The organism is Fundicoccus sp. Sow4_D5 (assembly GCF_052116365.1).
Classification (GTDB): domain Bacteria; phylum Bacillota; class Bacilli; order Lactobacillales; family Aerococcaceae; genus Fundicoccus.
Window position 1 is genome coordinate 115,343 of record NZ_JBQKLF010000001.1, and the last position, 57,671, is coordinate 173,013.

Annotated in this window: 55 protein-coding genes (2 of these 55 running past the window's edge); 48 read left to right on the top strand and 7 right to left on the bottom strand. The window is 37.2% G+C overall.

Annotated features, from left to right (window positions below; translation table 11 throughout):
- Both ACTQ45_RS00480 and ACTQ45_RS00485 read left to right on the top strand, forming a co-directional pair.
- Positions 1–217: the 3' portion of an ArsR/SmtB family transcription factor gene (locus ACTQ45_RS00480; RefSeq protein ID WP_441763010.1), read on the top strand. Its footprint begins 110 nt before the window's first position; 217 of the gene's 327 nt are visible here — the last part of the coding sequence; its start codon lies beyond the left edge, outside the window; it ends in the stop codon at positions 215–217.
- A complete protein-coding gene (locus ACTQ45_RS00485; RefSeq protein WP_441762637.1) occupies positions 217–630 on the top strand; it encodes an SRPBCC family protein in 414 nt (137 codons plus the stop codon). Before ACTQ45_RS00480 ends, ACTQ45_RS00485 begins: the two co-directional genes overlap by 1 nt.
- Positions 631–796: 166 nt before the next feature.
- On the opposite strand, the gene ACTQ45_RS00490 is transcribed toward ACTQ45_RS00485, so the two are convergent.
- Entirely contained in the window at positions 797–1,675 is an 879-nt protein-coding gene (locus ACTQ45_RS00490; protein WP_441762638.1) for a MurR/RpiR family transcriptional regulator, read from the bottom strand.
- A gap of 142 nt (positions 1,676–1,817) precedes the next feature.
- Between ACTQ45_RS00490 and gnd the strand changes: the two genes are divergently transcribed.
- From gnd to ACTQ45_RS00550, 12 genes are all read left to right on the top strand, one after another.
- On the top strand, positions 1,818–2,720 hold the full coding sequence (gnd, locus tag ACTQ45_RS00495; RefSeq protein WP_441762639.1) for a phosphogluconate dehydrogenase (NAD(+)-dependent, decarboxylating): 903 nt from the start codon (positions 1,818–1,820) through the stop codon (positions 2,718–2,720).
- Positions 2,721–2,724: 4 nt separating this feature from the next.
- Positions 2,725–3,729: a D-isomer specific 2-hydroxyacid dehydrogenase family protein gene (locus ACTQ45_RS00500; RefSeq protein WP_441762640.1), complete on the top strand. Its 1,005-nt coding sequence runs from the start codon at positions 2,725–2,727 to the stop codon at positions 3,727–3,729.
- Between the two features lie 12 nt (positions 3,730–3,741).
- Positions 3,742–4,854, top strand: coding sequence for an iron-containing alcohol dehydrogenase family protein (locus ACTQ45_RS00505; RefSeq protein WP_441762641.1), 1,113 nt, complete (start codon positions 3,742–3,744; stop codon positions 4,852–4,854).
- Positions 4,855–5,676, top strand: coding sequence for a PTS mannose/fructose/sorbose/N-acetylgalactosamine transporter subunit IIC (locus ACTQ45_RS00510; RefSeq protein ID WP_441750032.1), 822 nt, complete (start codon positions 4,855–4,857; stop codon positions 5,674–5,676). It abuts the gene before it with no gap.
- Positions 5,677–5,704: 28 nt separating this feature from the next.
- Positions 5,705–6,562, top strand: coding sequence for a PTS system mannose/fructose/sorbose family transporter subunit IID (locus tag ACTQ45_RS00515; RefSeq protein ID WP_441750033.1), 858 nt, complete (start codon positions 5,705–5,707; stop codon positions 6,560–6,562).
- Between the two features lie 32 nt (positions 6,563–6,594).
- Positions 6,595–7,101, top strand: coding sequence for a PTS system mannose/fructose/N-acetylgalactosamine-transporter subunit IIB (locus ACTQ45_RS00520; protein WP_441750034.1), 507 nt, complete (start codon positions 6,595–6,597; stop codon positions 7,099–7,101).
- A gap of 20 nt (positions 7,102–7,121) precedes the next feature.
- Entirely contained in the window at positions 7,122–7,967 is an 846-nt protein-coding gene (locus ACTQ45_RS00525; protein WP_441762642.1) for a hypothetical protein, read from the top strand.
- Positions 7,964–8,419, top strand: coding sequence for a PTS sugar transporter subunit IIA (locus ACTQ45_RS00530; RefSeq protein ID WP_441762643.1), 456 nt, complete (start codon positions 7,964–7,966; stop codon positions 8,417–8,419). The genes ACTQ45_RS00525 and ACTQ45_RS00530 overlap by 4 nt, the downstream gene beginning before the upstream one ends.
- Positions 8,420–8,802: 383 nt before the next feature.
- Positions 8,803–10,959 carry an alpha-galactosidase gene (locus ACTQ45_RS00535; RefSeq protein ID WP_441762644.1) on the top strand — a complete coding sequence of 719 codons (2,157 nt, stop codon included), beginning with the start codon at positions 8,803–8,805 and terminating at the stop codon, positions 10,957–10,959.
- A gap of 25 nt (positions 10,960–10,984) precedes the next feature.
- Positions 10,985–12,508 (top strand): UDP-glucose--hexose-1-phosphate uridylyltransferase, encoded by a 1,524-nt coding sequence (gene galT / locus ACTQ45_RS00540; RefSeq protein WP_441762645.1) that lies wholly within the window; start codon positions 10,985–10,987, stop codon positions 12,506–12,508.
- Between the two features lie 5 nt (positions 12,509–12,513).
- On the top strand, positions 12,514–13,092 hold the full coding sequence (locus tag ACTQ45_RS00545; RefSeq protein WP_153862231.1) for a sugar O-acetyltransferase: 579 nt from the start codon (positions 12,514–12,516) through the stop codon (positions 13,090–13,092).
- A gap of 58 nt (positions 13,093–13,150) precedes the next feature.
- On the top strand, positions 13,151–16,159 hold the full coding sequence (locus tag ACTQ45_RS00550; RefSeq protein WP_441762646.1) for a glycoside hydrolase family 2 TIM barrel-domain containing protein: 3,009 nt from the start codon (positions 13,151–13,153) through the stop codon (positions 16,157–16,159).
- A 72-nt stretch (positions 16,160–16,231) separates the two neighbouring features.
- Here ACTQ45_RS00550 and ACTQ45_RS00555 read toward each other — a convergent pair whose 3' ends face one another.
- Positions 16,232–17,071: an AraC family transcriptional regulator gene (locus ACTQ45_RS00555; protein ID WP_441762647.1), complete on the bottom strand. Its 840-nt coding sequence runs from the start codon at positions 17,069–17,071 to the stop codon at positions 16,232–16,234.
- Positions 17,072–17,191: 120 nt separating this feature from the next.
- Between ACTQ45_RS00555 and ACTQ45_RS00560 the strand changes: the two genes are divergently transcribed.
- From ACTQ45_RS00560 to ACTQ45_RS00585, 6 genes are all read left to right on the top strand, one after another.
- A complete protein-coding gene (locus ACTQ45_RS00560; RefSeq protein WP_441750040.1) occupies positions 17,192–18,460 on the top strand; it encodes an ABC transporter substrate-binding protein in 1,269 nt (422 codons plus the stop codon).
- A gap of 117 nt (positions 18,461–18,577) precedes the next feature.
- Complete coding sequence (locus ACTQ45_RS00565) at positions 18,578–19,450, top strand: carbohydrate ABC transporter permease (RefSeq protein ID WP_441763011.1); 873 nt, start codon at positions 18,578–18,580, stop codon at positions 19,448–19,450.
- On the top strand, positions 19,443–20,270 hold the full coding sequence (locus ACTQ45_RS00570; RefSeq protein WP_441762648.1) for a carbohydrate ABC transporter permease: 828 nt from the start codon (positions 19,443–19,445) through the stop codon (positions 20,268–20,270). The genes ACTQ45_RS00565 and ACTQ45_RS00570 overlap by 8 nt, the downstream gene beginning before the upstream one ends.
- Positions 20,271–20,469: 199 nt before the next feature.
- The gene (locus ACTQ45_RS00575; RefSeq protein ID WP_441762649.1) at positions 20,470–20,643 is read left to right on the top strand and encodes a hypothetical protein; all 174 of its coding nucleotides are present in this window, start codon (positions 20,470–20,472) and stop codon (positions 20,641–20,643) included.
- A gap of 563 nt (positions 20,644–21,206) precedes the next feature.
- A complete protein-coding gene (locus ACTQ45_RS00580) occupies positions 21,207–21,500 on the top strand; it encodes an alpha-L-fucosidase (RefSeq protein WP_441762650.1) in 294 nt (97 codons plus the stop codon).
- Between the two features lie 692 nt (positions 21,501–22,192).
- Entirely contained in the window at positions 22,193–22,315 is a 123-nt protein-coding gene (locus ACTQ45_RS00585) for a hypothetical protein (RefSeq protein ID WP_441750751.1), read from the top strand.
- 308 nt (positions 22,316–22,623) lie between these two features.
- On the opposite strand, the gene ACTQ45_RS00590 is transcribed toward ACTQ45_RS00585, so the two are convergent.
- Positions 22,624–23,667, bottom strand: coding sequence for an aldose epimerase family protein (locus tag ACTQ45_RS00590; protein ID WP_441762651.1), 1,044 nt, complete (start codon positions 23,665–23,667; stop codon positions 22,624–22,626).
- Between the two features lie 140 nt (positions 23,668–23,807).
- Between ACTQ45_RS00590 and ACTQ45_RS00595 the strand changes: the two genes are divergently transcribed.
- Entirely contained in the window at positions 23,808–24,983 is a 1,176-nt protein-coding gene (locus ACTQ45_RS00595; protein WP_441762652.1) for a galactokinase, read from the top strand.
- A 74-nt stretch (positions 24,984–25,057) separates the two neighbouring features.
- Here the strand turns inward: ACTQ45_RS00595 and ACTQ45_RS00600 are convergent, their stop codons facing one another.
- Complete coding sequence (locus ACTQ45_RS00600) at positions 25,058–25,501, bottom strand: MaoC family dehydratase (RefSeq protein WP_441762653.1); 444 nt, start codon at positions 25,499–25,501, stop codon at positions 25,058–25,060.
- Positions 25,502–25,641: 140 nt separating this feature from the next.
- Here ACTQ45_RS00600 and ACTQ45_RS00605 point away from each other — a divergent pair, with 140 nt between their 5' ends.
- The 16 genes from ACTQ45_RS00605 (at position 25,642) to ACTQ45_RS00680 (ending at position 40,381) form a co-directional block, all read left to right on the top strand.
- Entirely contained in the window at positions 25,642–26,193 is a 552-nt protein-coding gene (locus ACTQ45_RS00605; RefSeq protein ID WP_441750045.1) for a GNAT family N-acetyltransferase, read from the top strand.
- A complete protein-coding gene (locus ACTQ45_RS00610; RefSeq protein ID WP_441762654.1) occupies positions 26,190–26,972 on the top strand; it encodes an MBL fold metallo-hydrolase in 783 nt (260 codons plus the stop codon). The genes ACTQ45_RS00605 and ACTQ45_RS00610 overlap by 4 nt, the downstream gene beginning before the upstream one ends.
- Positions 26,973–27,011: 39 nt before the next feature.
- On the top strand, positions 27,012–27,977 hold the full coding sequence (locus tag ACTQ45_RS00615; RefSeq protein ID WP_441762655.1) for an ATP-dependent 6-phosphofructokinase: 966 nt from the start codon (positions 27,012–27,014) through the stop codon (positions 27,975–27,977).
- Between the two features lie 24 nt (positions 27,978–28,001).
- Positions 28,002–28,463 carry a YaiI/YqxD family protein gene (locus tag ACTQ45_RS00620; RefSeq protein WP_441762656.1) on the top strand — a complete coding sequence of 154 codons (462 nt, stop codon included), beginning with the start codon at positions 28,002–28,004 and terminating at the stop codon, positions 28,461–28,463.
- A gap of 41 nt (positions 28,464–28,504) precedes the next feature.
- A complete protein-coding gene (locus ACTQ45_RS00625; RefSeq protein WP_441763012.1) occupies positions 28,505–29,452 on the top strand; it encodes a LacI family DNA-binding transcriptional regulator in 948 nt (315 codons plus the stop codon).
- Between the two features lie 329 nt (positions 29,453–29,781).
- On the top strand, positions 29,782–31,023 hold the full coding sequence (locus ACTQ45_RS00630; RefSeq protein ID WP_441750049.1) for an extracellular solute-binding protein: 1,242 nt from the start codon (positions 29,782–29,784) through the stop codon (positions 31,021–31,023).
- A gap of 134 nt (positions 31,024–31,157) precedes the next feature.
- Positions 31,158–32,462, top strand: a complete 1,305-nt coding sequence (locus tag ACTQ45_RS00635) for an ABC transporter permease subunit (protein ID WP_441762657.1) — start codon at positions 31,158–31,160, stop codon at positions 32,460–32,462.
- Position 32,463: 1 nt separating this feature from the next.
- Positions 32,464–33,315, top strand: a complete 852-nt coding sequence (locus tag ACTQ45_RS00640; RefSeq protein ID WP_441762658.1) for a sugar ABC transporter permease — start codon at positions 32,464–32,466, stop codon at positions 33,313–33,315.
- A gap of 107 nt (positions 33,316–33,422) precedes the next feature.
- Positions 33,423–34,268 carry a DUF1189 family protein gene (locus ACTQ45_RS00645; protein ID WP_441762659.1) on the top strand — a complete coding sequence of 282 codons (846 nt, stop codon included), beginning with the start codon at positions 33,423–33,425 and terminating at the stop codon, positions 34,266–34,268.
- Positions 34,269–34,435: 167 nt separating this feature from the next.
- Entirely contained in the window at positions 34,436–35,251 is an 816-nt protein-coding gene (locus tag ACTQ45_RS00650; protein ID WP_441750053.1) for a metallophosphoesterase, read from the top strand.
- Between the two features lie 210 nt (positions 35,252–35,461).
- Positions 35,462–36,961 carry a UDP-glucose--hexose-1-phosphate uridylyltransferase gene (gene galT / locus ACTQ45_RS00655; protein WP_441762660.1) on the top strand — a complete coding sequence of 500 codons (1,500 nt, stop codon included), beginning with the start codon at positions 35,462–35,464 and terminating at the stop codon, positions 36,959–36,961.
- A 315-nt stretch (positions 36,962–37,276) separates the two neighbouring features.
- Positions 37,277–37,483, top strand: coding sequence for an ROK family protein (locus ACTQ45_RS00660; RefSeq protein WP_441763013.1), 207 nt, complete (start codon positions 37,277–37,279; stop codon positions 37,481–37,483).
- Entirely contained in the window at positions 37,432–37,839 is a 408-nt protein-coding gene (locus ACTQ45_RS00665) for an ROK family protein (RefSeq protein WP_441762661.1), read from the top strand. Before ACTQ45_RS00660 ends, ACTQ45_RS00665 begins: the two co-directional genes overlap by 52 nt.
- Before the next feature lie 330 nt (positions 37,840–38,169).
- Positions 38,170–38,889 (top strand): HAD family hydrolase, encoded by a 720-nt coding sequence (locus ACTQ45_RS00670; protein ID WP_441750056.1) that lies wholly within the window; start codon positions 38,170–38,172, stop codon positions 38,887–38,889.
- A 41-nt stretch (positions 38,890–38,930) separates the two neighbouring features.
- On the top strand, positions 38,931–39,905 hold the full coding sequence (locus ACTQ45_RS00675; protein ID WP_441750057.1) for a sugar-binding transcriptional regulator: 975 nt from the start codon (positions 38,931–38,933) through the stop codon (positions 39,903–39,905).
- Between the two features lie 11 nt (positions 39,906–39,916).
- A complete protein-coding gene (locus ACTQ45_RS00680; RefSeq protein ID WP_441750058.1) occupies positions 39,917–40,381 on the top strand; it encodes an S-ribosylhomocysteine lyase in 465 nt (154 codons plus the stop codon).
- 68 nt (positions 40,382–40,449) lie between these two features.
- Here ACTQ45_RS00680 and ACTQ45_RS00685 read toward each other — a convergent pair whose 3' ends face one another.
- Together ACTQ45_RS00685 and malQ are read right to left on the bottom strand one after the other, a co-directional pair.
- Positions 40,450–42,723 (bottom strand): glycogen/starch/alpha-glucan phosphorylase, encoded by a 2,274-nt coding sequence (locus ACTQ45_RS00685; protein WP_441762662.1) that lies wholly within the window; start codon positions 42,721–42,723, stop codon positions 40,450–40,452.
- A 116-nt stretch (positions 42,724–42,839) separates the two neighbouring features.
- A complete protein-coding gene (malQ, locus tag ACTQ45_RS00690) occupies positions 42,840–44,402 on the bottom strand; it encodes a 4-alpha-glucanotransferase (RefSeq protein WP_441750060.1) in 1,563 nt (520 codons plus the stop codon).
- 235 nt (positions 44,403–44,637) lie between these two features.
- On the opposite strand from malQ, the gene ACTQ45_RS00695 reads away from it, so the two are divergent.
- Entirely contained in the window at positions 44,638–45,636 is a 999-nt protein-coding gene (locus ACTQ45_RS00695) for a LacI family DNA-binding transcriptional regulator (RefSeq protein WP_441750061.1), read from the top strand.
- Positions 45,637–45,700: 64 nt separating this feature from the next.
- Here the strand turns inward: ACTQ45_RS00695 and ACTQ45_RS00700 are convergent, their stop codons facing one another.
- On the bottom strand, positions 45,701–46,531 hold the full coding sequence (locus tag ACTQ45_RS00700) for a DUF368 domain-containing protein (RefSeq protein WP_441750062.1): 831 nt from the start codon (positions 46,529–46,531) through the stop codon (positions 45,701–45,703).
- Between the two features lie 264 nt (positions 46,532–46,795).
- Between ACTQ45_RS00700 and ACTQ45_RS00705 the strand changes: the two genes are divergently transcribed.
- From ACTQ45_RS00705 to ACTQ45_RS00750, 10 genes are all read left to right on the top strand, one after another.
- A complete protein-coding gene (locus ACTQ45_RS00705; protein WP_441750063.1) occupies positions 46,796–47,674 on the top strand; it encodes a hypothetical protein in 879 nt (292 codons plus the stop codon).
- 108 nt (positions 47,675–47,782) lie between these two features.
- The gene (locus ACTQ45_RS00710; protein ID WP_441762663.1) at positions 47,783–49,243 is read left to right on the top strand and encodes a hypothetical protein; all 1,461 of its coding nucleotides are present in this window, start codon (positions 47,783–47,785) and stop codon (positions 49,241–49,243) included.
- Positions 49,244–49,374: 131 nt separating this feature from the next.
- Complete coding sequence (locus ACTQ45_RS00715; RefSeq protein ID WP_441750066.1) at positions 49,375–49,656, top strand: glutaredoxin; 282 nt, start codon at positions 49,375–49,377, stop codon at positions 49,654–49,656.
- Between the two features lie 30 nt (positions 49,657–49,686).
- Positions 49,687–50,094 (top strand): cytidine deaminase, encoded by a 408-nt coding sequence (gene cdd, locus ACTQ45_RS00720; protein ID WP_441750067.1) that lies wholly within the window; start codon positions 49,687–49,689, stop codon positions 50,092–50,094.
- Positions 50,095–50,179: 85 nt separating this feature from the next.
- Positions 50,180–50,560, top strand: a complete 381-nt coding sequence (gloA, locus tag ACTQ45_RS00725) for a lactoylglutathione lyase (protein ID WP_441750068.1) — start codon at positions 50,180–50,182, stop codon at positions 50,558–50,560.
- A 659-nt stretch (positions 50,561–51,219) separates the two neighbouring features.
- On the top strand, positions 51,220–53,127 hold the full coding sequence (gene glgB, locus ACTQ45_RS00730) for a 1,4-alpha-glucan branching protein GlgB (protein ID WP_441762664.1): 1,908 nt from the start codon (positions 51,220–51,222) through the stop codon (positions 53,125–53,127).
- Between the two features lie 80 nt (positions 53,128–53,207).
- The gene (locus ACTQ45_RS00735) at positions 53,208–54,359 is read left to right on the top strand and encodes a glucose-1-phosphate adenylyltransferase (protein ID WP_441750071.1); all 1,152 of its coding nucleotides are present in this window, start codon (positions 53,208–53,210) and stop codon (positions 54,357–54,359) included.
- Positions 54,343–55,506 carry a glucose-1-phosphate adenylyltransferase subunit GlgD gene (gene glgD / locus ACTQ45_RS00740; RefSeq protein ID WP_441762665.1) on the top strand — a complete coding sequence of 388 codons (1,164 nt, stop codon included), beginning with the start codon at positions 54,343–54,345 and terminating at the stop codon, positions 55,504–55,506. The genes ACTQ45_RS00735 and glgD overlap by 17 nt, the downstream gene beginning before the upstream one ends.
- Complete coding sequence (gene glgA / locus ACTQ45_RS00745) at positions 55,503–56,939, top strand: glycogen synthase GlgA (RefSeq protein ID WP_441762666.1); 1,437 nt, start codon at positions 55,503–55,505, stop codon at positions 56,937–56,939. Before glgD ends, glgA begins: the two co-directional genes overlap by 4 nt.
- A 218-nt stretch (positions 56,940–57,157) precedes the next feature.
- A protein-coding gene (locus ACTQ45_RS00750) for a transglycosylase domain-containing protein (RefSeq protein WP_441750075.1) crosses the window boundary here: on the top strand, positions 57,158–57,671 show its 5' portion. The gene runs 1,622 nt beyond the window's last position; the window shows 514 of its 2,136 coding nt (coding positions 1–514); the start codon lies at positions 57,158–57,160; its stop codon lies off the right edge, out of view.

Sequence of the window (57,671 nt, forward strand, 5' to 3'; positions counted from 1 at the left end):
TTTTGATATTAGTCGGACAGCAGTCTCAAAACACTTAGCAATTCTTAAGGCGGCTGAATTAGTTGATAGTCGAAAAGTAGGTAGAGAAACTCGCTATCGTTTAAATGCGATGCCGTTAAGAGAAGTTAAGCAGTGGTTAGGTCTGTACGAAGATTTATGGACTGAACGATTAACCACTTTAGCAGATGTATTGAAAAAGAAAGAGGAGGAAAAATGATGTCTGATGTAGTTTTAGATTTTTCGTATGATCATTCAATAGAAGAGGTATGGGCAGCTTTGACAACCCCCGCTATTTTAGAAAAATGGATTATGCCTAATAATTTTAAAGCAGAAGTTGGTTATGCATTTGAATTTAAAGGTGAGGCCAATGAGTATTGGGATGGAATTATTAGAGGAGAAGTTTTAGAGGTCGTAGAACCGAATAAATTGTCATATAAATGGAATAGTGCGGGAGAAACAACAACCATTACATGGACACTCACGACTGAATCTAAAGAAAAAACGGCCTTGCATTTTGAGATGGATGGCTTCAGTGATGAATTAAAACAGTATCCTGGTGCAATCCAAGGTGCAGTGTCAAGTTGGTCAGCCTTTGCACACACATTGAGAAAAGTTCTAGCAAAAGTTTAAATTTAGAATTTCCAAGCAATAAAAGCCATTATATCCCGGATATAATGGCTTTTATTTGGATTAGTCACTAGTTATATAGTAGTGTTTGATATGACGAGTATTGTTAAGTTATTTATAGAAATATAGTAATTTCAGACCTCTTTTATTAAATGGGCAATTTGCCAACTTAAGGTAAGTCATCGCGATAACGTGTAACTGACAGAGCATGTCTGATGTCCAGTAGTGCCTTACGGTTTTGTTTCTCATCATCGTACATAATTGCTGTATAGATGATATCGATAATCGTTAAGTAAACGAGTCTTGAAGTCAAGGTTTCAGATCTAAAGGCTGATTCCTTCGATAAGACGACAAAGGCAGCAGAAGAGAGTTTGACTAGATCAGAACTCGGGTCACCAGTTAAGACAATAATTTTAACGCCATTTTCTAGAAGAATTCTTCCAACTTCAATTGTTTCTTTAGTATTGCCTGAATGCGAGAACAAGATAGCACAATCATCAGGTCCTAATTTCGTCGCGTAGGTTAACTGAATATGATAGTCTTGGGCATATTGACAATGGAATTTAGTCCTTAGGAATTTATGGTAACTATCATAAGCTACTATAGAAGAGGCGCCTTGCCCAAAGAAATTAATCGTTTCAGATGAGTTAATTAGTTCAATGGCGGATTCTAATAATTCTTCATCAAGAGTTGCAATTAAATTTTCAAGTAATTCGATATTTGTATTCACAAGTTTTTGAGCGATCACAAAAGGTGAATCGGATTCACTAATATCTGAGAAGACAATCATTTCATTGCTTCTTTCCTCGAATGTTCTAAAATTTGAAGCGACAGAAATCTTAAAGTTTTGAAAACCTGAGAATCCTATCTTTTTAACAAACTTGAAAATTGTAGCTTCTGACAGCCCAGTTTCTTCTGATAAATTAGCCAAAGTTTTATTTACCACTTCGTTACCTAGATCAATCATATGCTTGGCAATGATTGATTCTGTTTTATTGAGTGATTTTTTGTATGGGTGAATCAATGTTTCTAAATAATTATAAGTCATAATATCCCTCCTTTATATTTAAATGATATTTTACAGATGTTCTACATCTCTATAATAAAAAATAAAATTTACTTTTGCAACCCTTTACAAATAAAAAATATTTGTTACAATGAAATAGAAATAAAAAAAGGAGGTCGTGTAATTGAAAATTGGAGTGGTAGGACTTGGTAAGATGGGTCTGAACATCGCATTAAACTTACTTGATCATAAAGAAGACGTCATGGGCTATGATGTATTTGAAGGAGCGCGTCAGGCAGCAAGTGAGCAACATGTTCCAGTCGCACAGTCACTAGAGGAATTATTAAATAATTTGGATGAACAAAAGGTAGTATTACTAAGTGTTCCTTCAGGTGATATCACGAATGACTTGGTGGCAACTTTAGTTGAGTCATTAACTGAAGGTGACATTATCATCGATGCCGGAAACTCAAACTATAAACATAGTTTAAGCAATTACAACTTGGCAAAAGCCAAAGGCATTGGCTTCTTAGATTGCGGTACATCTGGAGGTATGGAAGGTGCTCGTGAAGGGGCATGTTTAATGATTGGTGGAGATGAAGAGGTTTTCAAGCAAGTTGAGTTTATTTTTGATAATCTAGCAATTGAAAACGGTTATTTGTATACTGGAAAAGCAGGCAGTGGTCATTATCTAAAAATGATTCACAATGGTATCGAATACGGTATGATGCAAGCAATGGGTGAGGGCTTTGATATCTTACATGCTAGTCAATATGACTTCGATTTTGAACAGGTAGCTAGAGTTTGGAATAATGGGTCAGTCATTCGTTCTTGGTTGATGGAATTAGTTGAAAAGAGCTTCGCTGAAGATCCTCAATTAGATGATATCAGAGGTGTCGTAGACGCAAGTGGAGAAGGAAAATGGACAGTACTCGAAGCATTAGAGTTAAATATCCCAGCTCCAGTCATTACTGAATCACTCTATGCAAGAAGTGCATCGAAGATTGATGATAGCTTCTCTGCAAAAGTTGTTGCAACAATGAGAAACCAATTTGGCGGGCATGCTGTAGTTGGAAAGGAAGACTAAGATTATGACTAACGAAAATAAAATTGCAATCGTCAATTCTAGTAGTTTTGGGAAAATATTCCCAGATCATTTAGAAAGATTAAACAAACTTGGAGAAGTTAAAAGCTTTTCAGTAGACAGTGAAATCGACGGTAAGACTTTGGCAGAAACGTTACAAGGTTATAATATTATTATTTCAAGTGTCACACCATTCTTTACTCAAGAATTCTTTGACCATAAAGATGAGTTAAAATTAATTTCTCGTCATGGGATTGGCTACAATAATATTGATTTAGAAGCAGCTAAGGCACATAATACAGTCGTTTCGATTGTTGCGCCATTAGTTGAAAGAGATGCTGTAGCTGAGAATAATGTCACTAACTTATTGAGCGTAATGCGCCAAACGGCACCTGCTGCTCGTCGAGTACTTGACGATAAGTGGGAAGAAAGAGCGCAATTTGTGGGTCACGGCTTGAGTGGTAAGACGGTAGGCGTTATCGGTGTTGGTAACATTGGAAGTCGTGTCGTTGAGATTTTACGTTATGGTTTCCGTTGCGAGGTTCTTGCTTATGATCCATATAAAACAGCTTTGGAAATTGAACAATTTGGTGCTAGAAAAGTTGATGAACTTGATGAAGTGTTAGTTAATTCAGATGTCATTGCTTTATGTGCCAGTTTAAATGAAGGTAACTACCATATGTTATCTGAAGAAGAATTTTCTAAGATGAAGGATAATGTTTACTTATCTAATACCGCACGTGGAGCATTAATTAAAGAAGAAGCTTTAATTGCAGCGCTTGAAAACGGTAAAGTGGCTGGCTTTGCAACAGATGTGCTTGAAGAAGAGCCTGGTCGTGCGAACCATCCGTATTTAGCTTTTGAGAATGTTTTAATGACCCCGCATACATCAGCATATACGATGGAATGTTTAGAGGGAATGGGAGATAAATGCGTGTCCGACTGTGAAGCTATTGTCTTAGGGAAATTACCACATACAGTTGTTCAAGCAGTGAGTCACTACGTCAATTAAGGAGATGTTTTGATGATAGAAGCAATAAACGTCAAGGTAGGGCCTCAGTTTTATCGATATAGTGAAGGCGCGCTTGATTTAATTCCTGAGTTATTGAATGAATTTCAAGCACAGCGTGTCATGGTAGTTCATGGAACTATATCCTGGCAGAAAGCACAAGCCTATTTACCTTCATTACTCAATCATGAAGCTGTTGTTCACTATGAGCAATATAATGGCGAATGTAGTTATAATGAAGGAAATAGAATTGCCACATTGGTAGCAGAAAAAGATATTGATTTTGTTATCGGTGTTGGTGGTGGGAAATTAGCAGATTTAGTATTATATGCAGCGCATTTAGCAAACGTACAATTTGGAGTGATTCCAACGCTAGCAAGTAATTGTGCAGCTTGGACGCCATTATCTGTGATGTATAAGGATAATGGTATGGCCGAAGGCAAATCTGAACATGTTAAACGACAAGCCGCATTTTTACTAATGGAACCAAGGCTTTTAATCGATGCTCCCATTGAATATTTCATTGCGGGTGTCGCTGATACTATGGCTAAGTGGTATGAATCAGATATGATTCTAGAGCAAGAAGAGTTTAGCAAAGAATCATTTCCAATGATGGCTCGACATGCTGCTAGAATGTGTAAGGAAGTTATTCTAGAAGAGTCGACCAAAGCTATCGAGGATATGAAAAATGGTCAAGTGACACCAGAATTTATTCATGTGTCTGAGATCATTGTCGCTGTTGCTGGTTTGGTTGGTGGTTTAGGGGACAAATTCGCACGTAACACAGCAGCTCATGCACTTCATGATGCAATCTCAGCGTACTTACCTGAAGTACACAAGTTTTTACATGGAGAGAAAGTTGCTTATGGTATTTTTTATCAGTTGGCACTAGAAGGAAAATGGTCAGTCATTGATGATTTGATTCCTTTTTACCAACAATTAAATTTACCTATGTCACTCACACAGATGGGGGTCTACCCAATGTCAGAAGCTACGCTTTCAGATATCATTGGGCTAGTCCATAGCAAACAAAAGGTTCATTTACTTCCAATGGAAATAAATGAGGACATTTTGACAAAAGCACTGATTGATTTAGAAAGTTATTTAGATAATAAGGAGGTAATTTAATTGGCTACATTAACAGTATTACAAAGTTTAATCATCGCCCTTTGGGTAGCAGCCGTAATGTCGCGTTCATTTTTAGGGGGAGCAACTCTTACTTTACGTTTTTCACCCTTGATGACAGGTTTAGTTGTCGGAATCGTGATGGGTGACGTCGCACAAGCAATGATCGTTACAGCATCGATTCAACTGATTTATATGGGGGTATTCTCACCAGGTGGGACAATGCCTTCAGAACCATCGATTGCTGCAGCGATTGCAGTATCCGTTGCTCTATTAGGTAACTTAGCTCCTGAAGCAGCAATTGCAGTTGCCGTACCAGTTGGTTTATTGGGATCATATTTATACCAATTCCGTTTCTTCTTAAACACATTTATCGGTAAACGGACAGATACTGCTGTTGAAAACTTAGATCACGCTGGAATTACACGTTCAGTTATCTGGTACCCAACATTAGCTTCATTCCTATTATTCGTCCCATTAGTATTCGTAGCATTATACTGGGGAGCTCCAGTGATTGCTGACGTCATTGCAACACTTGAAGGTACTGTTGTCATTCATATTCTAGAAGTAGTTGGTGGCGGTTTAGCTGCAATTGGTATTGCAACAACTATTTACGTAATTGGACGTAAAGAATACTTGATTTTCTTCTTATTAGCTTATTTCTTGAGTGTTATCTTTGCAAGCTTAGGCGTAACAATGGTTACTTATGCTATCTTAGGAACACTTATTGCTGCAATGTTTGTACTTGCAACATCTCACTCAAACAATACTTCTGCTGCAACAACCGGAAGTGTTGATTATGATGATGACGATGATGACTTCTAATTAGACGAAACGAAAGGAGATATATAAAATGACAGAAAATAATTTAGATCCAAAATTAGCTCCGGAAGAGATTACAGTTAAAGACGTTTCAAGTGCTTATTTAAGATGGCACTTTGCAAACGAGATTCCTCACTCTTTTGAACGTTACTTGGCACCATCATTATTATGGGCCTTAATGCCAATCTTACGTAAATTGTACAAAGACGATGATCGTCTACGTGCAGCTTATGAAAGACAATTATTATTCTTCAACACTCAATTAACATGGGGTGGAGGGGTTATTACAGGTTTAATGTCTTCAATGGAACAAGAACGTGCTCGTCAAGAGTATAATGATGAAGAAATTACCATGTCTGATGACCTAATGTATAACACTAAAGCTGGTTTAATGGGGGCTTTAGCTGGTATTGGTGACTCAATTGACTCAGGTACAGTACAGTACATCTTTATTGCGATTGCAGTGCCTTGGGCACAACAAGGTAACCCAATGGGTGCTTTATTCCCATTCATCGGTTTCGCATTGTATCAAGTATTAATTGGTTTATTCTTTGCACGTCAAGGTTTCACTATGGGACGTAACGCAACTGGTTTAATGCAAAGTTCAGGCGTTAAAAACATCATCGAATTATTATCCATTCTTGGTATGTTCATGATGGGTGTACTTGCTGGAAACTATGTAAAAGTTTCTTCAAGTTTAGCATTTGATATTTCAGGTCGACCATTCGTATTACAAGACACATTAGATACTATAATGCCAGGACTTTTACCATTAGCGGTTGTACTAGGGGTATATTACTATTACACTAAGAAAGGGCTTAAAGTTACTCGTGCTTTAGTTGGTTTAACAGTGATTTTAGCTGTTCTAGCTGGAGTAGGTATCTTATAATAGTAATTTTCTAATAAGAAAGGTGAGTTAAAATGGGAGTAGTAAACTTAGCACGTGTTGATGAGAGGTTAATTCATGGACAAGTAATGATGACATTATCGAAACGTAATGGAGTCGATTCAATTTTCGTGGTAGATGATGTAGTAGCAAAAGATAAATTTATGAAAGATCTATACAAGAGTGCAGGAAGTCGAACTGGACAAAAAACAATCGTAATGACACTAGATAAATGTAAATACTATTGGGATGAGTTTGAATTCAAAGATTATAGCGCAATCGTGATTGCTAAAACAGTCAATCATTTTTATGAACTAGTTAAACATGGTGTACCAATTAAAGAATTAAACATTGGTGGAATTGCTCAGAAAGATCAAGAGAAAGATGTCTTAGTAACTAAATCTGTTTACTTAAATAAAGAAGACGCACTTAAATTGAAAGAAATGAACGAGCAATACGGCGTGGAGAATATTTACTTCCAAGCAACACCCTCTGCTCCAAGTACTAGTCTTAAAGACGTATTAGCTAAATTTGGCTTATAATTAAAGTGAGGAATGATAGAATGGATCAACAACAATTAATAAAAGATTGGTACATTCGGTATCATTCAATCTTTAAAAGCCGTTATACACTTGCGCAGAAAAATAAATTTTTGCAAAGTTTAGAAGCTGATATTAAACAATTTCGTGACGATATTAAACTTGATCACTTTAAGTTCTATGAAAAGAATGCCGCTGAATACCGTAATCTTTATGTCGGTAATATTAAAAATGCGAAAGTTATTTTCAGTACTTATTATGATACACCTAGTAAACATATTGAAGCGTATGAGTTTTTCAATATTGAAGAGCGTAAACGTAAAAAAACCAAATTAATTTTATTGTCATCTGTTCTTTATCTCTTAATAGGGCTTGCGATAACGTGGTTTATCGCAATGCCTATATTTCAGAATTTTGAAACATTTACATGGCAATTTATTTCGATGGTGATTGGTATGATTGTATACTTTTTCTTTTTCGGACAACTTGCACAAGGCTGGCCAAATCGTCAAAATTTAGTTCAAAATACCTCTTCAATATTAGTATTATTATTAGCCATTAGTAAGTTAAGAAAAAACAAACGAGTAGCTTATGCTTTTCTAGACGCTGGTAGCTTGAATGAAGGTGGACTCGATCGCTTGAGAGAAGAAACTTCAGCTAAAATTTATCATCTTGATAGTATTGGCTCTAAACAAGAGCTACATTTATTATCGAGTGATAACAATCTGTCTCACTTAATTAGTGCTCAGAAGGTAGATAATAGCTATCAACTGTCTTTAGAAGACTTACGGTCGCTTCAATTGAACGAAACCAATATGAATCAAGTATTAGCTATTATCGAAAAAGTATCCAAGGAGGTCTCAAAATGATTGGGATTATTATTGCAACACACGGTAAAATGAGTGACGGCATCAAAGATGCAGCTGAATTAATTATGGGTGGAACAGATTCGATTGAAACATTAAATCTTTTTCATGGAGACGATGTTTCAGAATTAGGCAACCAATTGACTGAAGCAATCAATAAAGTCGATGAAGGCAATGGTACAATTATTTTTGCTGACTTATTTGGAGCAAGTCCATATAATCAATCAATGATTGCAATTAACGGTTTACCAGAAGATAAGAAAGATAAAGTTTATGTAATCACAGGTGTTAACTTACCGATGATTTTAGTGGCATTAACTCAGAATATGGTTGGATCGAGCATCGAAGATGCCGTTGCTGCTATTCTAGAAGAAGCTTCAAACAGTATGGTTGTTTGGCCAACAAACGACGATTCAGATGAAGGCGATACCGATGATGACGAGGATGATTTCTAATTATCCAACGCTTCACGAACATATAAAAATGAAGCTAGCTATACAAAAGATGAGTCTTTTGTGTGACTAGCTTTTTTTGTATTTAATCATCATCTCTTGATATAAACGTTATGATGACTCTAAACATGAGGATTGTCACAAGCTGCCGTCTTTTCATCAAATAACCTTCTGGCCTTCTGTCACTCTGTTTTTATGAACGTTTTACGTCAAAACTTTAATTCCTTATTCTTTTCGATGGGGGGTTAATCGTCTTATTTGAAGCGAAGCATGGAGATTTAATATCGTATGTCAAAATGTTGCATAAAATCTTCAGAAGTGTTCACATAAATCCATTTAGAAACAAAGTTGAATGCGTTATCATTATATTGAAAGGGGACGATCAGATGAAGATTATTAAAGAAGGATCATTATTTTATTTACATTCAAAAAATATGACTATGATTATTGAAGAACACTCTGGGTATTTGTTCATGAAATATATTGGAGGCCAAGTGAAGCAGTACCATCAATCGAATGCGGTGATATTGAAGGACCATGCCTTTTCGGGTAATCCCTATCCAGAATGCAGAGAATTTTCCTTAGATACACAAAGAATGCTAATCGGTCAACATGGCTTAGGGGATTTCCGTCAACCGTCTATACGGATTCAACATGGCAATAATGATGTCACGGATTTTAGGTATGTTTCCTATGAGATTAATGCAGGAGTGCTTGCTTCAGAAGGATTACCGTCACCTTATTCGCAAGCTGAAGACGCGACCACTTTATCGATTACCTTGGCAGACACGGTCGCTGAGTTAGAATTAATCATACATTTTACTGTTTATAATACAAGTGATGCCATTACAACTTTTTCAGAAGTGAGAAACGTCGGCAAAGAACGAGCCGTCATTCATCAATTACAAAGTGTGATGTTAGATCTACCTAAGGATGATTACGATTTAATCACTTTCCAAGGAGCTTATGCCCGTGAAAAAACCGTCAGACGTCATACATTGAATCAAGGCATTTTTAGGGTTTCTTCTAATCGTGGAGCATCCGGTCATGCTCAAACACCGGCTGCCATTTTAGCTCACCCTACAACGACTGATGATTATGGTGAAGCTTTAGCGATTCAATTAATTTATAGTGGAAACTTTGAATTAATTTGCCAGCAAAGTCAATTAAATGATGTGCGTTTAAGTTTAGGCATTAATCATGAAAACTTCAGTTGGACGCTTGAAGCTGGCCAACAGTTTAATAGTCCTGTGGCCTTAATCAATTATTCAAGCAAGGGACTCAATGACTTAAGCCAGACAAGTCATGAGTTTATCACTCAGCACATCATACCAGAACAATTTGCTACGACAGCGCGTCCAATACTAGTAAATAATTGGGAAGCGACTTACTTTGATTTCAACCGTGATAAATTATTGGACATTGCCGAGCGTGCGAGTGAGTTAGGCATAGAACTATTTGTTTTAGATGATGGCTGGTTTGGTCAGCGAAAGGATGATAATTCATCTCTAGGTGATTGGCAAGTCAATGAGGAGAAAATCCAAGGAACTTTAGCAGAATTAATTGCTCAAGTTAAAGGCAAAGGACTACAATTTGGCCTGTGGTTTGAACCAGAAATGATTTCTGAAGATAGTGACTTGTACCGTACGCATCCCGAATGGGCGATTCAATTACCTGAGCGTCCTCACACGTATTCACGTAATCAACTAGTCTTGAATTTTGCGAACCCAGAAGTGGTTAACTATATGAAGAAATTGCTAGATGATTTACTCTCTCGCCACGAGATTGATTACGTCAAATGGGATATGAACCGCAATATAACTAATATTGGGAATGGTCAAGATTACGCTGGCAGCATGATGCAAACTCACCAATACATGTTAGGCCTATATTCCTTAGTGGAGTATCTGACAACGAAGCATGACCACATTCTATTTGAAAGTTGTTCAGGTGGTGGTGGCCGTAATGATTTAGGAATGATGCGTTACTTCCCACAAGTTTGGTCGAGTGACAATACAGATGCAATAAGTCGACTGCAAATTCAACACGGTAGTAGTTACTTACATCCAGTTATTTCGATGGGGGCTCACGTTTCAGCAGTTCCTAACCATCAAATGAATCGAATCACTGATTTAAAAACACGTGCGGATGTGGCGATGATGGGGAATTTAGGTTACGAGCTCGATTTAAACTTATTAACTGACGAAGAAAAGCAAGCAGTAAAAGAACAAGTCACTCGTTACAAAATACTGCGACCAATCGTTCAATTTGGTCAACAGTATCGCCTGATGCATACGGCGAATGAAACAGCCGTTCAATTTACATATGAACAACGAGTGCTCTTAACCTATGTCAAAGTCTTATCAACCTATGAAGACATGGAAACAACAGTCAAATTAAAAGGCCTTGAAGAAGACAGTTTATATTGTTTAGAAGAAACAGATCAACTGTATTCAGGCGCAGAATTAATGTATGCTGGCTTAACGATGGATACGCCGCGTGGCGACTTCCAAAGTCTGCAACTGTTGTTGACTAAAGTATAGTCCAAATGAAATGAAGTGAACAACTATGACAAGTATTTCTAAATTAATCAAACAATTTACACAACAAGCAATTGAGCTGAATTTAATTAGTGAGGTCGACCGTTACTATATCCAAAACCGTTTGTTAGCTCTTGTGAAAGTAGATGAACTAACCAGTGAATCATTGTCAGATGGTAATTTACCAGAGTTATTAAACAGCCTAGATGCCATCAGACACTATGCTCAAACACAAGGTTTACTAAGCACAATGAGCCATGAAGTCGAACAATTTGAAGCGGAAATCATGGATTTAGTGACACCGACTCCTTCAGTTTTAAACCAAACGTTCTGGTCGCTATATAAAGAAAATCCAGAACAGGCCACGGACTATTTTTATCAATTATCTCAAGCGAATGATTATATTAAAACGCGTCAAATCGCTAAAAACATTGCGTTTAAAAGCCCTAGTGACTATGGCGATTTAGATATTACCATCAATTTATCTAAGCCAGAAAAAGACCCTAAAGACATTGCTTTAGCTAAAAGTGCACCGGCATCTGCTTATCCGGCTTGTCTATTATGCATGCAAAACGAGGGCTATCAGGGAAGAAGCAATCACCCAGCCAGAGCAAATCACCGCTTAGTGCGACTGGTACTAAGTGGAGAAAACTATGGGATGCAATATTCACCTTATGTGTATTATAACGAACATAGTATTTTTCTAAGTGAAAGCCATCGTCCGATGGCAATTGACCGTGCTTGTTTTGAACATTTATTAGATGTCGTCAGTGTTTTGCCACATTATTTTGCTGGCTCGAATGCTGACTTACCAATTGTAGGTGGTTCAATCCTGGCGCATGATCATTATCAAGGGGGCGCCTATGAATTTGCAATGGATCGAGCCACGGTTCTTGAAAGTTTTTCGCTTGCATCCTATGAGGCTGTGTCAATCGAACTGCTGAAATGGCCAATGAGTGTCTTGAGAATACGCAGTTTAAACCGTCAGAATTTAGCAGATTTAGCTGAAAGAATTCACGAAATCTGGATGATTTATAGTGATCCAGCCGTAGACATTCATTCACATACAAATGGCGAAAGACATAATACGATTACGCCGATTGCCAGAAGACGAGGCGAACATTATGAAATGGATTTAGTCTTACGTAATAATCGAACTTCCTCGGAGTATCCAGAGGGGATTTTCCATCCTCATCGAGACGTACAACACATTAAAAAGGAAAACATTGGTTTAATCGAAGTGATGGGCTTGGCGATCTTACCGCCACGTTTGCTGAGTGAACTAGATGGAATCAAACGATACTTATTAAATGAAACAACGTTAGATGCTGTAGCCCAACCCCATCAAACATGGGCGCAAGACTTGAGACAAGCACATCCATCATTTGATCGCCATACGATTGACCGTTTCATTGAGTGTGAAGTTGGTGCGAAATTCAGCCGGATTTTAGAAGATGCGGGGGTCTATAAGCAAACAGACACAGGCTTAACTGCCTTTAAAAAATTTATCAACTATCTGATCGATACGACTGATAAAGAAAGGGGATACTAAACACAATGGAAATTTTTAATAAAATGAAATCGGGTGAAATATATAACTCGGCTGATGATGAGTTACTAACGATTCAAGCAAGAGCTAATCAAATGGTCTTTGATTATAATCACACACCGCTTTATGAAAAAGAGAAACGTCAAAGCCTAATCAAAGAAATTTTTGCTTCAGTAGGTGAGAATGTGACGATTGAAACACCTTTCAATGCTAACTGGGGACTAAACACAAGTTTAGGAAAGAATTTTTATTCAAACTTCAATATGACTTTAGTAGATGACGCAGACATTACGATTGGAGATTACGTTAAGTTCGGGCCTAACTGTGTGTTAACAACGGCGAGTCATCCAATAGAACCTAGCTTACGTAGACAAGCATATCAATTCAACCGTCCAATCGTAATCGCAGATAATGTCTGGCTAGGGTCAAATGTGGTTGTTTTTGGTGGCGTGAGTATTGGTGAGAATAGTGTCATTGGCGCAGGAAGTATTGTAACAAAAGATGTACCAGCGAATGTGGTTGCTTATGGTAACCCATGTAAAGTCATTCGGACAGTAAATGATGACGAGTTTTATGATGAAGTGTAAGAAAACGGATGAAATAACAATATGGCAAAAGAGCCGATTTAATATGAGGAGATGACTTATGATAATTCCAAACTATTTCGAAGATTTGAACAGATTGAGTGTTAACACAATGCCACGCCGTAACTATTATGTACCTTACTCAACAGCTGAAGCTGCAAAGACGTCCTTAAATCGACGCGAATCAGACTTATATGTTGATTTAAACGGGACGTGGGATTTCCACTATTTTGATAATGTTCGCTTGATCGATCAAGAATATTGGTTAGCGTCAAATACAAGTAAATTAGACTATGATTCGATTCCAGTACCAAGTTGCTGGCAATTACATGGCTATGGTCAGATTCAATACACGAACACTGAGTACCCAATTCCTTATGACCCGCCTTTTGTACCTTATGACAACCCCGCAGGCTTATACAAGCGTACACTAGACATTCAAACGCTAGAAGCAGGTGAATCTGTTCATTTGAACTTTGAAGGGGTAGACTCAGCCTTTTATGTTTGGGTCAATGACCGCTTTATCGGTTACTCGCAAATATCCCATGCTAATCAAGAGTTTGATATTACCGAAGCACTACACACAGGCAGCAACCAACTATCAGTATTAGTGGTTCAATGGAGCGATGGAACATATTATGAAGACCAAGACAAGTTCCGTTATAGTGGAATTTTTAGAGATGTCTTTTTATTAAAACGACAAGCAAAGCGCATTAATCACTTTAAAGTAACACCAGACGTGACGGAGGATTTACAGACCGCAACTGTGTCTCTCGATATTCTAGATGCGCTTGGAACTGAACAAGTAACAGTCAGTTTATTCACACCAAGTGGTGAATTACTTGAAGAAAGAAGCATTAACATTTCTGAGCAAGCAAACTTTAAAATAGCTCAGCCAGACTTATGGGACGCAGAGCATCCTAATTTATACTTACTAGTATTAAACGTTGCTGGTGAATACTACCGTCAAGAAGTTGGACTAAGGCGCGTTGAAATTAAGGATAAACAATTATTTGTTAACCATCAATCGATTAAATTAGTGGGTGTTAACCATCATGATACACATCCAAATACGGGAGCGAGCGTGACGGTTGAAAATCAAATTCATGATTTAGAACAAATGAAACTGTATAATTTTAACTCCGTTCGTACCGCCCACTATCCTAAGACTGCAGAATTCTATGAATTAACCGATAGAATGGGCTTTTATGTCATGAGTGAAGCAGATGTGGAAACACACGGCGTGGTTGATCTATACGGAGTGGGTGGAAACGACAACTATAACTTAATGGCGGATGATCCAGAATTTTCTAAGGCTTTTGTTGATCGGATGGATGCAAGTATTGTGCCATTTATCAACTATTCTTCGATTATTATGTGGTCAGCCGGTAACGAATCAGGTTATGGTATTGGGATTGAAGATGCCTTACGTCATGCTAGAGAACTCGATCCAATTCGTCCATTACACTATGAAGCTTATTGGTACCGTGACCGCTCAATAGACTTCAATGACGAGTTTATTGATATGTATAGTCGTATGTATCCGTCAGTGACTGAAATCGAAGAGTTATACTTCAATGATGGCATCGACCGTCCATTCATTCTCTGTGAGTATATCCATGCGATGGGGAACGGTCCAGGTGATATTAAAGAATACTATGATTATATGATGACAAAACCAGAATTTATCGGGGCTTTTGTTTGGGAATGGGCAGACCATTCGGTTAACTTAACAAGAGGAACAGATGAAGAGCCGGTTTACCGTTATGGTGGCGACCATGGTGAGTATCCACATGCGGGTAACTTCTGTATGGATGGCTTAGTTTATCCAGACCGTACGCCACATACAGCCGTTCTAGAACACCGTCAAATTTTTAGAAGGATTCTATTAACCGAAGCAGACAAGACGAATTTAAGCTTCACCTTTAAGAACTTATATGACTTTAGTTACTCAAGTGAAAAAGTGTCTTTTGCGGTTGAATATTATGATGTGAAAGGCAAGTTGCTTGAAACGAAATTAATAACGGATTTCGACATTGCACCACAAGCTGAAGCGACCCTAGCATTAGACGTACCAGCAACTATTAAAGAAGCGCTAGGAAGCGTACGCTTTGTGACGTCGATTGCCAATGACCCAGACTATGACGGCCATGAGTTGGGCTTTGATCAAGTCATTCTAAAAGAATATGAGTCAGATTTAATCCCAGTTCCTTCTGTTAAAGCGATCCAAGTAACGGAAACTCTAGCGGACTTTGTAGTGACAATAGGTTTAGATGTTGTAAAATTCAGTAAACGTAATGGCGCAATTAGCCAAATAACCCGTAATGAACGAGACCTGTTGGTTAGCCCAGGAGAATGGACGATTTGGAGAGCACCAATTGATAACGACCGTAATATTAAGAAAGAATGGTATGCAGCCAACTACGACCGTGCTCAAACAAGAGTTCATGAATTTGATTACGTCGAAAACGCTGAAGCGCACATCTTTACTTTCCGCGGTGTAATCAACTCAGTTGCCCGTCAAGAGATTATTAACTTTGAAATCAAGTGGTTTGTGAATCAAAACGGCTCGATTTATCTAGATATGGATGCTGAAAAGAATCCATTAATGCCATTCTTACCACGGTTTGCTTTACGCTTACCAATGATTTCGCAAATGGACAAGGTATCTTATTACGGTAACGGGCCATACGAAAGCTACCAAGATAAACACTATGCGAGCTATTTGGGGACATTTGAAGGCAGAGTATCTGATTTCTACGAACCGTATGTGACCCCACAAGAAAACGGCAGTCACAATTTCGTCAAAGACTTAATGTTGTCAAGTGAGAAGGAGCGTTTAGGCTTTACAAGTGAAATACCATTCTCATTCAACGTGTCAAACTACTCAACTAAACAGTTAACGGACGTTATGCACCGTGACTTATTAGAGATAGAAGATGTAACATATTTACATCTAGATGTTAAACAAAGTGGCTTAGGAAGTAATGCATGTGGACCAGTCTTACATGAAGCTTTCCAATTTAATGATCCACAGTTCACATTTGGCTTAAGTATTTTCTTACTATAAAACGATAAAAGTCTTCCAGCCCTAACTCTATGAGAAAGGGCGGAAGACTTTTTTATTTCGATATAAAATTATTCAACTGTCATGTGAATCTTCGGCCATCTTGCGGTACATACTCGGACTCATACCAAATTCTTTTTTAAAATTCTTTGAAAAGAGCAATTGATTATCATAACCTATTTCATAAGCCACTTCGTTAACGGTTTTATTGGTTGTGTGTAGCAATTTTTTGGCTGTTTTTAACCTTTTTTCCTGTAAGAATTCTTGAGGGGACATCTCATACTTATGTTTAAATAAGCGGTAAAGGTAACTACGACTAATGCCGATATAATTGGCAACGTCCGTAATTGTCATGCGTTTACTATAATTTGATTGAATATAATCAAAAGCTACTTCCTCATAACTACGCTGTGGCAATTCTAAAGAATACTCTTTATCTCGAAACTCATTCGATAAAGTCCATAATAATTCATAGACTTTAAATTTATACCAAACCGTATTATTTGTTGAATCTTGATTATTTTTGGTGAACAAGCAAATCTCTTTCAAGACCTTCGCAGCTTGGCTGTCTGAAGTAAAGCGAATGATTGATTCATTTTTTAAGGTCGTTAATTTTAAGTAACTTTTTAAATGACGACCATTGATACCTACCCAATAATATTTCCAAGGATGTTCTTTATCTCCATAGTAGGTTACTTTTGTTCCTCGTCTGACGATAAAACCGTCACCAGCAGATAATTCATAAGATTGTTGATTAACCTCGTAAATACCACTGCCAGACTCAATGTAATGGATGACAAAGTTTTGATAACTATTGTAAGCATAAGCTTGATTCGGGAAGAATTGTTGAATCCCACATTCGTCGATACTGATATCATGATCATTTTTTTCAAAGTACTTCCAAAGTTCTTTCATAAGGTTCCTCATTTCTAATGAAACATTTTGATATAGACTGTCCTCATTATAACATATAAGTAAGCGGTTTTAAGGACTATAATTATAATTAATAAAACGCTTACAGAAAGGAATGTTAAAATGAAAAAGGTCGTTAAATTTTTCGCACTGTTTGCTTTACTTTTAAATGTTGGAGGTTTCACAGCATCTAAGGTACAAGCTCAAGAAGAGGTTACTGTATGGGCTTGGGATCCTGCCTTTAATATTCGCGCGTTAGAAGTTGCTAGAGACATTTACTTAGAGGAGAATCCTGATTTCAATTTATCAATCGTAGAAAGTGCACAAGATGATATTGTTTCACGATTAAATACATCACTAAGCTCTGGGGTTACTACTGGATTACCAAATATCGTTTTAATTGAAGACTATCGTGCACAAAGTTTCTTACAATCATATCCAGATGCCTTCTTCCCAATGACAGATTACTTCAATGTTGATGATTTTGCAGAATATAAAGTTACAGCCACATCACTAGATGGTGTAAGCTACGGGATACCTTTTGATACTGGTGTAACTGGATTATACGTTCGTGTCGATTTATTAGAAGAAGCTGGCTATACATTAGAAGATGTAACTGATATTACTTGGACACAGTTACAAGAAGTGGGTCAAGCGATTTATGAGACAACAGGTGTTAAATTATTATCAATGGACTTAAATGACTTAGGTCTTTTACGTGCAATGATAAACGCAAGTGGTGCTTGGTATACTGAAGATGACGGCTTAACACCAAACATTACAAACAATGACGCTTTAAAAGAAGCATTTGTGACCTTCAAGTCAATGTATGATGCAGATTTAGTAAACGTTCATAATGACTGGGCGCAAATGTTACAAGCTTTTAACTCAGGTATTGTAGCGACAGTTCCACAAGGTAACTGGATTACACCATCAATCGTAGCAGCTGAAGATCAAGCAGGACAATGGGCAGTTGTGCCATGGCCTAAACAAGACATCGAAGGTTCAGTGAACGCTTCTAACTTGGGTGGATCATCATTCTACGTATTAAATATTGAAGGTGCAGAAGAAGCAGCAGCCTTTATTGGAGCAACAGTAGGTGGAAATGAAACATTCTATCGTACTATCATGAATGAAATTGGCGCATTAGGCACTTACTTACCATTATTAGAATCAGATGCTTACGAAACTGAAGTAGAATTCTTTGGTGGTCAACATATCTATGCAGACTTTGCTGAATGGTCAGGAGAAATCCCTTCAACTAACTATGGTTCACATACTTACGCAATTGAAGATATCATGAAAAATGCGTTACAACAATACTTATCTGGCGGAGACATCGATGAAGTGTTCGAAGCAGCCCAACAACAAGCTGAAAATCAACTACAATAATTTATCAGTTTAGTTAGAAGTTTACATTGATTGTAACCAAATATTTCTGGACGGGACTATTCTACAGTGATATTTGGTTACTTTCTTTATTTAAAAAAGGGGGCATTTACAATGCACATGACTAACACGAGAAGAAACAAAGTGATGGGCTTACTATTTATTTCTATTCCCACTCTGTTAATTATATTATTCTATTTCTATCCAATGGTTCGTTCATTCTTGCTTTCAATGCAAAGTGGGATGGGGGTCAATTTAAACTGGGTGGGAATTGCCAATTATCGTCGTCTACTGGCAGATCCAGTATTTAAGCAAGCTTTTAGTAACACGCTAATTTTCTTGATTTTTCAAGTACCAATCATGGTGATACTTGCAATGTTCTTTGCAGTACTACTAAATCAGAAAACCATAAAATTACGAGGCTTATTTAGAACAATAGTTTACTTGCCTTCAGTTACCTCATTGGTTGCCTATTCACTAGTGTTTAAATATCTGTTTTCTAATACTGGAATCATCAATCAGTTCTTATTGTCTTTATCGATTATTGATGCACCAATTATGTGGTTGTCAGACCCAGTTTTAGCAAAAGTAGTTATTATCATTGCGATTACTTGGCGCTGGACAGGTTATAATATGATTTTCTTTTTATCAGCTCTTCAGAATATAGATCCTGGTATCTATGAAGCAGCCGATATTGACGGGGCAAATAAAGTGGAACAATTCTTTAAAATTACGGCACCATTATTGAAGCCGGTGATTTTATTTACTACTGTTACTTCAACGATAGGTACACTACAACTCTTTGATGAGACGATGAACATAACACAGGGTGGACCAGGAAATGCCACCTTAACAGTGTCACAGTATATCTATGATTTAAGTTTCAAATATACACCAGACTTCGGTTATGCATCCGCAGTGTCCTTTGTCATTGCAGTTGTCATTATTGTTCTTTCAGCGCTTCAAATGAAAGTGGGGAATCGAAATGACTAAAAAATCCAATAAAGTATTAACGTATCTATTCTTAATTATGATGTCGATCATCTTTGCTTTTCCATTCTACTTTTTAATTGTAAGTGCGACTAACACAAGTGTCGATGTGACTAGTGGGCGCATGATGCCAGGATCAGCCATTTTAGATAACTGGAAAGCATTGGCAGAGCGTACTGATTTGTTAAATGCCTTTAAAAATTCAACAATTATTGCCTTTGGACAAACGACTCTCGCATTATTAATCGGTTCTATGGCAGGTTATGGTTTTGAAATTTATCGTACGAAAACCACAGACTTTATATTCAATTTCTTGTTAACATCCATGATGATTCCATTTGCAGCGATTATTATACCTTTATTCCAATTATTTGGTGTATTCAGTAGTGTCACTCCTTCTATTGGGATAAACTCATATGTCTCAGCATTTCTCCCGTACATTTCTACTGCCTTTCTAATATTCTTTTTCCGCCAAAACACCAAAATGTTTTCGCGTGAGTTATTGGAGGCCGGTAGAATTGATGGCTTAAGCGAATTTGGCTTATTCCTTCGAATTTATATGCCAACAATGAAAAACTCTTTTGCTGCCGCAGCTATTATTACCTTTATGAACAGTTGGAATAATTACTTGTGGCCATTGGTTACATTGCTGTCTCCGGATAAGCAAACGGTCCCATTGTTGCTGTCGAATTTAGGTTCAAGTTATGCACCAGATTACGGTATGATGATGTTAGCCATCTTAATTTCAATGGTTCCGACACTAGTTATTTTCTTCTTGCTACAGAAATACTTCGTAGCAGGTATGCTAGGTTCGGTTAAATAGTTACTAACTATAGCTTATTTGATGTTTAGATTGTTAAACATCAAATAGCTTTTTTCAATATATAAAATCATTCAATGTCAACAATCGTCTAGGCCTGTCTTACGCTGAGGCAGTTGCAGTTGATTGAGAAAGTAAGATCGAAGAAGGAATACAAGTTAAAAGTGGGATTCCTTTTGACAGACAGTAGAGGTGGGTGTTAATGACTATCCATATAGCAGCGAATGTAAAACCAAGAAGTCATCAGCTTAAGTGGCAGGGCTTAGAATTTTATCGCTTCATTCATTTCGGTATTAATACTATGACAAACAGTGAATGGGGAAAGGGACATGAGGATTTAAGCGGCTTTAATCCGGAGAGTTTAGATACTAAGTAGTGGATAAACCCATTGAAATCAGCAGGGATGAAAGGCGCAATTTTAACGTGTAAGCATCATGATGACTGTTGCTTATGACCTAGTAAATACACAGAGCATTCAATTGCAGCCACACCGTGGAAAAATGGGCAAGGTGATATTGTAAAAGAATTTTACGGCGCATGTAAAGATTAGGATATGAAATTTGGTTTGATTTATCAACTTGGGATGTGACAGAAGGAACGTATGGTTTTGGAAAGAATATGATGATTTCTTCGTTGCCCAACTAGAAGAATTATTAACTCAATACAAAGAGCTGTTTGAAGTGTGATTTGATGGCGCAAATGGAGAAGGGCCAAATGGTAAACATCAATATTATGATTGAGAACGTTATTATGCAACGATTCGTCATTTTCAATCAGAGACTGTGATTGCGATTTGTGGTTCTGATGTTAGATGGATTGAAAAATGAAGGAGGACACACCAGAGACAATGAATAGAATGTTGTCCCTGATGAACTGAAAGAAGCCGATAAAGCGGCTGAAATCTCTCAACAAACAGTAGATAATCCTTTCCTTAAAGAATTGAAATCAACGAATCAGGATTTAGGCAGGCGAGACTCGCTTTGTGCATATCAAGGAAATCTGATATGGTATCCAGCAGAAGTTGATGTTTCTATTCGTCCAGGTTGCTTCCTTCATCCTGAAGAGGAACATGCAGTCAAAACGGCCGATGAACTTTATAACTTATACAAGAAAACAGTAGGGGGAAATGCTACTTTACTATTAAATATACCACCTAATCGTGATGGCTTAATTGATCCGATTGACGTGGCAACATTAAAAGAACTGGAGGCTAAACTGAAGAAAATTGGATGATGTCAATCTGTTAGACGGAGCTGGAATGGCTGATTCTTCAATAAAAACAAACGGTCGATATAAATTCACTGATGGATTCTTCGTTAGATTCGGTCTACTGGAGTCCAGAAGAAACTGATGTTCAATCTTGGCTTGAAATTACATTTGAACAGGAAAAATGCTCAATACGATTATACTTGGCGAAGCCATTCAACAAGGACAACATCTTGAAATGATAGAAATCAATGGGCTAATTCATGGTGACTGGAAAATAAATAACAAAAGTTGGTTCAAACGGTTATAAAAAGATTATCGCGATCGGAAATAGGACCTTAACTGAAATTAAATTCAAGTTTAGTCAGTTTAGAAAGCAAGTCACTGTTAATCATATAAAATTACTGAATATTGATAATTAACAGTGTAATCAAGCACGAAGAGACTACATGAAGCAAATCATTTGTTCGGTCGATTTTGTTAGTTATGTACTACTAAACTTTGAAGATTGCAAAGACATAACAACTCTGACGGAATAGATGAAGATTTATTTTGGGTCATTCTTCTGACTGAATATTTACAACATTATCTATTTGTTTTGCAGGAGTAGAGGATGTAGCAGACCATCATGTCATTTGAGTGACCACCGGGCAGATTGTACTCAACTTGATTAGAATCATAAGAAAAACCAGAAAGTATTAAAGGGCGTTGGTCATTAAATCAACGGATTAACGGCGAAAGATGCATTAGTTATTCAAACCATTTCTCAAAACGTTACATTTGAAGCCAAGCAAGGCTATCGTGTGTCCTTTACGTATGAAGCGAGTTTGGATGATACCTAGCCTTCTTTAATTAGAGAGGGGGCTTATGATGCGCACTGTGACTGAAAGTATGTCACTCTTAAAAAGACTTGGAAGAATAACGAAATGGCAATGCTAGTTTCCTTTGATGTGACTGGATCGACACCGGGTCAAAGGTGGATAAGAATTTATTCGGACAGACGAACTAAAATTCTTTGCTTATAACGGTAGATAATTCGCCACAAACCGATAATTAATAAAGGAAAAAAGAAGCCTGTCTATGCCGTGGCATGTACATGCTTCCTTTGTTATTTCAGTTAAAAATGTAACTAGTAGGTCTAACATCGTGATTAAAATGACAAATGATAGCAAGTTGTGCTTTCAAAGGTATCCCCTTTTTCTAAAAGAACTGACCCAAATTGTGGACGATTAATCGCATCCGGAGCTGCTTGAGTTTCAACCGTAAGGCCCGCATAAGGCTCCAAGTCATGCCCCCAAATAGATGTAGGTACTGGCACAGCGCTATGCGTGTAAATCACAACAACCGGTCGATCAGTTGTCACAATGATTGAACGCTCATTATCTGGATGAAGAATTCTTAGAGCATAAAGAGAGTTGCTATCCAATACAAAGGGATGGTCAAAGCCATCAACTATTTTGAATTGTGGATGCTCACTAGTAAATAAATCCCCAAATACGGTGGGGGTTCTCAAATCGAAAGGTGTATTTTCAACACTTTCAATCTCACCCGTTGGAATGGCATCTTCTTTGATAGGTAAAAATTTCGATGCTTTAACTTCCAGAATATGATTTTTAATGGACGCATGCTCGCTACCATTTAGGTTGAAGTAGACATGGTTCGTTGGATTAAAAATTGTCATGTCATCACTCTTTGCAAAGTAGTTAATCGTCCAGTTATTATCGTTATCAAATGTATGAGTCACAAGGTTATGAATCGTTGCAGGGAAGCCACTGGTTCCGTCTTGTTCAGTGTATTTAAATATAACACTGACTTGATTATCGCCCTCGACCACGTCATAAGCCCATTTTTGAATGTCATATCCATCTTGACCACCATGTAAATGATGATCATTATTATTAATATTTAACTCATGGACTTTGTCTTTTAAACGGAATGTACCGTTTTTTATCCGACCAGCAATCCTACCGATTGTAGCGCCATAATAGTAGGTGCGAGCAACAAGTGCATGTTCGGCATTATCGTAACCTAAGATAATGTCATCTAATTGACCAGTATCAGTTGGTACTTGCCAACGATTTATGCGTGCGCCTAAATCCGAAAAACTAACAATAACTCCGTGTTTATTCTCAATAAATATTTCATCAAATGCTTGGTCATTTAATTGACCAAAAGGCTTAATATATACTTTCATAAAATGCTCCTTTTTCATTAAATTTCAATGCTAGAACCTTTTATCGGTTGCTAACAAGACAAGAATATTATACCATATTATGGTAAGGCTTTCATGAATAAGGATTATAAAAAATGTAACAGCAGAGGAGAAATGTACGAATGAATTCAATTGTTGCAATGCTAACAGACAAATATAAAGAAATTTTTTCAACAGATAAAGAGCTAAGAGCATTTTTTTCACCAGGTCGTGTGAATTTAATTGGTGAACATACCGATTATAATGGTGGGCATGTGTTCCCAAGTTCCATTACTCAAGGTACTTATGGGATTGCTAAAAAACGTGAAGATCGTGAGATTCACTGTTATTCAATGAACTTTGAAGAAGGTGGCGTGATTGTTTTTAACTTAGACGACTTGTCATTTGTTGAGTCAGACAGTTGGGCAAATTTTGTAAAAGGCATGTTGAAGTATTTAATTGAGGCAGGCCATTCGATTGATTCAGGCTTTAACGTATTGATTTACGGCAATATTCCGAATGGGGCGGGCTTATCCTCCTCAGCTTCATTGGAGTTATTAATCGGTGTCATCGCAGAAAATTTATTTAATCTAACTCTGGACCGATTAGATTTAATCAAAATAGGACAGAAAACTGAAAATCAGTTTATGGGTGTGAATTCAGGTATCATGGATCAGTTTGCGATTGGTATGGGGAGTAAAGATATGGCGATTTTCTTAAATACCAATACATTGGATTACGAATTAGTACCTGCTGAATTCGGTGATAATGTCATTTTGATTATGAATACGAATAAGCGAAGAGAATTAGCGGATTCTAAATATAATCAAAGACGCAGTGAGTGTGAAGAGGCACTTAGACGCTTGCAGACAGAATTAGCAATCAATAGTCTAGGTGAAATGACTGAAGAGAGCTTTGAGGTTAATCGTTCTTTAATTAATGATGAGGTATTAGAACGCCGGGCTAAGCATGCTGTTTACGAAAATGTCCGAACCTTATTGGCCAAAGACGTGCTAACTAAAGGCAAGCTCAAAGAGTTTGGTGAATTGCTGAATCAATCACATATTAGCTTACGAGATGATTACGAAGTTACTGGGCTTGAACTAGATACATTGGTGGAAGCTGCGTGGCAACAAGCAGGCGTACTTGGTGCGAGAATGACAGGTGCTGGAATGGGTGGTTGTGCGATTGCTCTCGTAAATTCAGAAAAAGTTGAAGAAGTGAAGGCAGCTGTTCAAGCGGCCTATAAGGAAAAAATAGGATATGCTGCGGATTTTTATGTCGCACAAATTGGTGATGGAGCAAAAGAATTAGTTTAGATTTCAAGCCATCATACATTAAAAGAGCCTTGAGGGGTTGACTACAGACATTAGTCAATCTCAAGGCTCTTATTTTATTTTTTAAAGGCCAATACTCTGGCGTTTGTAACTTGGCGAATATCGCCATGTTGGTTCTTCGTGATTGTTTCGTATGAGACAATGCCCTGTTGGGGTTTCGATTTTGAGGGTTTTATATCGGTGATTGTAATGGTAACTGACAAAAGATCACCAGCCCGAGTAGGGCTAGGCCATTTTAGGTCGACGCCTGCACCAATTAAGCCATCCGCTAAGGGGAGGGAAAGGACTGTTAATCTCATACTAACTGCAGCCGTTAACCAACCACTTCCAGCTAGGCCTTGAAAAAACGTTTCTTTTGCTTCTTCTACCTCTAAATGAAAAACTTGTGGGTCATACTGTTTAGCAAATGAAATAATCTCCTCTTCAGTTATTTCATAGTCTTGACTACTTTCAAAAACATCTCCGACGGTTAAATCATCTAAATATAATTTTGCATTCAATTTGTTGACTCCTTTATTCATGATGTTAGCGTTATCTTAATCAATTGCGTTATTCTTCGCAAGCTTTCTGCTTTTTAGGGTCAGTTTTTAATATGGAAGTTACCGGTAACATGGTATAATAAGGCTATGGAGGATTAACTATGGATATAAAATTAATTAGCCAAGAGAGGGCTGAAGATTTAAATATGCCAAATGAAGCTTTTGAGTTGTTTGGTAAGTTGAATGTTCAGCGATTAGATCAACAATGGGACTATTCTATTCATTACTTTGAAGAAAGTAGATGGGATGTTTTTCCTGATGAGTCCTATGATTGGCAGCAAGTAATGGCTCAAGGCTTTGCCTTGGGGGCGTATGTTGATGAGCGATTGCTTGGCTTAGCAATCTTCCAAGATGATTGGAAAAAATTCATGTACTTGCATGATTTAAAAGTGACGCAAGCCTACCGTAATAATGGTGTGGCTGCTGAACTAATTAAAAAAGGTCATGAGTTAGCCTTAGAAAGAGGTTACCGTGGCATCTATACGATAGGCCAAGATAATAATCTTGCGGCTTGTCGCTTTTATTTAAAACAAGGCTTTTTGATTGGTGGCTTTAATGACTGGGATTACCGTTATACTCAACAAGCCAATAAAGCGGATATTTATTTTTATTTGGATCAAGCAGCAACAAAGCCAAAGGAGCGGACAGTATGATCGATCATGAATGGTTTAGTGTCCGTCAATTAGCTGAAAAGACGTATGCAATAAGTGAGTGGGGCCATTGGGAAAAGGTCCATTCATTTTTGTTAATTGGTCAAGATAAAGCGGCCTTAATAGATACCGGCTTAGGCATTGCGACTATCAAAGAAGTGACGGACCAGCTGACTGATTTGCCAATCAGTGTCTTAACAAGTCATGTCCATACGGATCATATTGGTTCCCATGCTGCATTTGACGATATTTATGTTCATGCAGCCGATGAGGCTTGGTTAAAGAATGGTATTCAGGGGCGGACTTTGGAGCAAATTAGGTTCGACTTAACTCGGGATTTAACAAGCGACCTGCCGGCCTATTTTGACCTGGAGGGCTTTGTGCCTTTTATGGGTGAAGCGAGTGGGCTCTTAAGGGATGGTCAGCTGCTTGACTTAGGTCAGAGGTTGGTGGAAATCATTCATACTCCGGGGCATTCGCCGGGACATGTCGCTTTCTTGGATCACCAGACGCAATTTTTATTTACGGGCGATGTTTTGTACACACAAACGCCGGTTTATGCGTTTTATCCCTCAACGAGTCCAGAAGATTTAGTGACTTCTTGGGAGAAATTGAGTCGTTTGCCCAAAATCGCAAAAGTTTTTGGTTCGCATAATCAGCTCGGTATCGAACCGAGTATTCTGGATGAGGCTGGCCGAGCAGCGGCTTTTTTGCGACAACATGAGCTTGTTCATTGGGGCAGTGGCCTACATGAATTCGGGCAATTGAGTGTGAAATTTTAGAACAATTGAAGAATAATTTTATCAAGTAAAGGAGACGCTATGAAAAAAATTGGTATTTTAACGAGTGGTGGCGACGCACCAGGGATGAATGCGGTCATTAATGGAGTAGTTACTGCTGCTAAAGCAATGGATATTGAGGTAGTTGGTTTTATGAATGGCTTTGATGGGCTAATTAATAACGAAACTATGGCTTTACCAATCGCTTTTGTGAAGCAAATCAATGCTTTAGGTGGGACTGTCTTAGGGACTGCTCGCTCTGAGGCTTTCATGGATCCACAGGTACGTGAAAAAACGATTCAACGCTTAAAGGATGATGGCTTTAGTGGCCTGGTAGTCATCGGTGGTGATGGTAGTTATAAGGGGGCTCAAGCGATTATCAAGTTAGGTTTTCCGGTTGTTGCTTTGCCAGGCACGATTGATAATGATATTCCATTGACCGATTCAACGATTGGCTTTAGAACCGCACTCAATAATGTGATGGATTCTGTCGACCGGATTGTCACGTCAGCGGCGAGTCATGGTCATAACTTTGCGATTGAAGTGATGGGACGTCGTGCGGGAGATATCGCCTTGTGGTCTGGTATCGCCTTAGATGCGGATGTGATTATTACTCAAAAAGAAGAATTCAATAGTGAGTACGTGATTGCTGCCCTAGAAGCCTCCAAAGCGTCTGGTAAAAAATATCGTTTGGTGATCATTGCTGAAGGGGCAATGACTGCAGAAGAATTTAAAACGACTATCGAAAGTGAGTCTACATTTAAAATTCATCCGCTCTTACTAGGACATATCCAAAGAGGTGGTATGGCGTCACTAGATGATCGAATTGTTGGTAAAATTTATGGTGAAAAAGCGGTAGATTATTTAGCAAATGGTGGGACTGGCTGTTGTATGGGAATTCGCGAGCAAGAAATTGTCAGCCAAGATATTGATGACGTCTTGTCAGCCACAAAGGAAATGATCTTACCTTTTTCATATACAGCAAACAGCTACCGTTACCATATTTAACTAATGAATAAAGGGGTATAAACCATGCAATTATTTGTTGACGGAGATGCCTCGCCAGTTAAGCAGGATGTGATTGACTTGGCAGAAAAATTTGGGCTCACAGTGCAAATTGTCACCAGTGTCGACCACTATACGACGCGTGAATATCCGGCTTTTGTTAGCATGACTTATGTGGACAAGGGACAGGACATGGCGGATTTCAAAATCGTCTCCATGCTTCACAAAGGAGACATTCTAGTCACGCAAGATTATGGCTTGGCCTCTTTAATCCTGCCGAAGGCACGGGTCTTACATCATACTGGCTGGGAATATACAGCGACGAATATAGATCAACTCTTAGCCAGTCGTTATCACAGCAGTCAATTAAGAAAAGCTGGCCATCGAACCAAAGGACCGCGCCCCTTTTCACAGGAGCAGCGCCAAGCCTTTCGAGAGTTACTCGAACGCATGATTAAAGAAGAGCTAGCCAAACATCAAAAGCAGTGAAGCTGCTAGAATAATCAACCAATACAAAGGGGGAGAAGGCTATCGCAACATTAAAAGATGTCGCTCAAAAAGCGAACGTATCAAAGATGACTGTTTCGAGAGTCATCAATCAGCCCGAATTAGTCACGGAAGAATTAAAAAATCTTGTTTTTCAGGCCATGGAAGAACTCAATTACCGTCCCAATACAGCGGCTAAAGCATTAGCCCGCAATCGAACGATGGTAATTAAGGTCTTAATTTTAGAAAAAATGGACATCACAGAACCTTATTACATGAATCTTTTAAATGGTATTGCTCAGGAGTTAGATAAATATAGTTATGCCTTACAATTGATGACAGAAAATTCGGTCGACTTAGGAAATTGTGATGGCTATATTATTACTGGTACCCGCAAATCTGACTTTGAATGGATTCCTCAACTAAATAAACCAGTCGTTTTGTTTGGTGAAAATGCGAATAACATTCCATTTGTCGACTCGGATAATCAAGCTGGCATTGAGACTGCCACGCAATACGCAATTGATCAAGGCTATGAGCACGTGATTTTTATGGGAATTGATGTACCGGAATTATTTGAAACATCACGTGAGAATGGCTATCTATCAGTGATGGCGCGCTATCCAGAAAAGGAAGTGGCGATTCATCGAATGAAAAATAGTTCATCCTTGGCCGCTCGTCTCACAATGGAAGAGATAAAATTTAAGCCAAACACTTGTTTTATTTGTGCCTCGGACCGAATCGCGATTGGCGTTGAAAGAGGGTTGCAAGAGTTGAATCTGACGATACCAGATGATTATGGCATTATCGGCTTTGACGGCGTTTTTCTGGATCAAATTGCTTCGCCGAAATTGACCACAATGAAACAAGATATCATTGGCATGGGCCGCGCTTGCGTCAAGCAACTGATACATCAAATTGATAAAAAGAAATTAAAAACACCGAATGAAATATTTGACGCCACCCTGATTGTTCGTGGGACAACTAAATAAGAGTTAGCCAGCAATAAGACCTCAGCAAATCGAGGTCTTATTTTATTTTCTCAGCTAGTTTAAAATCCGAAGGCAAAATAGGAATAATAAATTTGTGGTTAAATTAACATATCAATAAGGTGATGCCATTATTAATCAAATAGATATAATAATGTTTTTGGAAGTAATCGTGACTTTCTGAAGACAAGAAGAATGTCGCCAAATTTTTATGTTTGGAAAGATGTTAACGGTAACAAATGAAAACGCTTGAAAATATGAAAGCGGTATAGCATAATGTGATTAGGGAATAAAAGGTTGCGCGAGTAACCAAAAAACAAGGAGGGCCCTAAATGAAATTAAATTGGAAGAAATTAGCTCTAGCATCAGTTTCAGCATTAGCCGCTTTATCAACTGTAGCAGGTACTATTACTCAAGTAAAAGCTCAAGAAGGCGAAACACTAATTGTTTCAGCAGCCGGTGTTTATGACTACGTCAGCGCACATATCGCAGAGTTCGAAGAAGAGTACGGCGTAACTGTCGAAGTGTTAGATGCAGACATGTTTGAAATGTTAGACGGAATTGCTTTAGATGGACCTGCAGGGACAGGTGCGGATGTATATATTTCACCATATGACCGTATCGGATCTCTAGGAATGACAGGACAACTAGCCCCTGTAACATTAATTGATGAAGCTGGATACGACGAAACAGATATCCAACAAGTCTCAGCAAACGGCCAAATATTTGGTGCTCCAAGTGTTATCGAAACATTGGTAATGTTCTATAATACTGAATTACTAGATGCAGCTCCAACAACTTTCGAAGAATTAGAAGCAATTTCTCAAGATGAGGCTTATGCTTTTGAAAATGAAGAAGGTAAAAACGTTGGTTTCTTAGCTAAATGGACTGACTTCTACTTCTCATACGGATTAATCGCTGGTTACGGTGGTTACGTATTCGGATCTGAAGGTACTGACTTTAATGATGTTGGTTTAAACACACCAGAAGCGGTAGCAGGTATTGAATATGCAGTTGACTGGTTCCAAAACGTTTGGCCACAAGGTATGCAAGATGTAACGGCTTCAGGCGACTTCATGAACCAATCATTCTTAAACGGTGATACTGCAGCAATCATTAGTGGGCCTTGGGATGCAGCAGCCTTTGCAGAAGCTGGCTTACCATTCGGCGTCGCTAAAATTCCTACATTACCAAACGGTGAAGAATATACACCATTTGGTGGAGGAAAAGGTTGGGTAATCTCTAACTATTCTGAGAAAAAAGAATTAGCACAACAATTTATTGACTGGGTATCAACAGAAGAACAACAAAATCACTTATACAATGAATTAAATGAAGTTCCAGCTAACCATGCATCACGTGATGCGGCAGTAGCAGCGGGAAATGAATTAACAACTGCGGTTATCGAAGTGTATGCAAACGCAGAACCAATGCCAAATATCCCACAAATGGCAGAAGTTTGGGTTGGCGCTGAGAACTTAATGTTTGATGCTGCTTCAGGTAACAAAACTGCACAAGAATCAGCAGATGCAGCGGTAGAGTTAATCACTCAAACAATTGAACAAAAATACTAAAACGATTAAATAATAGACTGTCTGGTGGGCTAACTAAATGCTCACCAGCTTTTTATTCGAGGTCATACATTAATTTAGAAAGAAATACGCAAGTTTATTTTTTAGTGGCATGCGTATCAAGGAGGTTTTATTGCATGGAACAAACAGCCAAACCAAATCATAGTCCTCATACAGCGAGACTGCTCTCAATTATTCCAGGCTTTGGGCAATTATATAATCGACAACTTATTAAAGGACTACTCTTTCTAGTGGTAGGCGCTTTATTCATTTATGAAATGTACACTTATGGGATTTCAGCTTTTGCTGGCTTGATTAGTTTAGGAAGCGTGGCGGGTGAAGATCATTCACTGTTCTTAATGATTCAAGGGACCATTCAAATTTTGGTGACGATTATTTTCGTCTTCTTCTATGTTTTTAATATATATGATGCGGGAAAAGTTGCTAAAAGTAGAAAACTTGGTTTAAAAGTCAATCAGACAATCAGTGAATTATTAAATAACGTTTACCTAAATGGTTTCCCTTATTTATTAATCGTACCTGCTTACCTATTCATGATTTTTGCCATTGTATTTCCGGTATTAGTTACAATTTTTATGGCTTTTATGGATTATGACTTTATGACGACACCTCCATTTAATTTAATCAGTTGGGTTGGAATGGAAAACTTTGCTGATATTTTCTTCTTAAGTACTTTTAGAGATGCTTTTTTCTCAGTACTTAGTTGGACGATTATTTGGACGGCTTGTGCAACAACGTTACAAATTGTATTAGGTGTACTTACTGCGGTAGTTGCGAATCAAAAATTTATCAAAGGTAAACGTATTTTTGGCGTTATATTCCTATTACCTTGGGCAGTCCCAGCTTTTATCACAATCATGACATTTTCTAACATGTTCAATGATTCAATTGGAGCGATTAATACACAAGTTATTCCGTTCATTAATAATCTACCTTTTGTAAACATTGGCTTAATTGCATGGAAAACTAAACCATTCTGGACAAAGCTTGCGATTATCATGATTCAAGGTTGGCTAGGCTTTCCTTATATCTATGTAATGGTGACGAGTATTTTGCAATCTATTTCAGAGGATTTATATGAAGCGGCGCGTATTGATGGAGCTAATGCCATTCAGCAGTTTAAGAGTATTACATTACCGGTTATCTTGTCCGTTGCAGCGCCAATCTTTGTCACACAATATACTGGGAACTTTAATAACTTCACAATGATCTACCTCTTTAATGATGGAGGACCGGGAAGTGCCGGTGGTGGGGCAGGTCAAACTGATATTCTAATTTCTTGGATTTTTAAGTTAACAACGAGTGGTACTCCACAGTACTCAATGGCTGCTGCTTTAACGCTAATCGTTTCTTTAGTTGTTATCTCAGTCTCATTAATCGTATTCAAACGTACGAATGCGTTCAGTATGGAGGATGTTTAATATGAAAAATCTCAAAACTTCAGCGAAATTTAGTAAGTATTCAGGACGTTTTTTTACTTATTTATTCTTAGTTACTTTATCTGTGATTATCATTTATCCACTAGCAATTACTGTTACATCAGCATTTCAACCGGGTAACACAACGGCCTTTGCTTTAAGATTAGATACTCAGTGGACACTTGAAAACTTTAGACGTCTTTTCGAAGAAACACGCTACTTACAATGGTATAAGAACACATTAATCGTTGCGATTACAACAATGGTAGCTCAGGTGTTTATTGTAACAATTGCTGGTTATGCTTACTCTCGTTACAATTTTATCGGTCGTAAACAGAGCTTACTAGCTTTCTTAGTGATTCAGATGGTGCCAACTATGGCAGCTTTAACAGCTTTCTTCGTTATGGCATTGTTATTAGATGCGATTAATGAGTTTTGGTTCTTATCTTTCCTTTACATTGGTGGGGGAATTCCGATGAATACTTGGTTAATGAAAGGCTACTTTGATACAGTACCTTATGATTTAGATGAGTCGGCTAAGTTAGATGGAGCAGGTCATTTTAGAATCTTCGGTCAAATCGTGTTGCCCTTAGTTCGCCCAATGATTGCTGTGCAAGCATTATGGGCATTTATGGGACCGTTTGGAGATTATATGCTATCAAAATTTATCTTGCGTAATCAAGAGTACTATACGGTAGCGGTTGGTTTACAGACATTCATAAATGATACACGAAATCAAAGAGTCGCCTTATTTGCGGCAGGGGCCATTCTAATTGCCTTGCCAATCTCAATTTTATTCTTCATGCTACAGAAAAACTTTGTTTCTGGTTTAGTTGCAGGTGGTACAAAAGGGTAATGAGTTAAATAGTACAAGGCATCGTGTTTTCTACCAGGAAAGCGATGCCTTTTTGTTTGTAATTTATGTTACACTTTTATTAGTTCAAATGAATGGAGAGTCACATTATGGAAATTTTCCCTTTAAACTATATCAAATATAGTTTTTCACCTATTTTAAGTTTTACCAAACGTCAGTATTTAAAAATTTGGCAGATGATTGTAATCATATTTGTTTTAACTGGTTGTTTATTAATGCCGATGTCCTTTAGTCTAGGGCGTATTAAAGAAGTGAGTTTAAATGACTTTGTGCCACAGGCAATGTCAGTGATTACATCTGATTTTGTAGAAGAAGTACAAAACTTAACACCAACAGCAGGAGGCTTTGAGATTACAACAGATACGATAATCTTAGATGAAAACTCAACTATTCTTGCTTTATATTCTGAAGAAGCAGATGGACTAAAGGCTATCGAGAATAAAACGGGGGTTATTTTGACCTCAACTTCCTTTCTAATAAAAGAAGCTGATCGTCCGTTGATTCAACAAACTTATCTAACAAACTCGACTTTAACTTCAGAGGAGTCAGAAGAAGCTATGATTAGTGAATTATCACGCCAATGGTTTGAAGTCAACCGGATGTCTGTTGTGTTAACCAATTTTATTAATGTTTGGCTATTAATGTTATTAAGTTCTTTATTTGTAATTTTAGGTTCGAGCTTATTCCTATCATTTATGCGCTTAAGCAACCTTTATAGCATACAATCCTACCGTGAAGCCTTACATATCTGTTTACATGCCTTTTTACTTCCAACCTTACTTGCCACATTACTTGGCTTTTTCACTCAGGATCCAATTCTGATGTTGACTTTCCAAGGAATTGGATTTGTTTTAGTTCTATTATGGATGTATTGGAAGACTCATTTCCAAGATAAATATGTTGCTAAGCAACAAGCGGCTGAAGTACCCAAATAATGAAACAGCCAAAGTAGACTAAGCCTAATCGGGTATCACATTTAAGAAGCCAAATGGTGAAACCGCTTGGCTTCTTTTTAATCTAATTGAGTAACTATGTTACAATAGTGAAAATAAACCGCTTGAATGCTAAAGAGACTTACATGGCAATCAGAAAGGGGGAAAACATGAAGAAAATAGGTTTTATTTCCGATTTGCATATCGACTCTAGTCCAAAGTATCAGCCAGAAGATTTCTTGAGCACGCTCGCTCATCTGATCCATGATCGTTATATCGACACTTTAATTATTGGCGGCGATATTTCTAACCATCATAGTACGACCACTCGCTTTGTCGAGAGGCTCCAACAGATTACGGGTGTGCCAATCTATTTCATCCCAGGCAACCATGATTATTGGGAAATGGAAGAGGCCGTGAAACATACTAAGCAAGTACATGAAATATTTAAAAGTCATCCTCAATCTTTAATGAATGCGCCCTTGGTATTAAATGAACAATACGGCATTGTTGGTAGCCCAGGTTGGTATAATCATACTTATCACGACCCAAGGTTTTCAAAAGAAGAATTGGAAATTGGTAAATATCGAATGGCAACTTGGCAAGATAAAGTGCACTCGAAATGGCCTGTGAACGATGGTGAATTATCTAAGTATTTTAGTGATGAAGCTAGAAAACATATTGTTCAAGTAAATCGCCCAAAGATCATCTTAGTCACGCATGTCATTACCATTCCTGAATTTACGATTCCAATGCCGAATAAAATATTTGATTTCTTTAACGCTTATATCGCAACCAATGATTTTGATGATATATATCAGGAGTTTAGTATCGACTATAGCGTAATGGGGCATGTACATTATCGAGGGGAAATTCAACGAGATGGGACGAAATTTATTACCAATTCTTTGGGTTATCAAAAGCAATGGCGGACGAAGGAATTGTATCGAGAATTAACTGATTCTTTATGGGTCTTTAAACCATGAGTTCGAATGAAAAGGGCTTGTTTCGCCAGCAGTTTTAATTTGTGTTGATCCAAAGATCAATGATTCTTGTTGTTTTATTATGGACTCTTGCTCTTAGATACAAGGGGCTGGAAGAAAGAATCGAAAAACTTTTATAATAAGGTTGAGTTATTGAGTTTGAATTGAGATAATGACTTCAATAGTTTCCAATTGCGATTAAAGGAGTATGTTATGCATATTAGTAATGTTATCATCGAATTTGTTAAAAGAGTTATTCAATTTAACGATCAATTTGAAGAGATGGACCATAATTATCTTTGTAATCAAGTATTAGCTTTGCTTGGTGAGGAAGATTTTTCAGCTGTTCCAGAAGAAATAAGTGTTTTAAAGGCAGATACATTAGTATTGTTGGATGCCATGGTAGATCAAGCAGTTGTCAATCAAGTCGTTGAGGATTTTCAATCGACCAGAGAAATTTTAGAAAGTCGCTTAATGGACTTTATGACGCCTGCCCCCTCACAAGTGAATCACAAATTTCATGAATTACGCCAACAGTCGCCTGAAAGGGCAACGGATTATTTTTATGAATTAAGCCGTCGAAATGATTATATTAAAACAAGAGCGATTGCTCAAAATATTGAATTTTCAACGGAGACTCAATATGGACCATTGGAAATTACGATTAATTTATCTAAACCAGAGAAGAATGCTAAGCAAATATTAGCAGAAAGCCAAGCTAAATCAGTCAAATATCCCCAGTGTCAGTTATGTATGGAAAATGAAGGCTATTTAGGGAAAGTCAATTACCCAGCGCGTTCAACTCACCGGGTTATTCGAGTAGATTTAAAAGGTGATGCTTGGGGCTTTCAATATTCGCCGTATGCTTATTTCCCAGAACATGCAATTTTCTTAGCAGAAGAACATCGTCCAATGTCGATTACTAAGCAGACTTTTGCTAATTTATTATATTTAATTGAACAATTTCCACATTATTTTATTGGCTCAAATTCTGATTTGCCTATTTCAGGAGGGTCAATTTTATCGCATGATCATTACCAAGGGGGCCATTATGATTTCCCAATGGCTAAAGCAGCAATCAATTATCATTTCCCTTTAAAGCAATGGCCAAGTATTTCGGCTGGAATTGTTAATTGGCCAATGTCAGTCATTCGTTTACAGAGTAAAGAAATCGAAGACTTAGTCGAAGCAGCTGACTTTATTTATGAAGAGTGGAAAGCCTATTCGAACGACGCCTTGTCAATTCGGTCCTATACAGAAGATGGAGTGCGTCATCATACCTTAACGCCGATTGCACGTCATAATGGGGAAGCTTATGAATTAGATATTGTTTTACGTGATAATAACACATCCGATGAGTTTCCAGATGGGATTTTTCATCCTCATCCTGAAGTTCAACATATTAAGCAAGAGAATATTGGCTTAATTGAAGTGATGGGCTTAGCGATTTTACCACCTCGTTTAAAAACAGAGTTAGCTGAAGTTAAAGCCTTTTTATTAAATAATGACCACCAATTAGAAGAAAAGCATCTTGATTGGGCAGAAATGATTAAAGAAACACATGATATTACTGAAGAAAACGTTGATGACATAATTAAATCAGAAGTCGGACATCGTTTTGCGACAATTTTAGAGCATGCTGGTGTCTTCAAACATGATGAAATTGGAGTGGAAGCCTTTAGAGCTTTTGTTGATGGCTTGACTCTCAAATAAGACGCGCACATAAAATGAAGCGAAAAGAGTTTGCATTAAGTATTGATATTGGTGGAACAAAGATAGCCTTCGCTTTGGTTGAGCGGTAGGGCCACTTAAAACTTTGTATACGAGTCTAAGTAATTCACAAGATGCCCAAGCATTATTCCAAAGCATCTTAAGTAGAATTCAAAAAAATTTAAAAACAAGTAATCGAAAGTTAAGTGAACTTGCAGGGATTTGAATTGCTTTATCAGGGAAAGTAGAACATAAAAATGGTGTGAAAATTTTCCAGTTGCTGAATCTCTAAGAGACACTTTAGAGGTAAAGCTACCCATTGCAATTAATCATGAGGTTAAAGTGGCAGCTTACGCCGAACATCATACAGAAGCAATGGCTGCAGATGAACTATTTATCTGTGTGACAATCTCGACTGGGATTGCCAACACTCATAATATCAATCATCAAATGATTCCTGGCTCAGTCTTTTCATGCGAAATAGTCTTTTTACCGATTTCGTACGGGAAAAGACTGAAACGTTAGAGAATATTGTGGATGGAGCGGCAATCGAAAAAGCTAGACGACTTGTTTATATTGATGATTCGATTAAGACGAGTGAGGTATTTGAAAAACATATTCTTGCTGATAAGAAAGCTATTAAAATTATCGAAAATTGTGCAAAGAGTTTTGCATTAGGTTTATTTGTGGTGATTTGCGTTTTAGAACCTGCTCATATTACGTTGGGCGGTAACGTGGCTTATCATAATCCTCGTTTAGTGGCTGCAATCAAAGATAGCTTACTTACTGGACTCGTTCATAAAGACCCTGATCACATCCTAGAGCGTTTGACGGTATCAACGATTGGTGCGGGTTTACTTAGTGTTAATCACGATATTTAACTGAATCAGTTATAGAGGACCCTTTTATTCCAGTCATATTCAGACGGGAATGAAGGGGGCCTTTTTATGTTCTAATTCATGATTCTGACATATTTTGTTGGCGGTGCTTTTTACGGTTACTCAAGGGTGTTTGTTCATACTGTTTTTGGGATTTTAGAGAAAAATAGGTAGTTTCCACTACTGTAGAAGTGATACAGTGGAAGGAACAGAAGATTACCAGCAGCTAACTTGAATGATAGAAAGCATCAATATGAATCAGCAAGAAAGTAAGAATAGTGTTATAATACTGCCATGCGTTACGAAAGAATAATTTGATAAGGAAGGTTACAGATGCCAAAAAAAGAATTGTTCATTTTTGATATGGATGGCTTAATGTTTGATACAGAACGACTTGTTTATGAGTGCTACTTTGAAACAGCTAAAGTACATGGCTTCGAATTAAAACCCATTGTCTTCTCACACGTCCTAGGCAAAACACAAGCGGACATCGTGAAAACCTTACAGACTATTTATCAAGAAGATGAAGCGGTTGTCAAATGGCGAGAAGATATTACTAATTTAAAATATCAACTCATAGAAGAACGTCGGACCGTTCAAAAGAAACTCGGGCTAGTTGAAATTCTAGAATTTGCGAAAAGTAATCAAAGCCAAATAGCAGTTGCCTCTTCATCTAAGCGACAGGTGGTTGACCTTTATTTAAAATTAGAAGGTGTGAGCGATTACTTTGATATCAAAGTGGCGGGGGATGAAGTCAGTAAAGGCAAACCCAATCCAGAGATATTTTTAACCGCTTGTAAAAAAGCTGGTGTACATCCAGACAACGCTATTGTGATGGAAGACTCACCCGCTGGTGTAAAAGCAGCGAATCGAGCGAACATTACGTCATTCCATGTGAAGGACGACTTATCGGATCTACCATCTTATCCAGGGAAAATAAAGATTGCGACAGATCTATCGACGCTTAAGCTACCGCCTATCCAAGCAGATTATTCAGTGAATAATTTACTTGAAGTGCGTGATTTTATTCAAAAACATGCATTCAACCTCTAAGATAGACTAACGAATGGCATGAAAGAAAGGAATAAAGTTTATTGGAGAAACTAAATGATAAAGAAATTGTTAAAATTGCTTCGATGTATTACGAAGAAGGTCTGACACAAGCAGAAATCGCTCGTCAAAGAGGTGTGTCACGTTCGTTAATTTCCAAAATATTGATGGACGCCAAAAATGAAGGTATCGTTGAAATTATTATTAATAGTGAAAATGCTTATACAGCAAGCATTGAGCGAAAGTTAGAGAAGCAATTTAATTTAAAAAATGCGATTATCATTGATTCATTTAACTTAAGCCACGATGAAATAAAGAAAATGGCAAGTCAACAAGCAGCCTTATATTTGAAAAGTATTGTTGAAGATTACCGCAGTATCGGTATTTCTTGGGGGAATTCATTAAGAGGGCTGGTGGATCACTTTCCATTTATTAATCATCCAGATGTGAGCGTACTGCCTCTCATTGGTGGCTTGAGTGATGATTATTTCGATATTCAGTCGAATCAATTATGTTACGATTTAGCACGAAAAATGCGAGGAAAGGCCAAGTATTTATATGCGCCTGCCTTGGTATCTAATCAAGTATTACACGAGGAACTGAGTAACAACCGTGCAATCCAAAGTGTACTTGAAGAAGGACGTTTTGTGGAATTAGCTTTGGTCGGAATCTCGAGTTTAGACCAAGAAACTAATATGAGACGGATTGGCTATTTAAGTGTCGAAGATGTCAGCGAATTAGCGGAGAAGGAAGTCGTTGGTGTGATAAATTCCCGTTTCTTTGATAAAACGGGAACTGAAGTGAAGGCTGATATTAATCAAAACGTATTGGGCGTAAGTCTAACGGACCTAGCGGATATCCCATTAGTGATGACCGTAGTTTATGGTGATCGTAAAGCTGAAGCAGTCAAAACTGCTTTGGATAATCGACTGATTAATGTTCTTGTGACAACCGATACCCTAGCTGAAAAAATAGTCGATCAAACAATTGAAGAAGAGAATGAAGCGAATATAAAATAAAGGAGATAACAATGGCGAAAGTAGAAAGTTTTTCATTAGATCATAATGTTGTTCAAGCACCTTATGTAAGGTTAGCGGGACAAGAAATACACTCAACAGGTGCAAGTCTTCAAAAATACGATTTGCGCTTTTTACAACCAAATCAAGAAGCGTTAACGACTTCTGCGATGCACACATTAGAGCATTTTTTAGCCATTCATATGCGAGATGAGTTGCCAGGATTAATTGATATCTCACCAATGGGCTGTCGAACAGGTTTTTACCTCGTTATTTGGGACAATCATACAACAGAAGAGATAGCCAAGGCATTAAAGAACGTACTAAAGGTTGTGCTAGACGCTACTGCAATTGAAGCAACAACTGCCAAAGAATGTGGAAACTATAAGGACCATTCTTTATTTAGTGCGCAAGAATATGCTAAACAAGTATTAGAACAGGGGATTAGTATTGATCCATTTGTACGAAAAACGATTTAGCTTTAACAACAAAAAAATCGCTAGTTAGACTTCTTAGAGAAGCCAACTAGCGATTTTTTGTTATGAAATTAGTTGTTGTGTGGTGTTAAATGCCAAATTTCATTGTTGTATTCTCTAATTGTTCTGTCAGAAGAGAAGAAGCCAGCTTTTGCAATGTTAACAATCGCTTTTTCAGTCCATGCAGTATGGTCTTCGTAATCTTTCAACATTTTTTCTTTTACTTCAATATATTCTTCTAAGTCAAGTAAGGCCATGAACCAGTCTTTTGATTTAATATCATTGTATAGACGGTTTAAGCGTGTACTGTCGCCTAAAGCTAACAATTCGTCACTTACAATGAAGTCAACAATCGGTTTGATCGTCTCACGCTCGTAAAACTCATGTGAGCGGTAACCGTTAGTGTTGTATAAATCAATAACATACTGACTTGATTTACCGAAAGTGTAAATGTTATCGTCGCCTACTAAACCGTGAATCTCAACGTTTGCTCCATCCATAGTACCAAGAGTTAACGCACCGTTTAACATGAACTTCATGTTACCAGTACCACTTGCTTCTTTAGAGGCTAATGAGATTTGTTCTGAAATATCAGCAGCAGGAATCAAGTACTGAGCATGTGCTACGTTGTAGTTCTCAACCATCACTAATTGTAAATGCGGACTTACTTCTGGATCGTTAGCGATTAATTCAGATAAAGTAAGGATTAAATGAATTATGTCACGCGCGATTGTATAAGCATTAGCTGCTTTACCACCGAATAATACAGTGATTGGTGTAGTTGGAATATTACCAGCTTTGATGTCGAAATATTTATGGATAACGTACATCGCATTCATTTGTTGACGCTTGTATTCATGTAGACGTTTGATTTGAACGTCGATAATTGAATGTTCGTTAATATCAACACCCATTGTATCTTGTAAACGTTTCTTCAAGCGTAACTTGTTGTTGAATTTAATTGCACGTAATTTTTCGATTACTTCAACATCTTCCTTGAAATCAAGTAAAGTTTCTAAGTTTTCAGTTTGTCGCCAGTCTTCACCGATTAATTGATCTAAGTAATCAGCTAATCCTTTGTTAGCATCCATAATCCAACGACGGAATGTGATACCGTTTGTTTTGTTTGAGAATTTTTCTGGGTAAATTGCAAAGAAATCTTTTAATGTTTCAGCTTTTAGAATATCACTATGTAAAGCAGCAACACCGTTTACACTATAACCAAAGTGAATTGCGATGTTTGCCATGTGTACATTACCATGGACGTCAATGATTTCAACTGCTGTGTTGCCAGGGAACTCATTTTTCTTAAGTTTGTCAAGTTGACGAATAATCGCAACGATTTCTGGCATGACTTCTTCAAGTTCATTGATTGGCCATTTTTCTAATGCTTCAGCTAGAATAGTGTGGTTCGTGAAAGCTGTCATAGATTGAACAATTTGCACTGCTTCGTGGAATTCAATACCGCGAGCCGTTAATAAACGAATCATTTCTGGAATTACGAAAGCAGGGTGAGTATCGTTAATTTGAATAACAGCAAAATCTGCTAAGTCATGTAAGTTGCTTCCTTTTTCAATGGCTTCATCGATAATTAATTGTGCACCATTTGAAACCATGAAATATTGTTGGTAAATACGTAATAATTCACCTTCACGGTCAGAATCATCTGGATATAAGAATAAAGTTAAGTTTTCTAAGATCTTTGTCTTATCAAAATGAATTGTACCATCTTCGATAATGTCAGCATTAACACTGTCGATATCAAATAATCTTAGACGGTTACGTTTTTCTTGGTTGTAGCCTAAAACGTCAATGTCATAAAGAGTTGATTTTAAAGTGAATTTTTTGAAAGGTACTTCATAAGTACGTTCGCTTTTGATTAACCAGTCATCACCAGTGATCCAAGGGTCTTTAATCGCATGTTGTTGATTGTCTTTAAAAACTTGCTTAAACAAACCAAAGTGATAGTTTAAGCCAACACCGTCACCGTTTAAACCTAAAGTAGTGATTGAGTCTACGAAACAAGCTGCTAAACGGCCTAAACCACCATTACCTAATGAAGGTTCAAACTCTGCTTGTTCAATATCCATGATGTTTTTCCCGTTAGCAATCAACTCGTTATTTACTTCATCGTAAATTCCTAAATTTAATAAGTTGTTTGATAATAACTTTCCAATCAAAAATTCTGCAGAAAAATAGTATAATTTCTTTTTATCTTCATGTGTAGGTAGATCTTGTGAGGAATCACGAATTAAATCTAATAGTACTTTGTACAATTCTTGAGAAGTACACTCTCTAATAGGCTTATTAAATAAATCTAAGGTATATTGTTCTAATTTAGTCATTGTTTTCTCCTTTTTTGCTCCTAGTAACAGTTAAATAACAGTCCTTGTTAATAGAATTCAGCATGTTGTAGCTTTATATTGTGTGTGTAATGTTTGTATGTGTGTATTAAAAAAAATTATTGCTTTTCTAACTTTTCTTCAGTGGATTCCAATAATAGATCATCAGCAATTACTTTATCAGCTGGAAGGTTTTTATGATTTAATCGGAAGTAAATTTCACTTAATTCATAAAGCTCTTCACTTAAAGCATCAGTTATCGCATTATCTGTCATTCTCCATTTCCAGTTAATCCCTATGGTAGATGGAGTGTTCATACGTGCATCATTATCTAAATTCAATAAGTCTTGCATTGTATATACCGCTAAGTAACTTGGTGAAGCTGCGATACCTCGATTCAATGCGTGAGAAATTGTTTCGTCTTCCTTGCGATGTAAGTAACGATTCGCTTGCTCTTGAATCTCAGGAGACGCAGAATCTTTAAACCAACCTAAGGCAGTTTCATTATCATGAGTCCCTACATAAGTAACTGAGTTTTCAACATAACGGTGTGGTAGGTCGATACTATCTACCGTACTAAATCCAAATTGTAAAATACGCATACCAGGGTAACCTGTGCCTTCGCGCATGTCGATAACTTCTTGCGTCATAAATCCTAGATCTTCTGCAATAATTTTAACGTTACCTAAGCGCTCTTTAATAGTATCAAACAAAGCGATACCTGGCCCTTTAGCCCACTTACCTGATGCGGATGTTTTGGCATCGGCTGGGACTTCCCAATAAGATTCAAAGCCACGGAAGTGGTCGATTCTAACAACATCGTATAGTTTAAAGCTCTCTTCCATACGAGTTACCCACCAATCGAAATTATGACGCTTCATGTATTCCCAATCATAAATTGGATTACCCCAGAATTGTCCGTCTTCTGAAAAGTTATCTGGAGGAGTTCCTGCAATAACTGTTGGACGTTTTTTCGAATCAACTTTGAAAAATTGTGGTGTGGACCACATTTCAACACTATCACCAGCAACATAAATTGGCATATCGCCAATGATTTGAATGTTGTTCTTGTTAGCATAAGTTTTTAATTCATTCCATTGTTTAAAGAATAAAAATTGAGTGATCCGGTGGTAATTCATTTCGTCTGCCAACATTAGTCGATATTTCTCTAATGTTGATTCATCACGGTAGCGAATATCTTCATCCCATTGTTCCCAAGAAACTAAATTGAAGTGTTCTTTAATTGCCATATACTCAGCGAATGGTTCTAGCCAAGCTTCATTCTTTTCTACGAAGAATTTGAATTCAAATATTGCTTCGCTTTTCAAAAAGTTTTTAACAGCTTTTTCTAGAATAGGGCGGCGATTATTAAAAATAAGTCCATAGTCGATATTCTCTGAATCTGAGCCAAAATCTACCTGTTCAAAGTCAGCCTCTTCTAAAAAGCCATCTTTAACAAGTAAATCAAAATCTATAAAATGCGTATTTCCAGCAAAAGCTGAAAAAGATTGATATGGAGAATCGCCATAACTAGTTGTTGTTAAAGGTAAAATTTGCCAGTAAGTTTGACCTGATTTTACAAGAAAATCAACAAAATCATATGCAGATTGTCCGAAAGACCCGATACCAAATTTATTTGGTAATGAGGAAATATGCAATAGCACACCACTCGATCTTTCCATAGGGAATCCCCTCCTTAAAGTTTTATCAAATTCATTATAATGAATCTTTCCATCAAACGCAAACGTTTTCGTTAAATTAGTGTAAAACTAATGATATTCTTAAAAATACCTTTTTAGATAACATTACCATTGCAAGACTTAAACCGTTTTCGTATAATGGAATGGCTAGTGCCAACGTTTGCGTAATAAAATATAATGATGTGAAAAACGATTGATTATTCAGGAGGTTGAAGTCTTGGCTGTAACAATAAAAGACGTTGCATTTAGAGCAGGAGTTGCTCCGTCGACAGTTTCGCGAGTGATTCAAAATAATCCCTCGATTAGTGACGCAACAAAAGAAAAAGTAAGATTAGCAATGAAAGAGTTAAAGTATTATCCAAATTTAAATGCTAGAAGTTTAGTGAGTAGAAAATCATTTGTCGTTGGGCTGGTTCTACCAGATGCAACCGATGCGTTCTACCAGAATCCATTTTTCCCAACTGTATTAAGAGGGATTAATGATGAAGCATCAAAATCTGGTTATGCCTTACTCTTAGCAACAGGACAAACAAGTCTACATCGTCAAAGTAATGTAGAAAAAATGGTTCATGGTCGACAAGTAGATGGATTAATCTTCTTATATTCATCTGACGAGGATCCTACCTTTAATTTAGTACAAGAAATGGATTTTCCTTATGTAGTGATTGGAACACCATCATCAAAGTACGTTAACTTTGTAGATAACGATAATCAAGCAAGTTCATATGAAGGAACGAAACACTTAATTGAAAATGGCGCTAAGAACATTGCCTTTATAGGGGGAGATGTGAATCGAAGATTTATTCGCGATCGATTGGAAGGATTCAAACAGGCTTTAAAAGAAGCCAAACTACCTATTAAAGAAGAGTGGATTTTTAATGACGTTAAATTTATTGCTGAAGATGGCTTTAGATTTGTGGAAGCAATAAGTGAATTTTCAGAAGTTGATGCGGTTGTGATTGCTGACCAATTGGTTACAAAAGGCTTTAAAGCTGGCTGGCGAATGAAAGAGAAGAAGAGAATACCAGCATTGACCTTCAAGGCCTATGACTCTAGCGATGTGTTAATGACTCATGAGGATGCTTTTATTGATATACAAGCACAGCAACTAGGACAAGTAGCTTTTCAGATGATGATGGATGTGTTGAATGATGAACATACAAAACCAAGACGATTCGCCCACGAATTTATTCCTCACGTGCTCGTTAATCGCTAAGAAGACAGTAAGAAAAAACTAAGCGGTTGGCCACAAAAATGAGTGGGTCAACCGCTTAGTTTTTTTATTTGTATTTTTCTTCTAAAGTAGCCATCCATTTGCCAAGTAATGTACCCATAATGAGCATTACAGCACATAACAAGTATTCAATGACTGTAAAACCTACGTAATTAACAGGGATAATCATTAGTGTCGAAGCAAGAACAATCCCTACTATAAAATGGAAGAAGTAACTATAATAGCGTTCGAAAATTAATTCGATTGCTTTCGATAGTAGTAACACGGTTACTAAGCCACCAATACCTATTGGAATGATGACAGAAAAGTCGAGTGTTTTAAAACCGTCTGCCATTGCTGTATAAAGTCCCATATAAACGATAAAGTTTGAAGGGCTTAATCCAGGTACTAGAATACCCAGTGCAATTAAAGCGCCCGAAATAAACCATGCGATAAAACTAGGTTCGATAGCACCAGAAAAAGATTGCTTCCCTAGGTATAATAAAACTAAACCAAGCAGAAAAGACACGCCTAAAATAAGATAGTCTTTTTGAGAACGACCTTGCTTACCAGCTTCTTTCCATAAAGATGGAGCAGTTCCGACAATACACCCAACAAAGAACCAAAGAATGATTGTTTCGAAATTACCCAAAAGGAAACTGACGCCGAAAGATAGAATAACAATACCAGTTAAAGCACCTAAACCTACAGGTATAAAAAATAAGACATCATCTTTAAAGTTTTTAGTAATATTTGCTAAAAAGCGAATGATTCTTTCGTAAATTCCAAAAATGGCTGCTAATGCACCACCACTTACGCCAGGCAATATAAAACCTGAACCTATAAACATCCCTTTTACAAATCTTAGAATCCAATTCTGTGACGTTGATTCTTTCATAATTTCCTCCATTGCATCTAAATAATTTATGTTAGTTCTTTGTTATTCTAGCTCAAATTGAGTCATTCAGCAATCAAACTTAACTATTATAAAGTGTTTGTCTTATAAAGAACTGTATGTTTTGGAGCGTTACTAGTAGTCTATTTGCCTTTATAACTGTATCGTTTGATGCTTATTACTCGAAAAAACTCAAGTTTTCCGTATACTTAAGATAATGATACTATTAGTCAATTGTGGAAAGAACCTTAATGGAGGGAAATTAATATGAAATTCAAAAATTTAATAACAGCTGCCTTGGCATTAGGACTGATTGCATCAGCTCGTCCGACGCATCAATTACTAGCCCAAGAGGAAAGCGAATCAGAAGTTTCAACTGAAGTAAGTGAAACGTCCGAAAGCGAAATGGAAAGTACTGAAGAAGAAACTAGCGAGGCGTCATCTGAACAATCTAGCGAAGAAACCAAAAAAGAATTAACTGAAGAGGAAGTCGCGAAGTTGGCTGTTTACTTAGAACCAGGGAATGACTTCGACAGTAGTAAGAACTTAACGCATGATGAAATTAACGAAAAATATGAGTTGCTTATCGAAGAAGGACAAACAAATAACGAATTAACTGTTGAAGACGTTATTAAACTATTTGGAGAGCCAGGATACGAAAGTTCCTATGGAGACAGTGAGTTTCTACACTACTTAGCAATTGATGACGAGTCAGCTATCCAAGTGAAAATTCAATTTTATGAAGGAGAAGGTTTATATCAAGTAATCAAAGAAATTAGAGATAGTGAAGTGTTTGATGTATTAGATATGACGCCTGAAGAAGCATTGGACTACCATGAAAATAATGGAGTAACATATGATGAACTTGTGGAAAAATTAGGTGACCCATCACAAGTTGGTTATTACTTCAATTCAGGAAATCGCGAAGCAATATGGGTAACACGTGCAGAGGACGCAGGTGAAGTACAGTATGTAGCAGTTGATTATAGCGAACCGGCTGAAGAAATCTTAAGTTTCTACTCAGACAGTAGTTATGATGCCTTAAATCCTTCAGATGATACCCAAGATGAAGCAGAGTCTGAAGACGAGAATGCATCAGATGGGCTGGAATCATCACAAGAATCAGAGGAAAGTTCTGAAGAATAAAAAAATTAGAGGTGTTGCAAATTAAACTTGTAACACCTTTTTTTATCATGTTGCTGTGTATGTTTGATGTGAAAATAAGGACTAATTTATAGAAGGAGACTCTTTGTTATGAAGAAAATTTACGAAAGGCGCATTATAAAAATAGTCGCTGCTCTATTTTTGATAAGTAATGTCATTGCGGCTGGTAATGTTTTTGCAAATGCAACGCAGGATGTTAGTGAGTTGGCTACATCTGAGATATTGAACAGTTTGAGTATGGAAGAAGCATTTCCAGTTTATGAAGAAGCGATTAAAACGTTAGAATTTCATCAATTAGGTAGTGCTGAATGGACTGGAGCTAGTCTTGAAGAGGTACGAGACAGTGTTAAAGCAGAAGTAGAACCATATGAGGCAACCATCGATGGAGCCCTTGAATTTAAAATGCTACTCTATCCATATGGTACAGGCGCCTTAGATTCAGCAGAAATTGGCTTTCTCTTTGCAGAGGATCATTTAGTATTCGCTGCATTAGGTAATTTGATGGTTTCTTTAGATGGGGAAAACTTGCTTGCTGAAGAGGTTGCTGACGCACTTAGTCACGAGGGAGTAACACTAGCCGAAATATCGGAAGAAAATCCGAAAGTAAAGGCCTTCGGACATGTCTCAGTGGATGGTTTAGGGCGAGATATGCTTGCGATTGATGTGGGTGAAGAAGCAACAAATGGAGCCACTTACTTTTTATTTGTAGAAGAGGGGAAAGTTAAAAAAGCAGAGGCAATGAATTTATTCTCTGCTATGCAAGGGACTCAAACAATAATGTTTGATAAATTAGCCCTTCATTATGCCAATGGGCAAATAGGACTCGCTTCGAATAATGTGACAAGTCATGGACTGGAATCATTAAACGTCGAGTCAGAATTGGACGTTGATCCAATGAAAACATTAATGACCAAAACAACTCTCACGAATCCTAAGTATGTAGAAGCTTGGCATGGTTACCAGCAAGTACTAGCTGAGTTATCCTTTAGGGACTTAGCATCGGAAGAGTTAATCGGGTCAAAAATCGAGGATGTCGAAAAGGCGTTTGATGTTGGTGTCGAACCAAGACGTGTTGATTTTTCGGATTCACCTATTTCTTTATTAGTTTACACATACGAAGCAACTGAAATAAACCCTGCAACTGGTCAACCGGATATTGGAGAAATGGCCTTATACTTTGTTGATGAATTACTGGCTTATGCTAGTGTAGCAAGTCGTAGTTTTGTCATTGAAGCGGATAGGGTATTCAATAATGAAGAGGTAACTGCTATTGTCACAGAGCAACTTTCAATTGAAGATTTGGCGCATTTAAATCCACAAATTGTCGCAATGGGTTACATGTTCCAAAATGAAGAGCCACGCTCAGTTGTTGCTTTACAAAGTGGAGATACTGATGGAAATAGACAAGTGTCATTTATCTTCATCCGTAACGAAGTTGTTCGTGGTGAGGAAACCTATGCGCTAGAAGACGTGGTACAAGATATTCAAACTAATATGTTTTTTAGTTTAGGTGATTTTTTCGTAAACGAAGCCAATCAAGTAGAGGAATAGTCGGTTCGAATGAAAAAGTGAATGAATCGGCTATAAAAGCGACATAAAAAGAGTTATGTCGCTTTTTATGTTTCTGTATTCGCTTTAATTTGCTATAATTGCATAACAGAATGAATGATGGAGGAGATAAGATGGAAAAACATACACTGTATTATAGTGATAAATGTCCTGAGACAAAAGCTTTTGTAGAAGAGCTTAATCGTCAAGGCTACGAATATGATTCGATAAATATTACAGATTCTATGAAAAATTTAAAACAATTTTTGAAACTACGCGACAGCAGACCTCAATTTGAAGAAAGAAAATTATGGAACATGGTCGGCGTCCCGGTCTTACATTTGAAGAACAATAATTTTATATTTGAATTAAATGACTTGAAAGGTGTTTCATGTACCTTGACTGAAACACAGTAAGTAATAAATCAATCAGAAAGTAGGAAGAACATGGAAGAGACTCAAATTCAGTCATTAATGAAAGACGCGCGAGATGTTTTAAAACATTCTTATAGTCCTTATTCTCATTTTCCAGTAGGTGCCGCTCTATTAACAGAGGATGATCAAGTTTTTACTGGTGTTAATATAGAAAATGTTTCTTTTGGTGTGACCAATTGTGCAGAACGTAGTGCTATTTTTACAGCTGTATCAATGGGATATAGACCTGGCTTTATTAAAGCGATAGCAGTTGCAGGCGATACAGAAACGTTCCTTTCACCTTGTAGCGTTTGTCGTCAAGTAATGGTTGAATTTTGTAAGCCAGAAACTCCCGTTTATCTGACGCGTAATGATGGAGAAATTTTAACAACAACTGTGACGGAGTTAGTTCCTTACGCTTTTGAGAAATTGGATATGTAACTTTAATAGAAATAAGGTTTGCTTAGTTAGCTCCTATCACTGAAATTTGATATATTAAACTTAAACAACAAAGAGGAGAGATAAAATGGCACAAACATTTTTACACGCTTGTTATCGCGTACATGATTTAGAAGCATCAATGAAATTCTATACTGAGGTATTTGATTTTAAAGTGACTCGTGAAAGAAAATTCCCAGAGCACGGTTTTGACTTAGTTTACTTAGTAGTTCCTGGCAGTGATTTCGAGTTAGAACTAACTTATAACTATGACGCTGATCCATACACTATTGGAAACGGCTTTAGTCATTTGGCATTAGGGGTAGATGATTTAGAAAGCATCCATGCCAAATGTTTAGAATCAGGTTATGAAACAACAGAAATGAAAGGACTCCCTGGTAGCAAACCCTCTTATTTCTTTGTGTCAGATCCAGACGGTTACCGTCTTGAAGTGATGAGAAACAACTAGAAATCCATTGGATAGTTTAGAAAACGTGGGTTTGAGCTAGGTTAGTCAGATGACTTACGGTGGAGCGTTCCATTCTTGTGTTTATTCATTTCAAACATAAGAATGGATTTAACGTTGATAAACACTTGTTAAATACGAAAAGCTATGTTAAGATACTTTCTATGCGATGAGTCGAATAACAATCAGATTAGATTGTGAAGGCAAGGTATCAGAGTTTTTAACTCAGCCAGGATGGTGATACAAGTATTCGTTGCTGTGAACAATGCATACTAATTATGTTATAATAATTTTGCCGCTCGAAGAGTGGTTACCACTCAACAATCCTTAAACCAAATTGGTTTAAGGGTTTTTTTTATTTTGGTAGCCAAAAACGTATAAAATCTGTTATTATATAATTAAGGTTTTATTAAAATGAAATTATAATTCGCTAAACATTTTGATAATGACTAGCTAATGAAACTTTATGTTGATAAGTGATTTTTTTGTCAAAGGACGATTTTATTAAAAAAAAGACCAGAAAGTAATGTTAATGATTTTTTATTATTTCACTGAGTATTCATTTGTTTTCATGGAAAAAGATAGTAAAAAAAGGCAATTCCTCATGAAAATAAAACGCTTACATGATATAATGATTTTAATAAAGAAAGGAGCAGTTACTTATGAAACAACTTGTTGTTACTTTGCCAAATTTTGAAGAAAATATCTATTTTTTTAATCAAGGTAATCATGTTGAAGCTTATCGTTTCTTAGGTAGCAAATCTCATATACATGATGGAGTAGAAGGCTATCAATTTAGTGTATGGGCACCGAATGCTTATAAAGTTTATTTACTTGGAGATTTTAACCAATGGACTAATCAGAATATGAATTTATTTGATGGGGGTGTTTGGACTCTATTTATTCCGAATGCTCAAAAGGGTCAATGTTATAAATACGGCATTGATCATGGTAATGGTCATATTGAGTATAAAATTGATCCATTTAGTAATCGTTTCGAATTAGCACCAAAAGATGCGAGCATCGTATGGGATGTTTATGATTTTGAGTGGCAAGATGCTGCTTGGTTACGTAGGCGAGCGCGTCGTGATAAATTTAGTACACCACTTCAAATTTATGAGATGCATGGTACTTCATGGAAGCAACATGAAGATGGGAGTTACTATAGCTTTGCCGAATTAGCCGATGAATTGATTCCGTATGTGAAAAAGATGGGCTACACTCACATAGAATTTTTACCTTTAATGGATCATCCATTAGAAGCGTCGTGGGGTTATCAAATTACAGGTTATTTTTCAGTTGGTGGTCGCTTTGGCACGAATGAAGAATTTAAAGAGTTTGTAAACCGAGCGCATCAAGAAAATATTGGCGTCATTATGGATTGGGTGCCCGGGCATTATTGTCGTAATGCTAACGCATTAGCTTACTATGATGGGACACCTACTTACGAGTATCAAGATATAAACAAAGCGAACAATGTTGGTTGGGGTACACTCAATTTTGATTTAGGAAAAACACAAGTTCAAAGTTTCTTAATATCAAGTGCTTATTTCTGGCTTGAGGAATTCCATTTAGATGGCCTGAGAGTCGATGCAGTATCTAACATGTTGTATTTAGATTTTGACCAAGGACCATGGACGCCAAATGAAGATGGAACGAATGAAAATAAAGAAGGCGTTAAATTCCTTCAAAAGATGAACCAAACAATTCATGAGGCGCTACCAGATGTACTAATGATTGCTGAGGAAAGTACAAGTCGAGAGAAAATCACGCATCCTGTCAGTGAAGGCGGCTTAGGCTTTGATTATAAATGGAATATGGGTTGGATGAATGACACATTGAAGTTTTTCGAGATGGATCCAATCTATCGACCAGAAAATTTAACTTTAATTACATTTGTTTTCATGTACCAATACAAAGAACGCTATGTCTTGCCATATTCACATGATGAAGTAGTCCATGGAAAAAGCTCAATGCTAGGTAAAGTTCCAGGCGATCGTTTTAATCAATTTGCAAACCTAAGAGTGATTCACGGTTATATGCTTGCTCAACCAGGTAAAATTTTACATTTTATGGGTAATGAGATTGGTCAATATTTAGAATGGCGATTTTATTCTGGTTTGGAATGGAATGATTTACAAAGACCCTTTAATCGTGAGTATCAACATTACATGCAAACGATTAATAAGTTAGGTCTGAAAGAAAAAGCATTTTTTGAACAAGATCACGAGCCAAGTGGTTTAACGGTACTTGATGCTGACAACTATGATGAAGGAGTGTTAACTTTTATTCGTCATGGCAAACATCCACGTGACTTTATTATTGTTATCTGTAACTTTGTGCCCGTGCAACGTGACTCTGTCAGAATTGGTGTCCCCTATCGTGGACAGTATGAAGTGCTTTTAAATTCTGATGCAAAAGAATTTGGTGGTAAGTGGACAAACGAAAAAGAAGTATTCAAAACAGAAGAGATTGAGTTTAATAATCAACCTCATTCTATAGAAGTAACAATACCTGCTTTATCAGTAATGTATATTCGACCGAAAAGAGTTTATGGCGTCAAAAAGTAAGGGAAGGGGATAGAATATGAATAGAGTTTAAAAAACTTTACTCCGTCTAGCCAACGTATAAAATATTCTGATAAATCTTTATGAAACAAGAAATAATTTCTATGATTCTAGCTGGAGGACAAGGGACTCGCCTTGGCGTTTTAACTAAGCAAACTGCAAAACCAGCTGTACCATTTGGTGGTAAATACCGAATTATTGACTTTGCGTTAAGCAACTGTGCGAATTCTGGTATTCGAAATGTTGGAGTGGTTACTCAATATCAACCACTAGAACTAAATGAACATATTGGAAACGGGAGTGCATGGGGCTTAAACGGTCGTGAAAGTGGCGCGACGATTTTACAACCTTACTCCAGTTCTGATGGAGAAAAGTGGTTCAAAGGAACAGCGAATGCTATTTATCAAAACATTGATTATATCGATTCTTTAGATCCAGAATATGTCTTAGTTTTATCAGGGGACCATATTTATAAAATGGATTATAGTGAGATGTTAGAGTCTCATAAAACTAATAATGCGAGTTTAACAGTCGGCGTGATTCCCGTCCCAATGAAAGAAGCATCGCGTTTCGGAATTATGAATACTGACCATTCCGACCGTATTATTGAGTTTGAAGAAAAGCCAGAAGAACCTAAAAGTAATTTAGCATCTATGGGGATTTACATCTTCAATTGGTCAACTTTACGTCGTTATTTAATTGATGACCAAGCTAAAGCTAGAGAGATGGAAGACTTTGGTAAAAATGTTATTCCTACTTATTTAGAAAATGGTGAAAATTGTTTTGCTTTTGCTTTTGAAGGGTATTGGAAAGATGTTGGGACAATTGAAAGTTTATGGGAAGCAAACATGGAGTTCTTAGACCCAAATCATCCATTGAATATCAGCGAAAAAGATTGGCGTATCTATACCTCTAATCGTTTAACACCACCTCAATATATTACTGAAGGAGCCCAAGTTAAAAACTCCTTAGTAGATGATGGATGTTATGTAGCCGGAGAAATTACTCATTCACTCTTGTCGCAAGATGTAAAAGTAGGACCTCATTCAATCGTCAAAGATTCAGTGATTATGTCTAGCGTCACAATTGGGAAAGATTGCCAAATTGAATACGCGATTATCGGAGAAAAAGCAGTAATCCCGGATGGCGCAAGTGTAATCGGAACCAAAGACAATATTGCAGTAATAGGTTATGCAGAAATAGTAGGAGGGCCAAAACATGATGGCGAAGAATAAATTAGCAGCAATTATAAACTTGACAGAAGATAATGAAGCCTTTAAACCTTTAACTAATACTCGTCCAATTGCAGCTTTACCTTTTGCAGGGCGTTATCGAATCATTGATTTTTTACTTTCTAGTATTTCGCATGCCGGCATAACTTCCGCAGCATTATTTATCGGAGAATCAGGACGAGCAATTTATGATCATATTCGTTCAGGGGAAGCATGGGATTTTGATTCTCATACTCAAGGCGGAATCTTTACTTTCTCACAACAAAACTGGAAATTAAATCATCATGAAGATAATGAACATGAAGATTTTTACTTTAATCACCGCATCTATATGAATCGTTCACGTGCGAAATATGTCTTTGTATCGGGCAGTAAAATTATTGCTAATATTGATATTAAAGCCATTCAAAAACAACATGTTGAAAGTGGAAAAGATTTGACGGTTGTTTATAAAGTCTTGAAACGAGAATCAATTGGCAAATCGCATCCATTTGAACGTTCACTTGTTTTTGATGATCAACGTGAAATTGTTGGTTTAAAAGAAAACGAACAATTGACCGATGAGTTAAATGTTAATCAAAGTTTGAATATGTACTTACTAAGTGTTGATAAGATGAATGAGATTATTGATCAAGCTATTGATGATGGCTTATATACGAGTTTAGACCAAGTCATCCAACATTACTTATTAGCCAATAGTGTTAACGCATATGAGTATACAGGTTATATAGCGAATATCAACACAATCGATAATTATTATCAGGCGAATATGGATATGTTAAAGCGTCAGAATTTCTCGGCTTTATTCCATAGTAGTTTGCCTATATTAACGAAGAGTAAGAATGGAAGCCCGACTTATTACTGTGAGAATTCTGAGGTTTCATCAGCCATTATCGCAACAGGTTCAGCAATTTACGGAACTGTTAAAGATTCAGTTATTCATCGAGGCGTAACCGTTGAAAAAGAGGCTGTCGTGAAAAACAGTGTGATTATACAAGGGACCAAAATTGGTGCGGGTGCACACATCGAGTATGCGATTATTGATAAAGGCTGTGTCATTGAGCCAGGAGCGAAAGTAATCGGAACGCGAGATAATTTAGCTGTTATTGGTAAAAATACCATTATTGAGGCAGCGGAGGCGCAATTATGAAAGTCTTATTCGCATCAGGAGAAGCAGCTCCCTTTTTCAAAACGGGAGGCTTAGGAGATGTTGCCTACGCATTACCAAAGGAAATGGTGAAGCAAGGGATCGATGTGAGAGTTGTATTACCGAATTATTCTCAAATGCCCGAGAAGTTTAAAAAGCAATTAACCGAGATTAGTCATTTTAGATTTCAGTTAGGACCCAAAAATGTTTATTGTGGAATTCAAACACTAACATTAGAAGGTGTCATTTATTATTTTATAGATAATTTAAGTTACTTTGATAGGGCATCTTTATATGGTGAATGGGATGATGGTGAACGATTTGGTTACTTTTCGACAGCGATTATTGAAATGCTTGAAGTGATTGATTGGATACCAGACATTATTCATAGTAATGATTGGCATACAGCGATGGTTCCAGTTCTACTAGTTGATCGTTATCATTGGAAAGAAAGATTAAGTCATATAAGAAAAGTGTTAACGATTCATAATTTACGTTTTCAAGGCGTGTTTGAGCCGAGAATTTTATCAGATGTTTTTGGTACGGGCTATAACACTTACACAGAAGATGGGTTAAAATATTATGACCGAGTAAACTTTCTAAAAGGTGCGATTAATTTTTCGGACCGAATAACAACAGTTAGTCCGACATATGCTGACGAAATAACGACTCCGGAATTTGGCGAACAACTTGATAGTGTATTGCGCTATAATAGTTGGAAATTATCTGGGATTATTAATGGGATTGACTATGATTTGAACAATCCGAGTGATGACCCAATGATACCATGCCATTTTGATGAGAAGGATTTAAAAGGGAAGGCCTTGAACAAAGCAGAATTACAAGCTCAAGCAGGTTTACCAGTTCGCGACGATGTTCCCTTAATTGGTATAGTCAGTCGTTTAACAGATCAAAAAGGCTTCCACTTAATCGAGGAAATTTTGGACGGCTTATTACAACAAGAACTTCAAATTGTCTTATTGGGAACAGGTGATCCACACTTCGAACAGTCATTTAATTACTTTGCTTCGAAATATCCAGATAAGATGAGCAGTCTCATCACTTTTGATATTAAACTAGCGCAATTAATTTATGCAGGAAGTGATTTATTTTTAATGCCAAGTGCATTTGAACCGTGTGGTTTATCCCAAATGATGTCAATGCGTTATGGAACATTACCGATTGTCCATGAAACAGGAGGCTTGAAAGATACTGTAGAACCATTCAATGTATACACAGGCACAGGTACTGGCTTTAGTTTTAATGGATTTAGTGCACATAATTTGTGGCATACGATTGAACTTGCATTAGATGTTTATAACAATAATCCCTTAGCTTGGGAACGATTAGTTGAACAAGCTATGTCGCGTGATTTTAGTTGGGAAAAACCAGCTAAAAGTTATATCGATTTATATACTACCCTTATTAAAGAGTAATCTTTTGACTGTGAGCTTAGGCTTGCAGTCTATTTTTTGGACTTCTAGTATTAAAAATGCTTTAAATATTTATATCATTACACAAGAGAATGCACGCTTTTTATAATTATCGGTTATAATGAGAAGGCAAGTTCTATATATCAGTCGAGAGAATGATGCGGAGCTTGACTGACTATGTCACAATATTGATAACTTAATTTAGAAAGTGAGGCATAGCGATGAGTGATCATTACTATAATCCACATGAAGCGTCTTGGTGGAAAAAATTATGGCAAGGTTTTAAAAATTTATGGGTTTATTATCGCGGCTGGAAGATGCTGATTTTTATTGGCATGTCGCTAGGCCTATTGTTATCGACGTATTTAGTCCTTATAGCTAAGACAACAGACGTAGATACATTACAAGAAGGTTTAATGAACCAAACAACAGTTTACGATGTCTATGATGAAAAAGCTGGCACCCTCTGGGCACAAAAAGGGACTTACGTTACATTGGATCAAATTTCACCGCAAATGCGTGAAACTTTAGTGAGTACTGAAGATAAACGATTTTATGAACATAATGGCTTTGACACCATCGGTATAGGTAGAGCTTTGGTTAGTTTAGTTTTTAACCGCGATTTATCAGGGGGTGGAGGAAGTACCATTACCCAACAATTAACTAAGAATGCTTTTTTAACTTTAGATCAGACCTTTGAACGTAAGTTAAAAGAATTGTTTTTGGCTTTAGAAG

Coding starts and splice junctions, on each gene's coding strand:
- ACTQ45_RS00485 (WP_441762637.1), top strand. CDS start 217: ATGTCTGATGTAGTTTTAGATTTTTCGTATGATCATTCAATAGAAGAG.
- ACTQ45_RS00490 (WP_441762638.1), bottom strand. CDS start 1,675: ATGACTTATAATTATTTAGAAACATTGATTCACCCATACAAAAAATCA.
- ACTQ45_RS00500 (WP_441762640.1), top strand. CDS start 2,725: ATGACTAACGAAAATAAAATTGCAATCGTCAATTCTAGTAGTTTTGGG.
- ACTQ45_RS00505 (WP_441762641.1), top strand. CDS start 3,742: ATGATAGAAGCAATAAACGTCAAGGTAGGGCCTCAGTTTTATCGATAT.
- ACTQ45_RS00515 (WP_441750033.1), top strand. CDS start 5,705: ATGACAGAAAATAATTTAGATCCAAAATTAGCTCCGGAAGAGATTACA.
- ACTQ45_RS00520 (WP_441750034.1), top strand. CDS start 6,595: ATGGGAGTAGTAAACTTAGCACGTGTTGATGAGAGGTTAATTCATGGA.
- ACTQ45_RS00525 (WP_441762642.1), top strand. CDS start 7,122: ATGGATCAACAACAATTAATAAAAGATTGGTACATTCGGTATCATTCA.
- ACTQ45_RS00530 (WP_441762643.1), top strand. CDS start 7,964: ATGATTGGGATTATTATTGCAACACACGGTAAAATGAGTGACGGCATC.
- ACTQ45_RS00535 (WP_441762644.1), top strand. CDS start 8,803: ATGAAGATTATTAAAGAAGGATCATTATTTTATTTACATTCAAAAAAT.
- galT (WP_441762645.1), top strand. CDS start 10,985: ATGACAAGTATTTCTAAATTAATCAAACAATTTACACAACAAGCAATT.
- ACTQ45_RS00545 (WP_153862231.1), top strand. CDS start 12,514: ATGGAAATTTTTAATAAAATGAAATCGGGTGAAATATATAACTCGGCT.
- ACTQ45_RS00550 (WP_441762646.1), top strand. CDS start 13,151: ATGATAATTCCAAACTATTTCGAAGATTTGAACAGATTGAGTGTTAAC.
- ACTQ45_RS00555 (WP_441762647.1), bottom strand. CDS start 17,071: ATGAAAGAACTTTGGAAGTACTTTGAAAAAAATGATCATGATATCAGT.
- ACTQ45_RS00560 (WP_441750040.1), top strand. CDS start 17,192: ATGAAAAAGGTCGTTAAATTTTTCGCACTGTTTGCTTTACTTTTAAAT.
- ACTQ45_RS00565 (WP_441763011.1), top strand. CDS start 18,578: ATGACTAACACGAGAAGAAACAAAGTGATGGGCTTACTATTTATTTCT.
- ACTQ45_RS00570 (WP_441762648.1), top strand. CDS start 19,443: ATGACTAAAAAATCCAATAAAGTATTAACGTATCTATTCTTAATTATG.
- ACTQ45_RS00575 (WP_441762649.1), top strand. CDS start 20,470: ATGACTATCCATATAGCAGCGAATGTAAAACCAAGAAGTCATCAGCTT.
- ACTQ45_RS00590 (WP_441762651.1), bottom strand. CDS start 23,667: ATGAAAGTATATATTAAGCCTTTTGGTCAATTAAATGACCAAGCATTT.
- ACTQ45_RS00595 (WP_441762652.1), top strand. CDS start 23,808: ATGAATTCAATTGTTGCAATGCTAACAGACAAATATAAAGAAATTTTT.
- ACTQ45_RS00605 (WP_441750045.1), top strand. CDS start 25,642: ATGGATATAAAATTAATTAGCCAAGAGAGGGCTGAAGATTTAAATATG.
- ACTQ45_RS00610 (WP_441762654.1), top strand. CDS start 26,190: ATGATCGATCATGAATGGTTTAGTGTCCGTCAATTAGCTGAAAAGACG.
- ACTQ45_RS00615 (WP_441762655.1), top strand. CDS start 27,012: ATGAAAAAAATTGGTATTTTAACGAGTGGTGGCGACGCACCAGGGATG.
- ACTQ45_RS00620 (WP_441762656.1), top strand. CDS start 28,002: ATGCAATTATTTGTTGACGGAGATGCCTCGCCAGTTAAGCAGGATGTG.
- ACTQ45_RS00630 (WP_441750049.1), top strand. CDS start 29,782: ATGAAATTAAATTGGAAGAAATTAGCTCTAGCATCAGTTTCAGCATTA.
- ACTQ45_RS00635 (WP_441762657.1), top strand. CDS start 31,158: ATGGAACAAACAGCCAAACCAAATCATAGTCCTCATACAGCGAGACTG.
- ACTQ45_RS00640 (WP_441762658.1), top strand. CDS start 32,464: ATGAAAAATCTCAAAACTTCAGCGAAATTTAGTAAGTATTCAGGACGT.
- ACTQ45_RS00645 (WP_441762659.1), top strand. CDS start 33,423: ATGGAAATTTTCCCTTTAAACTATATCAAATATAGTTTTTCACCTATT.
- ACTQ45_RS00650 (WP_441750053.1), top strand. CDS start 34,436: ATGAAGAAAATAGGTTTTATTTCCGATTTGCATATCGACTCTAGTCCA.
- galT (WP_441762660.1), top strand. CDS start 35,462: ATGCATATTAGTAATGTTATCATCGAATTTGTTAAAAGAGTTATTCAA.
- ACTQ45_RS00665 (WP_441762661.1), top strand. CDS start 37,432: ATGCGAAATAGTCTTTTTACCGATTTCGTACGGGAAAAGACTGAAACG.
- ACTQ45_RS00670 (WP_441750056.1), top strand. CDS start 38,170: ATGCCAAAAAAAGAATTGTTCATTTTTGATATGGATGGCTTAATGTTT.
- ACTQ45_RS00680 (WP_441750058.1), top strand. CDS start 39,917: ATGGCGAAAGTAGAAAGTTTTTCATTAGATCATAATGTTGTTCAAGCA.
- ACTQ45_RS00685 (WP_441762662.1), bottom strand. CDS start 42,723: ATGACTAAATTAGAACAATATACCTTAGATTTATTTAATAAGCCTATT.
- malQ (WP_441750060.1), bottom strand. CDS start 44,402: ATGGAAAGATCGAGTGGTGTGCTATTGCATATTTCCTCATTACCAAAT.
- ACTQ45_RS00700 (WP_441750062.1), bottom strand. CDS start 46,531: ATGAAAGAATCAACGTCACAGAATTGGATTCTAAGATTTGTAAAAGGG.
- ACTQ45_RS00705 (WP_441750063.1), top strand. CDS start 46,796: ATGAAATTCAAAAATTTAATAACAGCTGCCTTGGCATTAGGACTGATT.
- ACTQ45_RS00710 (WP_441762663.1), top strand. CDS start 47,783: ATGAAGAAAATTTACGAAAGGCGCATTATAAAAATAGTCGCTGCTCTA.
- ACTQ45_RS00715 (WP_441750066.1), top strand. CDS start 49,375: ATGGAAAAACATACACTGTATTATAGTGATAAATGTCCTGAGACAAAA.
- cdd (WP_441750067.1), top strand. CDS start 49,687: ATGGAAGAGACTCAAATTCAGTCATTAATGAAAGACGCGCGAGATGTT.
- gloA (WP_441750068.1), top strand. CDS start 50,180: ATGGCACAAACATTTTTACACGCTTGTTATCGCGTACATGATTTAGAA.
- glgB (WP_441762664.1), top strand. CDS start 51,220: ATGAAACAACTTGTTGTTACTTTGCCAAATTTTGAAGAAAATATCTAT.
- ACTQ45_RS00735 (WP_441750071.1), top strand. CDS start 53,208: ATGAAACAAGAAATAATTTCTATGATTCTAGCTGGAGGACAAGGGACT.
- glgD (WP_441762665.1), top strand. CDS start 54,343: ATGATGGCGAAGAATAAATTAGCAGCAATTATAAACTTGACAGAAGAT.
- glgA (WP_441762666.1), top strand. CDS start 55,503: ATGAAAGTCTTATTCGCATCAGGAGAAGCAGCTCCCTTTTTCAAAACG.